At 52.7% G+C, this 57,671-nt stretch carries 52 protein-coding genes, 1 pseudogene and 1 other annotated feature (2 of these 54 cut by a window edge); of the genes and pseudogenes, 24 read left to right on the top strand and 29 right to left on the bottom strand.

Features of this window, described 5'->3' with window-relative positions; all coding sequences use genetic code 11:
* Window positions 1–2,202, bottom strand: partial view of a type I DNA topoisomerase gene (topA, locus tag FCL49_RS01145; protein ID WP_135316793.1) — the 5' portion only. Its footprint begins 396 nt before the window's first position; only the first 2,202 of its 2,598 coding nucleotides appear in the window; its start codon is at window positions 2,200–2,202; its stop codon lies beyond the left edge, outside the window.
* 426 nt (window positions 2,203–2,628) lie between these two features.
* Here topA and FCL49_RS01140 point away from each other — a divergent pair, with 426 nt between their 5' ends.
* Window positions 2,629–2,880, top strand: coding sequence for a YciN family protein (locus FCL49_RS01140; protein WP_135316794.1), 252 nt, complete (start codon window positions 2,629–2,631; stop codon window positions 2,878–2,880).
* Window positions 2,881–2,926: 46 nt separating this feature from the next.
* On the opposite strand, the gene sohB is transcribed toward FCL49_RS01140, so the two are convergent.
* Complete coding sequence (gene sohB / locus FCL49_RS01135) at window positions 2,927–3,973, bottom strand: protease SohB (RefSeq protein ID WP_174352067.1); 1,047 nt, start codon at window positions 3,971–3,973, stop codon at window positions 2,927–2,929.
* A 360-nt stretch (window positions 3,974–4,333) separates the two neighbouring features.
* On the opposite strand from sohB, the gene FCL49_RS01130 reads away from it, so the two are divergent.
* The gene (locus FCL49_RS01130) at window positions 4,334–5,095 is read left to right on the top strand and encodes a YciK family oxidoreductase (protein WP_174352066.1); all 762 of its coding nucleotides are present in this window, start codon (window positions 4,334–4,336) and stop codon (window positions 5,093–5,095) included.
* Between the two features lie 13 nt (window positions 5,096–5,108).
* A complete protein-coding gene (cobO, locus tag FCL49_RS01125) occupies window positions 5,109–5,699 on the top strand; it encodes a cob(I)yrinic acid a,c-diamide adenosyltransferase (RefSeq protein ID WP_174352065.1) in 591 nt (196 codons plus the stop codon).
* Window positions 5,700–5,743: 44 nt separating this feature from the next.
* Here cobO and rluB read toward each other — a convergent pair whose 3' ends face one another.
* From rluB to rnm, 5 genes are all read right to left on the bottom strand, one after another.
* Window positions 5,744–6,640: a 23S rRNA pseudouridine(2605) synthase RluB gene (rluB, locus tag FCL49_RS01120; protein WP_174352064.1), complete on the bottom strand. Its 897-nt coding sequence runs from the start codon at window positions 6,638–6,640 to the stop codon at window positions 5,744–5,746.
* A 216-nt stretch (window positions 6,641–6,856) separates the two neighbouring features.
* Window positions 6,857–7,654 (bottom strand): alpha/beta hydrolase, encoded by a 798-nt coding sequence (locus FCL49_RS01115; protein ID WP_174352063.1) that lies wholly within the window; start codon window positions 7,652–7,654, stop codon window positions 6,857–6,859.
* A gap of 148 nt (window positions 7,655–7,802) precedes the next feature.
* Window positions 7,803–8,162 (bottom strand): Rap1a/Tai family immunity protein, encoded by a 360-nt coding sequence (locus FCL49_RS01110; protein WP_135316798.1) that lies wholly within the window; start codon window positions 8,160–8,162, stop codon window positions 7,803–7,805.
* A 115-nt stretch (window positions 8,163–8,277) separates the two neighbouring features.
* Window positions 8,278–8,898, bottom strand: a complete 621-nt coding sequence (locus FCL49_RS01105) for an L-threonylcarbamoyladenylate synthase (RefSeq protein WP_061806390.1) — start codon at window positions 8,896–8,898, stop codon at window positions 8,278–8,280.
* A 48-nt stretch (window positions 8,899–8,946) separates the two neighbouring features.
* Window positions 8,947–9,834 (bottom strand): RNase RNM, encoded by an 888-nt coding sequence (rnm, locus tag FCL49_RS01100; RefSeq protein WP_174352062.1) that lies wholly within the window; start codon window positions 9,832–9,834, stop codon window positions 8,947–8,949.
* A 243-nt stretch (window positions 9,835–10,077) separates the two neighbouring features.
* Window positions 10,078–10,181 (top strand) — a sequence feature (Trp leader region).
* Between the two features lie 25 nt (window positions 10,182–10,206).
* On the opposite strand from rnm, the gene FCL49_RS01095 reads away from it, so the two are divergent.
* The 6 genes and pseudogenes from FCL49_RS01095 (at window position 10,207) to FCL49_RS01070 (ending at window position 17,292) form a co-directional block, all read left to right on the top strand.
* Window positions 10,207–11,769, top strand: coding sequence for an anthranilate synthase component 1 (locus FCL49_RS01095; RefSeq protein ID WP_174352061.1), 1,563 nt, complete (start codon window positions 10,207–10,209; stop codon window positions 11,767–11,769).
* Window positions 11,769–13,364, top strand: a pseudogene (gene trpD, locus FCL49_RS01090) (bifunctional anthranilate synthase glutamate amidotransferase component TrpG/anthranilate phosphoribosyltransferase TrpD). Before FCL49_RS01095 ends, trpD begins: the two are co-directional and overlap by 1 nt.
* A gap of 3 nt (window positions 13,365–13,367) precedes the next feature.
* Window positions 13,368–14,729, top strand: a complete 1,362-nt coding sequence (trpCF, locus tag FCL49_RS01085) for a bifunctional indole-3-glycerol-phosphate synthase TrpC/phosphoribosylanthranilate isomerase TrpF (RefSeq protein ID WP_174353426.1) — start codon at window positions 13,368–13,370, stop codon at window positions 14,727–14,729.
* Between the two features lie 28 nt (window positions 14,730–14,757).
* On the top strand, window positions 14,758–15,951 hold the full coding sequence (trpB, locus tag FCL49_RS01080; RefSeq protein WP_172491194.1) for a tryptophan synthase subunit beta: 1,194 nt from the start codon (window positions 14,758–14,760) through the stop codon (window positions 15,949–15,951).
* Window positions 15,951–16,757 (top strand): tryptophan synthase subunit alpha, encoded by an 807-nt coding sequence (trpA, locus tag FCL49_RS01075; RefSeq protein ID WP_174352060.1) that lies wholly within the window; start codon window positions 15,951–15,953, stop codon window positions 16,755–16,757. Before trpB ends, trpA begins: the two co-directional genes overlap by 1 nt.
* 220 nt (window positions 16,758–16,977) lie before the next feature.
* Window positions 16,978–17,292 (top strand): BON domain-containing protein, encoded by a 315-nt coding sequence (locus FCL49_RS01070; RefSeq protein WP_012145400.1) that lies wholly within the window; start codon window positions 16,978–16,980, stop codon window positions 17,290–17,292.
* A gap of 47 nt (window positions 17,293–17,339) precedes the next feature.
* Here FCL49_RS01070 and ompW read toward each other — a convergent pair whose 3' ends face one another.
* On the bottom strand, window positions 17,340–17,984 hold the full coding sequence (ompW, locus tag FCL49_RS01065) for an outer membrane protein OmpW (protein ID WP_174352059.1): 645 nt from the start codon (window positions 17,982–17,984) through the stop codon (window positions 17,340–17,342).
* A 355-nt stretch (window positions 17,985–18,339) separates the two neighbouring features.
* On the opposite strand from ompW, the gene FCL49_RS01060 reads away from it, so the two are divergent.
* Window positions 18,340–19,092, top strand: a complete 753-nt coding sequence (locus FCL49_RS01060) for a YciC family protein (RefSeq protein ID WP_174352058.1) — start codon at window positions 18,340–18,342, stop codon at window positions 19,090–19,092.
* Window positions 19,093–19,137: 45 nt separating this feature from the next.
* On the opposite strand, the gene FCL49_RS01055 is transcribed toward FCL49_RS01060, so the two are convergent.
* Entirely contained in the window at window positions 19,138–20,841 is a 1,704-nt protein-coding gene (locus tag FCL49_RS01055; protein ID WP_174352057.1) for a SulP family inorganic anion transporter, read from the bottom strand.
* A 234-nt stretch (window positions 20,842–21,075) separates the two neighbouring features.
* On the opposite strand from FCL49_RS01055, the gene FCL49_RS01050 reads away from it, so the two are divergent.
* Entirely contained in the window at window positions 21,076–21,615 is a 540-nt protein-coding gene (locus tag FCL49_RS01050) for a septation protein A (protein WP_135316807.1), read from the top strand.
* A 75-nt stretch (window positions 21,616–21,690) separates the two neighbouring features.
* Complete coding sequence (gene yciA / locus FCL49_RS01045) at window positions 21,691–22,119, top strand: acyl-CoA thioester hydrolase YciA (protein WP_012145405.1); 429 nt, start codon at window positions 21,691–21,693, stop codon at window positions 22,117–22,119.
* Window positions 22,120–22,188: 69 nt separating this feature from the next.
* Here the strand turns inward: yciA and tonB are convergent, their stop codons facing one another.
* Both tonB and FCL49_RS01035 read right to left on the bottom strand, forming a co-directional pair.
* Window positions 22,189–22,929 carry a TonB system transport protein TonB gene (tonB, locus tag FCL49_RS01040; RefSeq protein WP_174352056.1) on the bottom strand — a complete coding sequence of 247 codons (741 nt, stop codon included), beginning with the start codon at window positions 22,927–22,929 and terminating at the stop codon, window positions 22,189–22,191.
* A 236-nt stretch (window positions 22,930–23,165) separates the two neighbouring features.
* Window positions 23,166–23,819, bottom strand: a complete 654-nt coding sequence (locus FCL49_RS01035) for an epoxyqueuosine reductase QueH (RefSeq protein ID WP_174352055.1) — start codon at window positions 23,817–23,819, stop codon at window positions 23,166–23,168.
* Window positions 23,820–24,000: 181 nt separating this feature from the next.
* Between FCL49_RS01035 and FCL49_RS01030 the strand changes: the two genes are divergently transcribed.
* Window positions 24,001–24,297: a YciI family protein gene (locus tag FCL49_RS01030; RefSeq protein WP_174352054.1), complete on the top strand. Its 297-nt coding sequence runs from the start codon at window positions 24,001–24,003 to the stop codon at window positions 24,295–24,297.
* A gap of 173 nt (window positions 24,298–24,470) precedes the next feature.
* Here the strand turns inward: FCL49_RS01030 and FCL49_RS01025 are convergent, their stop codons facing one another.
* Complete coding sequence (locus tag FCL49_RS01025; RefSeq protein ID WP_135316813.1) at window positions 24,471–25,016, bottom strand: TetR/AcrR family transcriptional regulator; 546 nt, start codon at window positions 25,014–25,016, stop codon at window positions 24,471–24,473.
* A 122-nt stretch (window positions 25,017–25,138) separates the two neighbouring features.
* Here FCL49_RS01025 and FCL49_RS01020 point away from each other — a divergent pair, with 122 nt between their 5' ends.
* Both FCL49_RS01020 and FCL49_RS01015 read left to right on the top strand, forming a co-directional pair.
* On the top strand, window positions 25,139–26,611 hold the full coding sequence (locus FCL49_RS01020; RefSeq protein WP_174352053.1) for an MFS transporter: 1,473 nt from the start codon (window positions 25,139–25,141) through the stop codon (window positions 26,609–26,611).
* Window positions 26,612–26,807: 196 nt separating this feature from the next.
* Window positions 26,808–27,299 (top strand): Dps family protein, encoded by a 492-nt coding sequence (locus tag FCL49_RS01015; protein WP_085117075.1) that lies wholly within the window; start codon window positions 26,808–26,810, stop codon window positions 27,297–27,299.
* A 68-nt stretch (window positions 27,300–27,367) separates the two neighbouring features.
* Here FCL49_RS01015 and FCL49_RS01010 read toward each other — a convergent pair whose 3' ends face one another.
* Window positions 27,368–27,544: a YciY family protein gene (locus FCL49_RS01010; RefSeq protein ID WP_071593055.1), complete on the bottom strand. Its 177-nt coding sequence runs from the start codon at window positions 27,542–27,544 to the stop codon at window positions 27,368–27,370.
* Between the two features lie 252 nt (window positions 27,545–27,796).
* Between FCL49_RS01010 and cls the strand changes: the two genes are divergently transcribed.
* Together cls and FCL49_RS01000 are read left to right on the top strand one after the other, a co-directional pair.
* Entirely contained in the window at window positions 27,797–29,257 is a 1,461-nt protein-coding gene (gene cls / locus FCL49_RS01005) for a cardiolipin synthase (RefSeq protein ID WP_012145416.1), read from the top strand.
* 255 nt (window positions 29,258–29,512) lie between these two features.
* Complete coding sequence (locus tag FCL49_RS01000) at window positions 29,513–29,836, top strand: HI1450 family dsDNA-mimic protein (RefSeq protein WP_004945300.1); 324 nt, start codon at window positions 29,513–29,515, stop codon at window positions 29,834–29,836.
* A 64-nt stretch (window positions 29,837–29,900) separates the two neighbouring features.
* Here the strand turns inward: FCL49_RS01000 and FCL49_RS00995 are convergent, their stop codons facing one another.
* Window positions 29,901–30,665 (bottom strand): DeoR/GlpR family DNA-binding transcription regulator, encoded by a 765-nt coding sequence (locus FCL49_RS00995; RefSeq protein ID WP_174352052.1) that lies wholly within the window; start codon window positions 30,663–30,665, stop codon window positions 29,901–29,903.
* Window positions 30,666–30,966: 301 nt separating this feature from the next.
* Between FCL49_RS00995 and FCL49_RS00990 the strand changes: the two genes are divergently transcribed.
* The 3 genes from FCL49_RS00990 (at window position 30,967) to FCL49_RS00980 (ending at window position 34,107) form a co-directional block, all read left to right on the top strand.
* Window positions 30,967–32,409, top strand: coding sequence for a glycerol kinase (locus FCL49_RS00990; protein WP_174352051.1), 1,443 nt, complete (start codon window positions 30,967–30,969; stop codon window positions 32,407–32,409).
* Between the two features lie 24 nt (window positions 32,410–32,433).
* Window positions 32,434–33,681: an ethanolamine utilization protein EutH gene (gene eutH / locus FCL49_RS00985; protein ID WP_174352050.1), complete on the top strand. Its 1,248-nt coding sequence runs from the start codon at window positions 32,434–32,436 to the stop codon at window positions 33,679–33,681.
* 69 nt (window positions 33,682–33,750) lie between these two features.
* A complete protein-coding gene (locus tag FCL49_RS00980; protein ID WP_174352049.1) occupies window positions 33,751–34,107 on the top strand; it encodes a DUF1937 family protein in 357 nt (118 codons plus the stop codon).
* A 71-nt stretch (window positions 34,108–34,178) separates the two neighbouring features.
* On the opposite strand, the gene FCL49_RS00975 is transcribed toward FCL49_RS00980, so the two are convergent.
* From FCL49_RS00975 to FCL49_RS00935, 9 genes are all read right to left on the bottom strand, one after another.
* The gene (locus FCL49_RS00975) at window positions 34,179–35,396 is read right to left on the bottom strand and encodes an FAD-dependent oxidoreductase (protein WP_174352048.1); all 1,218 of its coding nucleotides are present in this window, start codon (window positions 35,394–35,396) and stop codon (window positions 34,179–34,181) included.
* Entirely contained in the window at window positions 35,393–36,790 is a 1,398-nt protein-coding gene (locus tag FCL49_RS00970) for an NAD(P)/FAD-dependent oxidoreductase (RefSeq protein WP_174352047.1), read from the bottom strand. Before FCL49_RS00970 ends, FCL49_RS00975 begins: the two co-directional genes overlap by 4 nt.
* Before the next feature lie 299 nt (window positions 36,791–37,089).
* Window positions 37,090–38,091, bottom strand: a complete 1,002-nt coding sequence (gene oppF / locus FCL49_RS00965) for a murein tripeptide/oligopeptide ABC transporter ATP binding protein OppF (protein WP_112348478.1) — start codon at window positions 38,089–38,091, stop codon at window positions 37,090–37,092.
* Window positions 38,088–39,104 carry an ABC transporter ATP-binding protein gene (locus FCL49_RS00960; protein WP_135316816.1) on the bottom strand — a complete coding sequence of 339 codons (1,017 nt, stop codon included), beginning with the start codon at window positions 39,102–39,104 and terminating at the stop codon, window positions 38,088–38,090. The genes oppF and FCL49_RS00960 overlap by 4 nt, the downstream gene beginning before the upstream one ends.
* Before the next feature lie 11 nt (window positions 39,105–39,115).
* Window positions 39,116–40,024, bottom strand: a complete 909-nt coding sequence (gene oppC, locus FCL49_RS00955) for an oligopeptide ABC transporter permease OppC (protein WP_012145425.1) — start codon at window positions 40,022–40,024, stop codon at window positions 39,116–39,118.
* Between the two features lie 14 nt (window positions 40,025–40,038).
* Complete coding sequence (gene oppB, locus FCL49_RS00950; RefSeq protein WP_174352046.1) at window positions 40,039–40,959, bottom strand: oligopeptide ABC transporter permease OppB; 921 nt, start codon at window positions 40,957–40,959, stop codon at window positions 40,039–40,041.
* An 82-nt stretch (window positions 40,960–41,041) separates the two neighbouring features.
* The gene (gene oppA / locus FCL49_RS00945) at window positions 41,042–42,679 is read right to left on the bottom strand and encodes an oligopeptide ABC transporter substrate-binding protein OppA (protein ID WP_174352045.1); all 1,638 of its coding nucleotides are present in this window, start codon (window positions 42,677–42,679) and stop codon (window positions 41,042–41,044) included.
* Window positions 42,680–42,829: 150 nt separating this feature from the next.
* Entirely contained in the window at window positions 42,830–44,467 is a 1,638-nt protein-coding gene (locus FCL49_RS00940; protein WP_174352044.1) for an ABC transporter substrate-binding protein, read from the bottom strand.
* Window positions 44,468–45,157: 690 nt separating this feature from the next.
* Entirely contained in the window at window positions 45,158–45,802 is a 645-nt protein-coding gene (locus tag FCL49_RS00935) for a YchE family NAAT transporter (protein ID WP_012145429.1), read from the bottom strand.
* Between the two features lie 525 nt (window positions 45,803–46,327).
* Here FCL49_RS00935 and adhE point away from each other — a divergent pair.
* The gene (gene adhE, locus FCL49_RS00930) at window positions 46,328–49,000 is read left to right on the top strand and encodes a bifunctional acetaldehyde-CoA/alcohol dehydrogenase (RefSeq protein WP_174352043.1); all 2,673 of its coding nucleotides are present in this window, start codon (window positions 46,328–46,330) and stop codon (window positions 48,998–49,000) included.
* A gap of 126 nt (window positions 49,001–49,126) precedes the next feature.
* Here the strand turns inward: adhE and FCL49_RS00925 are convergent, their stop codons facing one another.
* The gene (locus FCL49_RS00925) at window positions 49,127–49,711 is read right to left on the bottom strand and encodes a thymidine kinase (RefSeq protein ID WP_174352042.1); all 585 of its coding nucleotides are present in this window, start codon (window positions 49,709–49,711) and stop codon (window positions 49,127–49,129) included.
* Between the two features lie 697 nt (window positions 49,712–50,408).
* Between FCL49_RS00925 and hns the strand changes: the two genes are divergently transcribed.
* The gene (gene hns / locus FCL49_RS00920) at window positions 50,409–50,816 is read left to right on the top strand and encodes a histone-like nucleoid-structuring protein H-NS (protein WP_006321188.1); all 408 of its coding nucleotides are present in this window, start codon (window positions 50,409–50,411) and stop codon (window positions 50,814–50,816) included.
* Window positions 50,817–51,024: 208 nt separating this feature from the next.
* Here the strand turns inward: hns and FCL49_RS00915 are convergent, their stop codons facing one another.
* From FCL49_RS00915 to rssA, 5 genes are all read right to left on the bottom strand, one after another.
* The gene (locus tag FCL49_RS00915) at window positions 51,025–52,035 is read right to left on the bottom strand and encodes an NAD-dependent epimerase (RefSeq protein WP_174352041.1); all 1,011 of its coding nucleotides are present in this window, start codon (window positions 52,033–52,035) and stop codon (window positions 51,025–51,027) included.
* Between the two features lie 9 nt (window positions 52,036–52,044).
* On the bottom strand, window positions 52,045–53,388 hold the full coding sequence (locus tag FCL49_RS00910) for a UDP-glucose dehydrogenase family protein (RefSeq protein WP_174352040.1): 1,344 nt from the start codon (window positions 53,386–53,388) through the stop codon (window positions 52,045–52,047).
* Window positions 53,389–53,431: 43 nt separating this feature from the next.
* Window positions 53,432–54,349 (bottom strand): UTP--glucose-1-phosphate uridylyltransferase GalU, encoded by a 918-nt coding sequence (gene galU / locus FCL49_RS00905; RefSeq protein ID WP_174352039.1) that lies wholly within the window; start codon window positions 54,347–54,349, stop codon window positions 53,432–53,434.
* Between the two features lie 199 nt (window positions 54,350–54,548).
* Entirely contained in the window at window positions 54,549–55,562 is a 1,014-nt protein-coding gene (gene rssB, locus FCL49_RS00900; RefSeq protein ID WP_153860206.1) for a two-component system response regulator RssB, read from the bottom strand.
* Window positions 55,563–55,667: 105 nt separating this feature from the next.
* Window positions 55,668–56,573, bottom strand: coding sequence for a patatin-like phospholipase RssA (gene rssA / locus FCL49_RS00895; protein ID WP_174352038.1), 906 nt, complete (start codon window positions 56,571–56,573; stop codon window positions 55,668–55,670).
* 142 nt (window positions 56,574–56,715) lie between these two features.
* Between rssA and FCL49_RS00890 the strand changes: the two genes are divergently transcribed.
* Window positions 56,716–57,180, top strand: a complete 465-nt coding sequence (locus FCL49_RS00890) for a YchJ family protein (protein ID WP_174352037.1) — start codon at window positions 56,716–56,718, stop codon at window positions 57,178–57,180.
* Window positions 57,181–57,306: 126 nt separating this feature from the next.
* On the top strand, window positions 57,307–57,671 hold the 5' end (the start) of the coding sequence (purU, locus tag FCL49_RS00885) for a formyltetrahydrofolate deformylase (protein WP_012145438.1). It continues 484 nt past the right edge of the window; 365 of the gene's 849 nt are visible here — the first part of the coding sequence; its start codon is at window positions 57,307–57,309; the stop codon falls past the right edge of the window.

Raw genomic sequence — 57,671 nt, 5'->3', positions numbered from 1 at the left:
CTCGTTGGTGCAACCCATGTACTTGCCGAAGCGCCCCATTTTCAGGTGCATTTCAGAACCACACTTATCGCACTCAACCACAGGACCGTCGTACCCTTTCAGGCGGAATTCACCCTCTTCGATCTCATAGCCGTCACACGCTGGGTTGTTGCCGCACACGTGCAGCTTGCGCTGGTTATCGATCAGGTAGCTGTCCATCGCCGTGCCGCATTTCTGGCAACGACGGCGGGCACGCAAGGCGTTGGTTTCCGCGTCATCCCCTTCGAGAATGTTGAGCACTTCCGTTTCCGGCACCAGGTTAATGGTGGTTTTACAACGTTCCTTCGGCGGCAATGCATAGCCGGAGCAACCCAGGAAAACGCCGGTGCTGGCAGTACGGATACCCATCTTGCGACCGCAGGTTGGGCAATCGATGCTGGTCATCACCATCTGATTCGGGCGCATACCGCCTTCTTCCGGCTCTTTCTCGGCCGTTTCCAGCTGTTCGCTGAACTCGGCAAAGAACTCATCCAGCACCGCTTTCCACTCAGCCTGGTTATTGGCTACCTGGTCCAGACCGTTTTCCATACGTGCGGTGAAGTCATAGTTCATCAGCTCGCGGAAATTTTCTTCCAGACGATCGGTAACGATCTCACCCATTTTTTCAGCGTAGAAACGGCGGCTTTCGACTCGCACATAACCACGATCCTGAATGGTTGAGATGATTGAAGCGTAGGTCGATGGACGCCCGATACCCCGTTTTTCCAGCTCTTTTACCAAGGACGCTTCGCTATAACGCGCTGGCGGCTTGGTAAAGTGCTGGCTTGGGATCAGCTTCTGCAGTTCCAGATCGCTGCCTACTTCAACATACGGCAAGGTGCGGTCTTCATCACCCTTACGCAGAGCAGGCATCACTTTGGTCCAGCCATCGAAACGCAGCGTACGGCCTTTGGCGCGCAGCTGGTAATCAGCGGCTTTAACCGAAAGCGTGGTGGAGTCGTACTGCGCCGGTGTCATCTGACAGGCAACAAACTGGCGCCAAATCAGCTGATACAGTTTTTGCGCATCCGCTTCCATATCTTTCAACTGCTCGGCCAGCACGTTGACATCCGACGGACGGATGGCTTCGTGAGCTTCCTGCGAGTTTTCTTTGCTGCTGTACTGGTTCGGCGCTTTCGGCAGGTACTTGTCGCCGAAGTTGTCACCGATGTAACCACGCACCATCTCGAGCGCATCCTGGCTCAGGTTGGTGGAGTCGGTACGCATATAGGTGATGTGACCGGCTTCATACAGGCGCTGAGCCATCATCATGGTTTTCTTCACGCCAAAGCTCAGACGGGTACTGGCCGCCTGCTGCAACGTAGAAGTAATATAAGGTGCACCCGGCTTGCTGCTGGTCGGCTTGTCTTCGCGATCCAGTACCGTATAACGGGCTTTTTCCAGCACTTTGAGTGCGGCGTGAGTCTGCTCACGGTTAACCGGTTTGAAGGGTTTGTCGTGGGCATGAGTCACTTCCATCTGCAGCGCGGTATCACCCTTCGCCAACAGATCGGCGTGCAACTCCCAGTATTCTTCCGGCACGAAGGCTTTGATGTCGCGCTCACGCTCCACCACCAGTCGAACCGCAACGGATTGCACTCGCCCAGCGGACAAGCCACGGGCAATTTTCTTCCACAGCAGCGGCGAGACCATGTAACCCACCACGCGGTCCATAAAGCGACGCGCCTGCTGTGCGTTGACACGATCGATATTCAGTTCGCCGGGCTGTTTGAACGCATTTTGGATCGCGTTCTTGGTAATTTCGTTAAACACCACGCGGCTAAAGCGTTTGTCGTCACCACCGATAACTTCCCGCAGGTGCCAGGCAATGGCTTCCCCTTCGCGGTCAAGGTCGGTTGCGAGATAAATGTGGTCGGCGTTTTCCGCTAACGACTTTAACTCGGCAACAACTTTTTCTTTACCCGGCAGGATTTCGTAATGTGCTTTCCAGCCATGGTAAGGATCGACGCCCATACGATTTACCAGCGCCGTCGTCGGATCTTTTTTAACTTTCTTCTTGGCTTTGTCTTCGGTTGAGTCAGCGCTCTTTTTGCTGGCTGAGCCACTGGTCGGCAAATCACGGATATGACCGACGCTGGACTTCACCACGTAGTCATTACCTAAATATTTATTAATAGTTTTGGCTTTTGCCGGGGACTCAACTATTACGAGAGCTTTACCCATATTTACCTTTACCTAATTTTATTTCTTCTAAAAAGAAGTCTTTTATCTCGCCTTGCCGCAGCGATTCGTATCTCTTTTTTATATTGCGGCACTCTGGCAAGAGATCAACATGTTTTTTTCTATTGGCTGCTTAACTGCTCAACCTGAACGCAAGTTGTTGATCCTGGCCGCTATTCACCCATACCCCAGAAGTATGGCTGTGTGAAACTCACTTATGGCGTAAACAAAACCTTCCACCCGACGCCGCAAAATCCCACACTGTACCTGATAAAAAGCGTCACGCAACCTAATTAGCACGGAAAGGCAGATTTCGCCAATCAGCAGATAGTGCTGGCCATCCAGACGGCAAATAAACCTTAGTCTGTTTGCGGATAAATGCGAACTGGCGTTAGAATATGTGCAGAATTTTTCATTGGAGTGTAATAAATGCGCACTGAAACCTCACCTATTGCCCGTGAAGCCCTGCTGGAAGAAGCAAATAATCTAATTCGTCAGCATGATGATTATCTGCAAGGTATGGTTGCCACCGATGTTGAACAAAAAGGCAGCGTTTTAGTTTTCCGCGGTGAATTCTTTTTGGATCCGGATGGATTGCCAACAATAAAAACTACCGCAGTATTTAATATGTTTAAACACTTGGCCCACGTGTTTTCTGATAAATATCATTTAGTCGACTAAGCATTAAAAAGGGGGTGTTAGCCCCCTTGATGTTTAATCGTCCGGTTTAAAGCAGTGGCTTTTCACCACGCTGCCACCAGCGTAACAACAGACGATCGACACTTTCTGCCGCACTGCCGGTAAAACGGTCCATCATGCGTTTGCGACGCGCATAGCGCACCCCAACCACCTCGTGGTTCTCCATTTCAGCGATCAGCAAATCGTCACTGGTGCCAATGGCGTCAATCAGGCCTTTCTCCTTGGCCTGGATGCCAAACCAATGTTCGCCGGTCGCCACGCTGTCGATATCCAGCGATGGACGTTGCTGATGCACAAACTGTTTAAACAGCTCATGGGTGTCGTTCAGATCTTCACGGAATTTCTCACGGCCCTGCTCGGTATTTTCACCAAACAGCGTCAGCGTGCGTTTGAACTCACCGGCAGTGTGCAGCTCTACATCAATATCGTTCTTTTTCAGCAGGCGGTGGAAGTTGGGGATTTGCGCCACGACGCCGATTGAGCCGATGATGGCAAAGGGAGCCGCAACAATGCGATCCGCCACGCAGGCCATCATATAACCCCCGCTGGCCGCCACTTTGTCTACCGCTACCGTCAGGCGAATACCGCCGGTGCGTAAGCGTGCCAGTTGCGATGACGCCAGGCCGTAACCGTGTACCACCCCACCCGGACTTTCCAACCGCAGCAATACTTCGTCTTGCGGCGTCGCCACCGCCAGTACCGCCGAGATTTCCTCACGCAGTGAGGTCACCTCATGGGCATCCATGCTGCCTTTGAAATCCAGCACGTACAGGCAAGGCTTGGTGGCTTCAACCGCACCGGCTTTAGCGCGTTGTTTCTTCAGTTTATCGTCGGCCTTGGTCTGCTTTTTAAACTGCTTGTTCCAGGCCTTTTGTTCCGCATCGCCCATGCGCGCCAGGCGCATATCACGCTGCATGTCCCGATACTGTTCGCCGAGGTCAGTTAGCTGCAGTTCCCCTTTCTGGCGGTTCTTACGTTGCCCCAGGCTGACCGCCAGCAACGCCAGCGCGGCGATGGCAATGACTACCGTCGCGACTTTGGCCAAAAACAGGCCGTAAACAGATATAAACTCCACAGATTCCGCCTTTATTAACAGGTTGTTAGTATGATCTCATTCATTCTAGCCAACCGACGCGGTGGCTGTCGCGGCTAAATAAAAATTCCTTGTGATACCTCTTTACTATGTGGGCGCCCAGGGGCTTAACCAAGCCGCTGCTGTTCCATTTTTGTTACAAAAGAATGCCGATTCTGCTGCCTAATCATTGAAAATACGATCCATTTGAGGCATATAACACGGATTATTCATCAAGATGATGAGCCAAATTCGCTGTGGGGCCCTGCATGCGGTCGAGCCTTAGCTCCTGTCATGGCCTCTCAACCCACCCCTCTCCCCGATGCAAGCGGGAGACCAGCCACCAAGGCGCGAGGAATTATTGTGCATTACCAACCTAAACAAGATTTGCTGGAAAAACGTATTATTTTGGTCACCGGCGCCGGTGATGGCATCGGTCGCGAAGCGGCGCTCACTTACGCAAAATTCGGCGCGCAACTGGTGCTGTTAGGCCGAACCGAAAGCAAACTGCAGGCGGTGCAAGCCGAAATCGCCAAGCTCAGCAGTGCGCCAACCTACATCATCACGCTGGATCTGCTGCATACCACTCAGGAACAATGCCAACAGGTGGCCGATGAATTGGCTACTCATATCCCGCGCCTCGACGGTGTGCTGCATAATGCCGGACTGCTGGGCGATATCGCGCCGATGGCCGAGCTGTCGATGGAGATGTGGAATGAGGTGATGCAGGTGAACGTCAACGCGACCTTTATGCTCACCCAGGCACTGTTGCCACTGCTATTGAAATCCAATGCCGGCTCGCTGGTATTTACCAGCTCCAGCGTCGGCCGTAGCGGGCGCGCTAACTGGGGGGCCTATGCGGTGTCCAAGTTCGCTACTGAGGGCATGATGCAGGTATTGGCCGATGAATACAAAAGTCGTAATCTTCGGGTAAATTGCATCAATCCTGGTGGAACTCGCACTCAAATGCGCGCAACTGCATTCCCGCATGAAGACAAAAGCAAGCTGAAAACCCCGACCGATATTATGCCGCTTTACCTCTATCTGATGGGCGATGACAGCCGACGTAAAACCGGCATGAGCTTCGACGCCCAGCCAAACCGTAAACCCGGCGCCGCCGAATAAAAGGGGCTTTATCATGGCTGAAGATCGCCACCAACAACGTCAGCAACGCCTGAAAGAACAGGTCGATGCCCGTATCGCTGCCGCCCAGGACGCACGGGGTTTACTGTTGATATTCACCGGCAATGGCAAGGGCAAAACCACCGCAGCGTTTGGCACCGTTACCCGCGCTGTCGGCCACGGAATGAAAGCCGCCGTCATTCAGTTTATTAAGGGTGAATGGCCAAACGGGGAAAAAAACCTGTTGCAGCAACATGGCGTTGAATTTCAGGTAATGGCTACCGGTTTTACCTGGGAAACCCAGGATAAAGCCAGCGATACCGCGGCTTGTCAGGTCGTATGGCAACACGGCAAGCGCATGCTGGCCGACAACAGCCTGGATCTGGTGCTGCTGGACGAACTGACCTATATGGTCAGCTACGGCTATCTTGAGCTGGATGAGCTGCTGGAGGCGTTACAACAACGTCCCGCGCACCAAACGGTGATTATCACCGGGCGAGGATGCCATCGGGATCTGTTGGAACTGGCGGACACGGTCACGGAAATGCGGCCGGTGAAACACGCGTTTGACGCAGGTATCAAGGCACAACAGGGAATTGACTGGTAACAGATAGAAAACGCCGCAGCCCGAAGAGGGTTGCGGCGTGATGATTAACTGCGCTTGCTTGGTTTGCCAGGTTTGCTGCCTGTAGTGCTGCGGCGACCGCTGCCGGCAACCTGGGTATGGCGCTTGACGGCACGGCGGATCTGATTGGCTTTCACGCGGCGACGTTCGCGTTCAATCGGCATCTTGCTAACGGTTTCCGGCTTCAATTCAACCAGTTCACGCAGATAGTTAATCGCCGGCAAATCCAGTTCAGTCCAGCCACCACGCGGCAGACCTTTTGGCAGATCGATATCGCCGTAGCGTACGCGGATCAGGCGACTAACCTGAACGCCAACCGCTTCCCAAAGACGACGAACTTCGCGGTTACGCCCTTCGGTCAGGGTCACGTTGTACCACTGGTTGATGCCTTCGCCACCCTGGAAGCTGATGGTGCGGAAAGCGGCCGGGCCGTCTTCCAGCTGAACGCCTTTGCTCAGTTGCTTGATTTTTTCGTCCTCAATCTGACCAAATACACGCACCGCATATTCACGCTCAACTTCACGGCTTGGGTGCATCAGGCGATTCGCCAATTCACCGTCGGTGGTGAACAGCAGCAAGCCTGAGGTATTGACGTCCAGGCGCCCTACTGCCACCCAGCGTGAGCCACGCAGCTTAGGCAGGCGGTCAAACACCGTCGGACGGCCTTCAGGATCGCTACGGGTGCAGAGCTCACCTTCCGGCTTGTAATACGCCAGTACACGGCAAACTTCTTCCTCGGATTCTTTAATCGAAACAACGTGGCCATCCAAACGGATTTTCATTGAAGCGGTCACTTCAACGCGATCACCCAGTTTGGCGACTTTACCGTCGACGCTGACGCGGCCGGCTTCAATAATGGTTTCGATTTCACGACGCGAGCCATGGCCGGCGCGCGCTAAAACTTTCTGTAACTTCTCGCTCATTGAGCAACCTCTAGTGTCGCCTTCACAGGCGTCGGGGGGATGACCGCCGCGGCGTCGAGCGCCACGGCAGTAACAATACGTTTACATAGATCGAACCGCGCATTATACAGGCTTTCAATGGGGTTGAAACCCACTTTATTGCGGGTCGATTATCGAAATATCAGCACGCGCAGGTAAAACAGGCACGGAACCGTTTAGATTAATAATCGCGACCGATTAATTATCGAGGAAATTGACGACCTCGCGATACACCACCTCCGGCTGCTCGAGAATACCAAGATGGGTACGAGCATGCTCCAGCCGCGCCACCGAGAAGAAAGGATGGTTAGCGGCAAATACCTGTTGTTGACGCAGGTAATCTTCTTCACGATCCAGTGAGTAAATATGCCGACAAGCTGGAGGGGAGCTTAATTCGCTCAACCGGTTAAGCGGCGAGGAATATTGCCGATAGGCTTGTTCAATCGCAACACCAGCCGCCTGCCAGACGCGAAAGTCCTCCTGGGCCATTTCAACGGTCAAATGATGCTTTACCTGCGGTTGCTCAGTGCCACCCTGCCAGAAGTCAAACAAGGCATCACGCGCCGCCAGCCACTTTTCTGGCCATTGCATTTGTTGCACCGACGCGAAAAATGCCGGCTCGGGCGGTGTCATTATCCAATCGAGAAACACCATGCCTTGCGCCTGCTGTGGCAAGCCTTCGGCCAGTGCTACAGCAATCCAGCTGGCGTGAGCCACCGACAAGGTGACAAATCGCTCCACCCGCAGCTCAAGTAACAGTTGACGGAGATCCGCCAGCAGATCTTCGGCGTCCAACGACAACGTGGCATCGCGGCCTGACAGGCCGTGCCCACGCCAGTCAAGACTGATCACCCGGTACTGTTGTTCCGCCAGGGTGATAAAAGGATCAAAAACAGTTTTTGGCTCACACCAGCCGGGCAGCAAAACCAGCGTCAGTGGACCTGAACCGGAATCGTGATAATCGAGGGAAAGAGTGCCATGGCGAAACGCTGTCATTTTGTCTCCTAAACGTCCTGCCCCTAAATCAATCAGGGGCTTGTGCGCTAGGGGTAAAATGACAGCGTTTATCGATCTCATCTATGTGAAATGGTGCTAGCAAACAGGCTTCGCACCTAATGAAATAATACGCACTAAACGAACAATTTTAATGACGTTCGCAAGGGTAAGCGGAGGTTAACGCCAGCATAATCACCGAAGGTGCTGAATAGTGCAGTTGTTCCGGGTGTTCATTTAAATACTGCATGACCGCATCCGATGCCATGCCTACGCTCATACCGGCATCCGGGCAAATATTGCGGTTGCCTTGCATCGTAAAGGTATCGAATACCCCTGCCACATAGCCCATAAACAACCCGCCATCGAGCGCTTCGGCAACGGTGGCTGCCCCGTCTTTATTTTTCACATAGCCGCTGGTCTCAGACAGCAAGGCGCTGCCAGAATAAAAACCTGCACTGGCCGCAGAGGAAAACAATATGGCCGCTAAAAGAGAAACGCGCTTAATCATCGCTGTGCATCCTGCCTGATTATCAATTTTTGATATTGTAGAATAGCGGCTTTAACCCTAAATGACGCCGTCTCAGCCACTTTTCAGAATAATGAGCAAAAATTCCGGCAATGAATCAGCGGAAAGGTGTTGGGTCGCCTGCACCCTCGCGCACCACTTCCGGCGCGGATTCGGTCAGGTCGATGACCGTCGTTGGCTGCTGGCCCAGGAATCCGCCGTGGATCACCAGATCCACCTGCTTGCCCAGATGATCGCTGATCTCTTCCGGATCGGATTCGGCAAAATCATTGCCCGGCAGCATCAACGTGGTCGACATCATCGGCTCGTTTAAGACTTCCAGTAACGCCAACGCAATCGGGTTTGACGGCACGCGCAAACCTATGGTTTTGCGTTTGTCGTTCATCAAACGACGCGGCACTTCTTTGGTCGCTTTCAGAATGAAAGTGTAGTTGCCGGGGGTGTTGTTCTTGATCAGTCGGAACGCGGTATTGTCGACATAAGCGTAAGTCGACAGCTCGGACAGGTCGCGACACATCAGCGTAAAGTTATGATTACCGTCCAATTGACGGATGCGGCAGATACGTTCCATTGCCGACTTCTCTTCCAGCTTGCAACCCAGCGCGTAACCGGAATCGGTGGGATAAACGATTACCCCGCCCTTACGCAGCACATCCACCGCCTGATTAATCAGGCGCGGTTGTGGATTGTCTGGATGAATATAAAAAAGCTGACTCATGACTTGCTCCTAAAAATGATGCACGCGGGCGGCGTCGCCCACGTTAAATCAATCGACCTTGGCCAATTGTGGCTGCGGCCAGTCACGCCACACGGGTTCAACACCGCCGGGTAACCACAGTTTGCGACCCAGTTCGATCCACGAGCAGGGTTGATGAAAATCAGACCCCTGCGATGCCAGTAATTGATATTCCTGCGCATACTTTGCCAGTTGCGAACGCTCATGCGGCACCTGCTGACACTGCGCAACCTCCATGGCATCACCGCCATGTTCCGCAAAGTGCGCCAGCAACCGCTTCAGCCATTTGGCCGTCAGATCGTAACGACCCGGGTGAGCGATCACTGCCTGGCCACCGGATTGATGAATCACATCAATGGCTTGTTCTATTGTACACCACTGTGGCGGAACGTAGCCGGTTTTGCCTTTGGCCAGGTATTTCTTGAACACCTGAGCCATATTATCGGCCATGCCGATCTGCACCAGATAACGGGCAAAGTGGCCACGGGTCACTGCACCACCGTCCGCCAGCTTTTGCGCACCTTCAAAAGCACCGTCGATACGCGCTTTAGCCAGCCGCACGCCTATTTCCTGAGCGCGCAGGTTACGGCGTTCGGTCTGTTCGGCCAACAGTTGCACCATCGCCGGGTGCCCGGTCTCAATCCCGAGGCCCACGATATGGATCTCGTGATTTTCCCACAGCGTGGAGATCTCCACCCCGTTAACCAGTTGCAACGGCAGCGACAATTCAGCAATGGTGGCGGCCGCAGCGGCCAGGCCGGCGGTGGTGTCATGATCGGTAATCGCCAGTACGCCCACCCGCATTTCAACCGCTCGCTGCACCAACTGTGTCGGCGTCAAATAGCCGTCAGAGGCAGTGGTGTGGCTGTGTAAGTCGTAGAGAGTAAAGGCGGAGGGCTGGGGGCTGCTGTCTGTCAAAAGGAATATCCGGCAATGGCTTGGCCTTCTATCATACCCGCGATCGCCCGCCGGACGGAAATCTATTCTGGCTCGCGCGCCCCTCCCCTTGATGAAAACAATTCACGCCTGGTGCTAAAACATTGTGCGAAAAGAGGGTTGACTTTATTCCTGCGAACCAGTTAACTAGTACACAAGTTCAGGGCAGTTCCCTGGTTGGATGATAAACAAGAGAGCACAGAAATGAATAAGCAAACTTCTCTTCTTCGCTGGTGGCGTCACTCCCTTTCTCGGGCGGAGTAATCACGCATACCTGTCATCTGACACTGCAGATTCCCTAAGCCCGCTGGTAACGCGGGCTTTTTTATGGACAAATTTTAACTGGAACCACCAATGATGAACATCAAACCACAACTCAAATTACTGAAGGCGGAGGCCAGTTACCGGGGCGATCCGACCACTATTTTCCACCAGCTGTGCGGCGCCCGCCCGGCCACCCTGCTGCTGGAATCGGCTGAGATCAACAGCAAGCAAAACCTGCAAAGCCTGTTGGTGATCGACAGCGCTCTGCGCATCACCGCACTGGGCCGCACCGTGACGCTACAGGCGCTGACCGCCAATGGCGCGGCGATGCTGCCGCTGCTGGATGAGGCCCTGCCGGCAGAAGTCCAGATCCAGGTTCGTCCTAATGGACGTGAACTGATCTTCCCGGTGATTGATGCGATTCAGGATGAAGATGCCCGCCTGCGTTCGCTGTCAGTGTTTGATGCACTGCGCACCCTGCTGACGCTGGTTGACTCCCCGGCGGACGAACGTGAGGCAGTGATGCTCGGTGGGCTGTTTGCCTACGATCTGGTCGCCGGGTTCGAAGACCTGCCGGCACTGCGCCAGGATCAGCGCTGCCCGGACTTCTGCTTCTATCTGGCGGAAACCTTGCTGGTGTTGGATCATCAGCGCGGCGTTGCCCGGCTGCAGGCCAGCGTTTTCACGGCCGATACGGCGGAAGAACAGCGCCTGCAACAGCGCCTGCAACAGCTGCAGGTGCAATTGAAACAGACACCACAGCCTATCCCGCACCAGAAGCTGGAAGACATGCAACTGAGCTGTAACCAGACCGATGAAGAATACGGTGCGGTGGTCAGCGAATTGCAACAGGCCATCCGTCAGGGCGAAATCTTCCAGGTGGTGCCGTCACGCCGTTTCTCACTGCCGTGCCCGGCCCCGTTGGCCGCTTACCAGACGCTGAAAGACAACAACCCAAGCCCATACATGTTCTATATGCAGGATGACGAATTCACCCTGTTCGGTGCTTCGCCGGAAAGCGCGCTGAAATACGACGCCGGCAACCGCCAGATCGAGATCTACCCGATTGCCGGTACCCGTCCTCGCGGCCGTCGTGCCGACGGGTCACTGGATCTGGATCTCGACAGCCGTATCGAACTGGAAATGCGGACCGACCATAAAGAACTGGCCGAGCATCTGATGCTGGTCGATCTGGCGCGTAACGATCTGGCACGTATCTGTCAGGCCGGCAGCCGCTACGTGGCCGATTTGACCAAAGTGGACCGCTACTCTTTCGTGATGCACCTGGTGTCCCGGGTCATCGGCACCCTGCGCGCCGACCTCGACGTGCTGCACGCCTATCAGGCCTGTATGAATATGGGCACCCTGAGCGGCGCCCCCAAAGTGCGCGCCATGCAGTTAATCGCCGCCTCTGAAGGCACCCGTCGCGGCAGCTACGGCGGTGCGGTCGGTTATTTCACCGCCACCGGCGATTTGGATACCTGTATTGTCATCCGCTCCGCGTATGTTGAAGACGGCATTGCTACCGTGCAAGCCGGCGCCGGCGTGGTGCTGGATTCTGTTCCTCAGGCGGAAGCCGATGAAACCCGTAATAAGGCACGTGCCGTGCTGCGTGCCATTGCCAGCGCGCACCATGCCAAGGAGGTGTTCTGATGGCCGATATCTTGCTGCTCGATAACGTCGATTCCTTTACCTACAACCTGGTCGATCAGCTGCGCGCCAGCGGTCATCAGGTCGTGATTTACCGTAACCAGATTTCTGCCGACGTGATTATCGAACGCCTGCAGCAGTTGGAACAGCCGGTGCTGATGCTGTCACCGGGTCCGGGCACCCCGTCCGAGGCCGGCTGCATGCCGGAGCTGTTGCAGCGCCTGCGCGGCCAGTTGCCGATTATCGGCATCTGTCTGGGGCATCAGGCGATTGTCGAAGCCTACGGTGGCCACGTCGGCCAGGCCGGTGAGATTTTGCACGGCAAGGCCTCGGCAATCAGCCACGATGGTGAAGGCATGTTTGCCGGTATGGTGAATCCCCTGCCGGTGGCACGCTACCACTCACTGGTTGGCAGCAATATCCCGGCCGAGCTCACCGTTAACGCCCAGTTTGGCGAAATGGTGATGGCAGTCCGTAATGACCAGCATCGCGTATGCGGTTTCCAGTTCCATCCGGAATCGATCCTGACCACCCATGGCGCGCGTTTGCTTGAGCAGACTCTGGCCTGGGCGCTGGCGAAATAACGAGGGGAAACGACGATGCAAACTATTCTTGAAAAGCTGTACCGTTCAGAGTCGATGAACCAGCAGGAAAGCCAGCTGTTATTCAGCGCCATCGTGCGTGGTGAACTGGAGCCAAGCCAACTGGCCGCCGCGCTGATCAGCATGAAAATCCGCGGCGAACACCCGGAAGAGATCGCCGGTGCAGCCAAGGCATTGCTGGCCGATGCCCTGCCGTTCCCGCGCCCGGACTACCCGTTTGCCGATATCGTCGGCACCGGGGGTGACGGTACCAACAGCATTAATATCTCCACCGCCAGCGCCTTTGTAGCGGCGGCGTGCGGCGCCAAAGTGGCCAAACACGGCAACCGTAGCGTATCCAGCCGGTCGGGTTCATCGGATCTGCTGGCAGCATTTGGTATTCGACTGGATTTACCGGCGGAAGAAGCGCGTAAGGCACTGGATGAACTGGGCGTGTGCTTCCTGTTCGCCCCGCAGTACCACACCGGATTTCGCCATGCGATGCCGGTACGCCAACAGTTGAAAACCCGCACGGTGTTCAACGTGCTCGGCCCATTGATCAACCCGGCACGTCCACCGCTGGCGTTGATCGGCGTTTACAGCCCGGAACTGGTGCTGCCAATTGCCGAAACCCTGCGTGTGCTGGGTTATCAACGGGCGGCAGTGGTACACGGCGGCGGAATGGACGAAGTGGCGATCCACGCGGCTACCCACGTGGCCGAGCTGAACAACGGCGAAATTGAAAGCTATCAACTGACGCCACAGTCCTTCGGGCTGCAAAGCTATCCGCTGGAAGCCCTGCTGGGCGGCACGCCGGAAGAAAATCGTGACATTCTGGCAAGGTTGTTACAAGGTAAAGGTGACCCGGCGCACGCCGCTGCGGTAGCCGCTAATGTGGCGCTGCTGTTGAAGTTATTCGGGCAAGAAGACCTGCGCCAAAATGCGCAGCAGGCACTGGACATGATTCACAGCGGACAGGCTTACGAGCGTGTCACCGCACTGGCAGCAAGAGGATAAATGATGCAGGAAACCGTGCTCAACAAGATTGTTCGTGATAAAGCGCAATGGGTCGCAGCACGACAGCAACAACAGCCACTGGCCAGTTTTCAAAATGAAATCGTCCCAAGTGAACGCGGTTTTTACCACGCGTTAGAGGGAGCCAGAACGGCGTTTATTCTTGAATGTAAAAAGGCATCCCCTTCCAAAGGGCTGATCCGCGAAAACTTCGATCCGGTAGAAATAGCTTCGGTCTACAAAGATTTTGCTTCGGCAATTTCGGTGCTGACCGACGAAAAATATTTCCAGGGCAGCTTCGATTTTCTGCCGCTGGTCAGCAAAACGGTGACACAGCCGGTGCTGTGCAAAGATTTCATTATCGACCCGTATCAGATCTACCTGGCGCGCTTCTACCAGGCCGATGCCATCCTGCTGATGCTGTCGGTAGTTAACGACGATCAATACCGCCAGCTAGCCGCAGTGGCGCATAGCCTGAACATGGGCGTATTGACTGAAGTGATCAGTGAAGAAGAACTGCAACGGGCCATTGCTCTGGAAGCGCGCGTGGTGGGCATCAATAACCGTGACCTGCGCGACCTTAGTATCGACCTGGAGCGCACCCGTCAGTTGGCGCCACGTGTGCCACACGGCGTAACGGTGATCAGCGAGTCCGGCATCAACAATTACGGTCAGATCCGCGAATTGAGCCACTTTGCCAACGGTTTCCTGATTGGTAGCGCATTAATGTCGGAACCCGACCTGCGCGCCGCCGTGCGTCGGGTGATGCTCGGCGACAATAAAGTTTGCGGATTGACCCGTCCGCAGGATGCTGCCGCGGCTTATCAGGCCGGTGCGGTCTACGGTGGTTTGATTTTTGTCGGGCGCTCGCCGCGCTATGTTGATATCAATCGTGCCCGCGAAGTGATTTCCGGTGCGCCGCTCAAATACGTCGGCGTGTTCTGTGACGCGCAGGTAGAGACGGTAGTACAGACCGTCGAGCGCCTGGGCCTGAAAGCGGTGCAGCTGCACGGCGCTGAAGATCAAGCCTATATCACCGCCTTGCGTGCCGAACTGCCGACCGACTGCCAAATTTGGAAGGCGCTGAGCGTGAAAGACCATTTGCCAAAGCGCGATTTGCAGCACGTTGACCGCTACCTGCTGGATAACGGCGCGGGCGGTACCGGGCAGCGTTTCGACTGGTCGGTACTGCACGGCGAAAACCTTGAAAACGTAATGCTGGCCGGTGGCCTGGGCGCGGATAACTGTGTTGACGCGGCCAAACTCGGCTGTGCCGGTCTGGACTTTAATTCCGGCGTTGAGAGCCAGCCCGGTATTAAGGATCCTGCCCGCCTGGCGGCGGTGTTCCAGACTCTGCGCGCTTACTGAAGATTATTAACGGATAATAACGGGAACTATAATGACGCTGCTTAACCCCTACTTCGGCGAATTTGGTGGCCAATATGTGCCGCAGATTCTGATGCCGGCCTTAAAACAACTGGAAGAAGCCTTTGTCAGCGCTCAGCGCGACCCAGAGTTTCAGGCTGAATTTATCGACCTGCTGAAAAATTACGCCGGTCGCCCAACCGCGCTGACGCTGTGCAGAAACCTCACTGCCGGTACCAAAACCAAGCTGTACCTGAAGCGTGAAGACTTGCTGCACGGCGGCGCGCACAAAACCAACCAGGTGTTGGGTCAGGCATTGTTGGCCAAACGCATGGGTAAAACCGAAATCATCGCCGAAACCGGTGCCGGTCAGCATGGCGTGGCCTCGGCCCTGGCCTGTGCCTTGCTCGGTCTGAAATGCCGCATTTATATGGGTGCCAAAGATATTGAGCGCCAGTCACCTAACGTATTCCGCATGCGCCTGATGGGTGCGGAAGTGATCCCGGTACACAGCGGTTCTTCCACGCTGAAAGACGCCTGTAATGAAGCGCTGCGCGACTGGTCCGGCAGCTACGAAACCGCCCACTATATGTTAGGCACTGCTGCGGGCCCACACCCGTACCCTACTATCGTGCGTGAATTCCAACGCATGATCGGTGAAGAAACCAAAGCGCAGATGCTGGAACGCGAAGGCCGCCTGCCGGATGCGGTACTGGCCTGCGTGGGTGGCGGCTCCAACGCCATCGGCATGTTTGCCGACTTTATCGATGATACCAGCGTGGGGCTGATCGGCGTTGAGCCTGCCGGTCTGGGTATTGAAACCGGCCAACACGGCGCGCCGTTGAAACACGGCCACGTCGGTATCTATTTCGGCATGAAAGCGCCGATGATGCAGACTTCCGAAGGCCAGATTGAAGAGTCCTATTCCATTTCCGCCGGGCTGGACTTCCCTTCCGTTGGGCCGCAGCACGCTTACCTGAACAGTATCGGTCGCGCCGAGTACGTGTCGATTACCGATGACGAAGCGCTGGATGCATTCAAAGCGCTGTCGCGTAGCGAAGGAATTATCCCGGCGCTGGAGTCTTCCCACGCCTTGGCGCATGCGCTGAAAATGATCCGTGAAACACCGCAAAAGGAACAGATCCTGGTGGTTAACCTGTCCGGCCGCGGCGACAAAGACATATTTACCGTTCACGACATTCTGAAAGCACGGGGAGAAATCTGATGGAACGTTACCAGCAACTGTTCGACCGCCTGGCAAGCAACAAGGAAGGCGCTTTCGTCCCGTTCGTGACCCTCGGCGATCCTGGCCCGGCACTGTCATTGCAAATCATCGATACCCTGGTTGAAGCCGGCGCCGACGCGCTGGAGTTGGGTATCCCGTTCTCCGACCCACTGGCTGACGGCCCAACCATTCAAAGTGCGGCGCTGCGCGCATTCGCCTCTGGCGTCACGCCAACTCAGTGTTTCGAAATGCTGGCTGCCATCCGCCAGAAACACCCCGGCATTCCTATCGGCCTGCTGATGTACGCCAACCTGGTATTCCATAAAGGTATCGATGCGTTTTACCAACGCTGCGCCGAAGTGGGCGTAGACTCGGTGCTGATTGCCGACGTGCCGTATGAAGAGTCCGCGCCCTTCCGTGCCGCCGCTATCCGTCATGGTATCGCACCAATCTTTATCTGCCCGCCAAATGCTGACGACGATTTACTGCGTGAAATCTCCTCACATGGCCGGGGCTACACCTACCTGTTGTCACGTGCAGGCGTAACCGGAACCGAAAGCCGTGCCCAGCTGCCGCTGCATCACCTGGTGAACAAACTGCGTGAATACCATGCTGCCCCCCCGCTGCAAGGCTTTGGTATTTCTGAGCCGGCCCAGGTGCGTGATGCGCTGCAGGCCGGGGCTGCTGGGGCGATATCCGGTTCCGCGATCGTCAAGATTATCGAACAAAACCATACGCAACCGGCCGAAATGCTGGCGCAATTGTCGACCTTCGTCAGTGAAATGAAAGCCGCAACCCGGGCATGATTGACCAGCAACGGGCGTAGATAATCTATGCCCGTTGTTAACATATTGTTTCTCTTCAAGGTTGTGCTATTTTTTTTACACCTTCGATTTGAACAAACCTGATTCTTGTCTCACAATTAACCCTGCGCGTCGGGCATTTCTTTATTTGGGGAAATGCGCTACGTTTTCAGGTGAAAACCCGAATGTAGTTTCAACAATAACATTGCATGGAGAGTAATTTATGAAGCTATTTAAAACCCTTTCGGTCTTATGCATGGCAGCCGTTGTGGCATTCGCAGTAAGTGCCTGCGCGCCAACAGCGAAATCTGAAGGGACTGGCGGTTATATTGACGATACGGTAGTGACGACCAAGGTGAAGTCAGCGCTGCTGGCGGATAAAACCATCAAGTCTACCGAAATCAGTGTCGAGACCTTTAAAGGTCGTGTGCAACTGAGCGGCTTTGTCAGTTCAAGCGCCGATGCCAACCGTGCGGTGCAGGTGACTCGTGGCGTAGCGGGTGTGAAATCCGTTGAAAACGTCATGAACATCAAGTAGTAAAAGTAAAACGGAGGCGCTGCGTGCGCCTCCCTGTTTCATCCCTGTCAGAAGCGATACCCTGCCCCGAACATGAACACCCACGGATCCAAACGCGTATCAATGCTGTGATGATTACCGTCCGCATCGTCAAAGCGAGTTTTGGTTTCGATGTTCATCCACCACACTGACATGTTCAGCATCCAGTGTTCATCCAGGTTGTAATCCAGACCCGCCTGCGCGGCTACGCCCCAAGAGTCTTTTAAACTCAGGTTACTCAGCCCGGCGCTTTTGCCGTTATCGTTGAATTTTTCATCGAAGAAGGTGGTGTAGTTAACGCCAAGCCCCAGATACGGACGCAGTTTGTCCTGTTTGTCGCCGAAATAGTATTGCGCCATCAGGCTTGGTGGCAGATCGCGTACCGTTGCGATATTCCCGTTCACCGCAGAACCGTTCAGCCCTACCTTGTGGCGAAACGGCGTTGCAGCCAGCAATTCGACGCCGATATTGTCCGTCACCATATAGCCGAAGGTCAGACCAAGCTGGGTATTATTGTCGGCACTGAATGAGCCTTGCCCCAACACGTCGTCCGATCCGGCATTTGGCCGCACAGTAGCAGCGCCTGCGCGGAACAGAAAATCGCCTGCCTGATGCGCACTTGCCAACATAGGCGTCATCATTGCCGCCAATACCACCAGAGTTGTCTTTTTCATTATCCATTCCATTTGTGTGGTTATCATCCAGGGGGAATATACCTACTTACGGGTATTTATGATCCCATCGAGATCACATCTTATGTGTAAAAGTTTTAATTCCTACTAAAAACAAGGTTACCTAAGAGGCTAATAAATCAAGGATTGATCTGAATCAAAAAATGCCTTTTGTTGCAAATTATCTACATGTTCCGACGCAAGAACACAGCTTGAAAGGTGGCAAAGGATAGCGATAAAGCCGATTGCAGAAGAAATCGTCACAGTGCACTTCGCGGGGTGCCACAGCGGCCTGGAACAGGGTACAATCGCCCACTGATTTTGATTTATCTCTGTTTCTCGATGCCAAGGAGTCTGCATGCCTATCACGGCCAACACGTTGTACCGTGACAGTTTTAATTTTTTCCGTAACCAACTGACCAGTATCCTGATGCTGGCGCTGTTGACCGCGTTCATTTCTGTGCTGCTCAACCAGGCTTTCAGCCCTGACGTCGAACAGTTGAAGATCCTGAGCGCAACGGAAGGTGACTTTGCTGCATCCGCCGGTATGGGGATCCAGGAAATCATTCAACAAATGACGCCTGAGCAACAGATGGTGTTATTGAAGGTTTCAGCCGCCGCCACCTTTTCCGCATTAGTGGGCAACGTGTTGCTGGTTGGCGGGATGCTGACATTGATTCGTCTGGTTTCTCAGGGGCAGCGCATCAGCGCACTGCGCGCTATCGGTGCTTCTGCGCCGGAACTGCCGCGTTTACTGCTGCTGCTGTTTATCTGCACGCTGTTGATCCAGCTGGGCCTGACGCTGTTTGTGGTGCCGGGCGTGATCATGGCGATCGCCTTCTCTCTGGCTCCGGTGATTACCGCTACCGAAAAGAAAGGCGTGTTCGCCTCGATTAAGCTGAGCTGCAAGTTGGCGTTCGCCAATGCGCGGGTGATTGTTCCGGCGATGATGTTGTGGCTGGCAGCCAAGCTGCTGGTGCTGTTTATGGTGAGCCACCTTTCGGTGCTGACCCCGAACGTCGCCAGCGTGGTGCTGACCGCCCTGAGCAACCTGGTTTCGGCCTTGTTGCTGATTTACCTGTTCCGTCTGTATATGCTGCTGCGCAGCTAATCTCACAGTCGAAATCTGAAAGGCACGCTTCGGCGTGCCTTTTGTTTATTGAGCCACAGCAGGTTCCGCCTGCTCCTTACTTTGAATCAGCTTCAGCGCCAGGTACAAGTCCGGCACCAATATCAACTCCCGATCGCGCCCCATTCGATTGATACGGAACCAGCGCGTCAGCTCGGTTCGCCGTCCTGCCAGCACCAACTTCACGTTACGCTGTAACAAATCACGTTTCAATTCGTCGATGGCCGCCAGTACGCTGATATCAGCATGGGTAAAGCTGGCAACGGCGTCCACTACTACCCAACGCGGCTGGAACGGTGTGCTGTCCACCAGGTTCAGGATCCGCCGTTTGAAATACGCCACGTTGAAATAGGTCAGTGGCGAGTTGAAACGATACATCATCACACCGGGCACCGCTTTAATGCCGTTATTGTTGCCCATCGAATGGATCATGCCTTCGTCATTAACGCCCAGCAGTTGTTCCGTTGGGCGGAACACCGTGCGCAGGAACTGCATCAGGCCCAGTAAAACCGCCAGGCCAATACCGCTGATCACCCCCACCAGCAGTACGCTAAGGAAGGTAAACATCGCCAGCCGGAAGGCCTGAGCATTGCGACGCCGCATGATCCAGATGCCACGAATATCCAACAGCGACCAGGCGGCGTACATCAACACCACACCCAACCCCGCCACCGGAATAAACTGTAGCGGCGCCATCAGGAACAAAAGCACGAAGGCAATCACCGCCGCCGCAATGATCGATACCAGTTGGCTCTTGCCGCCGTTGGCATCATTAACCGCAGTGCGCGAATCTGCCCCGCTGATGGCAAACCCCTGCGACAGTGCCGAGACGATATTCACCAGGCCAAGCGCCCGAAATTCGGCATCCGCATTCACCTCATAACCGTTTTTCGCCGCGAAGCTTCGTGCGGTCAGCATCATGCTGACAAAGCTGACCACGGCCAGGTTCAGCGCCGGGATCACCATGTCACGCAGCAAACCCGGTTGAAAATCCGGCCACTGCACTATCGGCAGTACATCACTAAAACCGCCGACCGTCACCACACCATGCTGTTGCAACCCGCCTGCCCAGGTAACAAAAGTGACCAGAACAATGGCAAATAAAGGTGCCGGCCAGTTGGGCCGCCATTTTTTAAACCCGATCAGCGTAACCAGCGCCAGTAACGAGACCGCCATCGTCAGCCAATCACTGTGCATCAGGTTGCCTGGCAGCGCGTAAATACGTTCGATCAGCTGCGCCGGGTGCACGCCAAATCCGAACACCTTGCCAATCTGATCGACCATGATGGTAATTGCCACGCCGTTCAGCAAACCGCTGAGTATCGGTCGCGAGAGTAAATCGGCCAGTGCGCCCAGCTTGAAGCGGCTGGCCAACAGACACCAGGCGCCCATCATTGCCGTCATCATGATGGTCAATTGCCAATGGCGTTCCATATTGCCCGCCGCCAACGGGGTCACGACGGCGGCAATCACCGCACAGGTCGCCGCATCCGGCCCTACAATCAGTTGGCGTGAAGAGCCAAAAAACGCGTAGGCTACCATTGGCAAAATACAGGAATATAACCCCACTATCGGGCTGACGCCGGCCAATTCGGCGTAGGCAATCGCTACCGGCAATGCCACGGCGGCGACGGAAAGCCCGGCGCGGATGTCCGGTTTGAGCCAGCTGCGTTGATACCCTAATAAATGCGTCAAACCGGGCGTAAGCGCCTGGAGAGATTTCCACTGCATAAACTGTTTTCCGTTATAAATTATCCGGCTATTATTGCGCGTATCATGCGATGCCTATGCCGTGCTGGCAATCTGCCCGCCGCGAACTCGCGACCTCAATCGTAAGTTTATGCAAATTCCTGCTTTCATGGCGGAAATCCGACGACCAAACGCCGATAATCAGCAGTTGCCAGCGGTACACAGAGCCCGCCAAATCCGGTATAGTCGGCCGATGAACAGATGATGGATTGATTTATGAAGCAGTTTCTTGATTTCCTCCCGTTAATTGTCTTTTTCGCTTTTTATAAGCTCTACGATATCTATGTTGCCTCTGGCGCATTGATTGTTGCTACCGCCCTGGCGCTGGTGTTCACCTGGTTCAAATACCGCAAAATTGAGAAGATGACATTGATCACCTTCCTGATGGTGCTGGTGTTCGGCACTTTGACGCTGGTGTTCCATAACGATTTGTTTATCAAATGGAAAGTGACGATCATTTATTGCCTGTTCGCACTGGCGCTGCTGATTAGCCAACTGGTGCTGAAAAAGCCGTTGGTTCAACGCATGCTGGGCAAAGAGCTGACGCTGCCGGATAAAGTCTGGAATAACCTCAACCTGGCCTGGGCAGTATTTTTCCTGGCCTGTGGTCTGGCGAATATTTACGTTGCCTTCTGGTTGCCCCAGAGCGTTTGGGTTAACTTTAAAGTCTTCGGTCTGACCGCGCTGACGCTGGTATTTACCCTGCTCAGCGGCGTTTATATTTATCGGCACATGCCGGAAGAACAGAAAAAATAGTTACAAAATTGTTAATGCCCGTAGCCTTTGCTACGGGCAGTATAGTGAAATCCCTTCTTTGATAAGCAGACAGCTATGACTCAACAACGACCTTTACCCAGTGGCGAAATGGTGCTGCGAACGCTGGCGATGCCGGCAGATACCAACGCCAACGGCGATATTTTTGGCGGCTGGCTGATGTCGCAGATGGATATTGGCGGCGCTATTCAGGCGAAAGAAATTGCCGAAGGCCGCGTCGTTACCGTGCGAGTGGACGGTATGACCTTCCTGAAACCGGTCGCGGTGGGTGACGTGGTATGTTGCTACGCGCACTGTATCCGCACTGGACGCAGTTCAATCACCATCAATATCGAAGTGTGGGTCAAAAAAGTATCTTCCGCCCCTATCGGCCAGCGCTACCGCGCAACCGAAGCTGTGTTTACCTATGTTGCAGTAGACGATGAAGGTAATTCACGCGCCCTGCCCGATGGCAAGATGAACTTCCGCGTTGGCTTCGAAGAATAAGCCGGAATGCAAACAGCAAAAAGGGTCGCCTGGTGAATAGCGACCCTTTTTTATTGGCACAAACCTTAATCAGTTTACGTCGGTCGAACCATCCAGCTTGAAGTGGATATTCACGATATGACCTTTTACTTCTTTGGCTTGATAGCGCCACTTACGCAACGCCTGTTTAACTTCACGTTCGAACATATTGCGTGGTTCTGCTGACAGGATACGCACGTTACTCACACGGCCATCGCTGTCGATATCAAACTGTACCTTTACCTTGCCTTCGATCTGCAATGCCTGCGCCCGTGGCGGGTACATTGGTTTAGATTGCACCAGTGCTCTCGGTGCCACATCACGCGAATTGCCCGCAACCGGTGCTGCCGGCGCCTGCTTCACCGGAGCCCTATCGACAGGCTTGGCCGGCTGGTTATTTTCAAACGGCGACGGCTCACGCGGCTCGGTTTTCTGTGGCTCACGCTTAACCGTTTTTTCGACCTTCGGCTTCGGTTTTGGCTTCGGCTTGGGTTTTACCGGCTCCGGCTTCAGTATCGCCTTCGGCGGTGGCTCTGGGAGCGGTTCTGGCTCGGGTTCTGGCTCTACCTGTGGCTCTGGCTCAGGCTCGGCCGGTGCCGGCGGAGGCGGCTCTGCCATCGCGGCGGTATTGACCATCATGACGCTGATCGGCGCATCTTCAGGTTTCGGCAACTCCATCACTTCCTTGACAGAAGCATAGAGCAGACCCGCCACCAAGGCGCTATGTAAGCCAACAGACAAGATAATTGGCACGGACAAACGGCGATTAAGGAACATCTTTTTTAGCGGCATAATGATTCTGTTTCCTCTGGTTCGCCAAGTTTAAATGCAAATAGCAATCATATTCAATAACGAATGGCAAACTATCGCTCTAATCGTCATTATTCATCGCTAAAACCTGCAAACTCATGGGGATATTAACCTTTCGTTTGCCTATTCACTGAGGCTTTCACACGCTTCATTAACCTGATTTACCTGGCCAAAACGAAAAAACCCGCCGTAGCGGGTTATCCTTGACCAATACAGCATTAATCTTCATCGCCGTAATACAACACGCCCAGTTTGATCAACGGCCGGCCCTGCGCCTTACGGTGTAGATTGCTGTCACGCAGTGAATAGACGCAGCCACAGTATTCCTGCTGATAAAAGCGTTCACGCTTGCTGATCTCGATCATCCGCGACGCACCACCCTTTTTGCGCCAGTTGTAATCCCAATACTCCAGGTCTGGGTATTTTTCCGCTGCGCGCACGCCGCAGTCGGTGATTTGCTGCATATTCTTCCAACGGGAGATTCCCAGCGAACTGGATATGGTGTCGTAGCCATGCTCGTGCGCGTACAGCGCGGTGCGCTCAAAGCGCATGTCGAAACACATGGTGCAACGGATCCCGCGCTCAGGTTCGTGCTCCATTCCTTTGGCGCGAGCAAACCAGTTATCGGTATCGTAATCGGCATCAATGATCGGCACGCCGTGCTGTTCCGCAAAGCGGATATTCTCGTCCTTGCGCAGCAGGTATTCCTTTTGTGGATGGATATTCGGGTTATAGAAGAAAATGGCGTATTCGATGCCAGAAGCCTGAATGGCTTCCATCACCTCACCGGAACAGGGCGCACAGCAAGAGTGCAGCAGCAGTTTGCTTTTGCCCTCAGGCAAGTCGAGTTTATCTCTAACCAGTTCCGTCATTTCCTCACCTCTCAATCCTTGTCTCATTAAATCATGCGGCCGAACTATACGAATAAAAGCTAGTCACCTCAAGGCATAAGCGCCAGTCACAGGCAAATTCCAGCGAGCAAGCATTCCCTTGTAACCCCTTTTGCGCTACTTTAAATTTACCGATCTATAGCAATGATTTTAAAGGTGAAACATGCTTTATCTGATCTACGCGCAAGACGTACCCAACTCATTGGAAAATCGCCTGTCGGTACGCCCGGCCCACCTGGCACGCCTGCAAGCCCTGCGTGATGAAGGCCGCCTGGTCATCGCCGGTCCCAATCCAGCCATCGACAGCAACGACCCTGGCAGTGCTGGTTTCAGTGGTTCTACGGTGATTGCGGAGTTCGCTTCACTGACAGACGCCCAGGCCTGGGCCGAGCAGGATCCCTACGTCGCCGCCGGCGTTTATGCTGAGGTAACGGTAAAGCCTTTTAAGCAGGTATTCTGATTTTTGGGACATCGCCGCTTCAATCATCACGGACTCGCCATTATTGGCGAGATCCCAGATAAAAAAAAGCCAGCACGGAGTGGCTGGCCAAAGGGTTCTTCGAGGGAATATCTTGTCCGATAAAGTTACTCCCTTCGCTTGCCGGTTCGCCAGCTATCGCTGTGATAGGTGAACTATTTTTTCGCCAGAATCAGCGTCTGCATATCCGCAAACATGGCATCCCATTCCGCTTGATTTATCTCCATCAGGCCAAAGAAACGCAACATAAATGCCCCTTCGGTAGCCAGAAAGGCCAATCGTGCCCGCTTGCCCTCCTCGGTGGTTAAATCCAGACCGGCGATCCGGCTGCGGTACCACTCACGCGTGCTGTCCAGATGCTCTGGCGTTTGGATCAGGGTCGCCATCAGACCTGCGGCCTTGGCGCTGGATGCCTGATCGGAGCTTCGGGTGGCCTGCATATGCGCCTGCACTGTCGTTGTGGCCGAGGGACTTTCCCCGGCAATGGCATCGAAAACCTGGTCATAGGCTTTACCCCAACGTTCGAACATCGCATCAATTAACGCGTCTTTGGTACCAAAGCAGTACTGCACCCCGCCCTTTGAAATCCCCATCGCCTTGGCGACAGAATCAATGGTCAACCCGGCCGCACCCTGCCTGGCGACAATCTCCTCGGCCATATCCAGAACCTTGTCGCGATCGATGCTCCGTTGACGTCCCATTGAGAAACCCTCTTTTCAATACATACGTATGGATATATATTACCCCAGTATACCACCCGTTACGTTCGGGTGGTGACCTTATAGCAACGCATCCGCGTCGCCTGCTTTTTTGGAATAATATTATGCACGCAAACAACCGCTGGTTGATCCTGGCAATGATCTCCAGCGCGCTATTTTTGATCATTATCGATATGACGGTGCTGTACACCGCATTGCCTCGGCTGACCCTGGCGCTGGATGCCAGCGCCTCACAAAAGTTATGGATTGTGAATGCCTATCCGCTAGTGGTCGCCGGTTTACTGCCCGGAGCGGGCATGCTGAGCGATCGCATTGGTCATAAACGGCTGTTTATTGCCGGGCTGCCGGTGTTTGCCATCGCCTCCCTTTGTGCGGCCTTCTCTCCTTCAGCCCAATGGCTGATCGCCGCCCGCGTATTTCTCGCGGTAGGTGCAGCGATGATGATGCCGGCAACCCTGTCCATTGTCCGCCATGTGTTTACTGACGAACGCGAACGCGCCCTGGCGATTGGCATTTGGGCAGCGGTCGCTTCCGGTGGTGCCGCTATCGGCCCGGTGGTCGGTGGCGTCTTGCTGGAGTATTTCTGGTGGGGATCGGTATTTTTGATCAACGTTCCTGTCGTCATGGTGGTACTGCCGCTGGCCTGGCGATTGATACCGCACTGCGGTGGGGAAAATAAAGCTCCTTACGATATCCTCGGGTCAGTGCAGATCATGGCCGGTCTGGTGGGTAGCATCTATGCACTGAAGGAACTTAGCAAGGCAACTCCCTCCCTTTCTGCGCTGGCAATCGCCGCCGCCATCGGCGTTTTGTCGCTCTGGCTGTTTGTTCGTCGACAGCGGCAGGCGCGCTACCCGATGATCGACTTCTCGCTATTCCAGAATCGGCTGTTTGCCGGCGGCGTCGGCGTCGCGCTGGTGTCGATGATTGCATTAGTCGGCGTGGAGTTGGTTCTGACTCAACGCCTGCAATTGGTGCTTGAGCTGAGCCCATTACAGGCCGCGCTGTTTATTCTGCCAATCCCGGTGGCGTCCGCACTGGCAGGCCCACTGGCCGGTTTACTGCTGCCGCGCTACGGCGAGCGCAGCATGATATTCGGCGGATTGTTCCTGACCGGCCTCGGCATCGCCGGGCTGGCCCTGCTTTACCAGAACAGCCTGATGTCGCAGTTGGTTTGTCTGTTTATCGCCGGTTTTGGCATCGGTGGCGCCATTACCGCCGCGTCGACCGCCATCATGCTCAATGCCCCGGAAGAAAAATCCGGTATGGCTGCCTCGATCGAGGACGTGTCCTATGAGCTGGGTGGCGTGCTCGGTATCACCTTGCTGGGTGGCTTGATGACCGCCATCTATAGCCACAGCCTGGTGTTACCCGACAATCTGCCGGTGGGTGACGTCGCCTACGACAGTATTGATGAAGCCCTGCGGCTGGCGGCCAATCTGGCTGTCGATCAAGCTGAACAACTGAGGCAACTGGCACGACTGGCTTTCGATCGCGCATTTATAGTGGTGCTGATTGCGGCGGCATTGCTGATGGCGCTAAGTGCCGGCGTGGCAAAAATGGTCTTACGCAAGTAATGATACCAAGTCGCTGTTGTTGTTAACGCATTGTGCTTAAACTGAATGGGCAATTTGCTTGTCGGATTTATCGTTATTGGTTTCAGCGATTGCATTGATGCTTTTGATCGTCTTTAACCCTGCGATAAATCCGGTTACTGTGTTTGTTATGGATATTGTGTAAATCATCGAATCAAATAATCAGGAGAAGATTATTATGGCAACGACGAAGAAAGCAGCGAAAAACCATATCGGCCTGGACAGCAAACAATCGGCAAAACTATCGGAAGCGTTGAATGCGCTGCTGGCAAATTATCAGGTGCTGTATATGAACGTGCGCGGCTACCACTGGAACATTTCCGGCCCGCATTTCTTTGAACTGCACGTCAAATTTGAAGAAACCTATAACGATCTGTTAACCAAGGTTGATGAGCTGGCAGAACGTATTTTGACTCTGGGGTCGCAACCGCGTCATGCCTTCAGCGATTATCTGAAAACGTCCGACATCAAGGAAGATACCAATGTCACCGACGATAAAGGCACGCTGGGCGGTTTACTGCACGGCTATTCGGTGCTGCTACAACAGCAGCGTGACCTGTTGACTCTGGCAGCCGATGCGGGGGACGAAGGCACCGCTTCCCTGATGAGTGACTACATCAAAGAGCAGGAAAAACAGGTTTGGATGCTTAACGCCTATCTTGGGAAATAACCTCGGCAGCCAAAACCCGATTTCCTTCTTTTCAATCTGAAACAGTCCCCCTGGGGACTGTTTTCGTTTTACCACTCGTAGGCCACCACAAACAGCAATGAACGCCGGTGCTGGTCATCCAGGCGACGACGCACCCGGATAATATGCCGATTGCTGCAAGACTGGCGTTCCAACCAGCGATGCCTGCGGCGCTGACTCTGCCGCAGCATCCGCCAGCGGCCCACCTCGTTTCTACTGCGTCTCATCGTTTCATCACTCATCCGTCAAATGCCAACGGCGGGCATTATAGTCCTTTCGTCACAGGATCCAACCCGCGGCACCCCGTATTTTGCCCTTGTGATGACAAAGGATGTTCGGCGCAAAATGTATTTTTGTTTACAGCAAGTGCCTTAAGCCAATCATATTTTTGCAACATAAGCGCCGAGAAAAGGTTTCCCCTTTAGCGTTCTGTGCGTACACTCATCGTTGGTGGTTTGCGAACGGGATTTTTCGCCTTTATGACAACATTTTATACCGTAATCAGTTGGCTCATGGTGTTTGGTTACTGGCTGCTTATCGCTGGTGTGACACTGCGTATTCTGATGAAACGCCGCGCCGTACCTTCCGCTATGGCCTGGCTGCTGGTGATCTATATTCTGCCGCTGTTCGGTATTGTGGCTTATTTATCTTTTGGTGAATTGCATCTGGGCAAACGCCGTGCCGAACGCGCCAAGGCAATGTGGCCTTCTACCGCACGCTGGCTGAGCGAATTAAAAGAGAGCCAGCGCATCTTCGCCACCGATTACAGCGAGGTCGCCAGACCCCTGTTCCAACTGTGCGATCGTCGTCAGGGCATCGATGGCGTTAAGGGCAACCAACTCCAGTTACTCACCACCACCGACGCAACGCTGAAAGCGCTGATCCGTGATATTGAGCTGGCACGTCATAATATTGAGATGGTGTTTTACATCTGGCAACCCGGCGGGTTGGTCGATCAGGTGGCCGAATCGCTGATGGCCGCTGCGCGCCGTGGCGTACATTGTCGCCTGATGCTGGACTCAGCCGGGAGTTTGCAATTCTTCCGCAGCCCCTATCCTGGCATGATGCGTAACGCCGGCATCGAAGTGGTGGAGGCGCTCAAGGTAAACCTGTTCCGCGTCTTCCTGCGCCGAATGGATTTGCGTCAGCACCGTAAAGTGGTGCTGATCGATAACTATATTGCCTACACCGGCAGTATGAACATGGTTGACCCACGTTATTTCAAACAGGACGCCGGTGTCGGTCAGTGGATCGATCTGATGGCCCGCATGGAAGGCCCGGTCGCCAGTACCATGGGCATCGTTTATGCCTGTGACTGGGAGATTGAAACCGGTAAACGGATCCTGCCGCCGCCGCCGGACGTCAATATCATGCCGTTCGAACAGGAAAGCGGCCACACCATCCAGGTTATCGCCTCCGGTCCCGGTTTCCCGGAAGAAATGATCCACCAGGCGTTGCTGACCGCGGTTTACTCGGCACGTGAACAGTTGATCATGACCACCCCCTACTTCGTACCCAGCGACGATTTGCTGCATGCGATTTGTACCGCTGCCCTGCGCGGGGTTGAAGTCAGCATCATCGTCCCACGTGACAACGATTCAACCATGGTCCGTTGGGCCAGCCGCTCTTTCTTCTCCGAACTTCTGGAGGCTGGCGTGCGCATCTATCAGTTTGAAGACGGCCTGCTGCATACCAAAAGCGTACTGGTTGATGGCCAACTCAGCCTGGTCGGCACGGTGAATCTGGACATGCGCAGCCTGTGGCTGAACTTTGAAATAACTCTGGTGATCGACGATGACGGTTTCGGCAGCGATCTGGCCTGCGTGCAGGACGACTATATTGCTCGTTCGCAGTTGCTGAATGCCGCAGAGTGGCAGAAACGGCCGTTCTGGCACCGTATTGTTGAGCGCCTGTTCTACTTTTTCAGCCCGCTGCTTTAAATGCCGTAGCGGGCATGCTTTATACCCGTCGCCTTTCAAGTTGCAGCGTTGTTACCTGCACTCGGTTATGTGGCCCGTCCATGGGCCACCCCCCTTCGGGGCCGCTGGAAGCAGCGTTCAAATCGGCTCCCGGCAGATTTGTCACCCCCAGTTACTTACTTAAGTAAGCGCCTGAGGATGAATGAGCTGGTCGCCTAGCTGCAACTTGAAATTCATAGGGTATAATGAGGAATCATTTGTTATCGGGATTTAATTATGGATTTGAATAACCGCCTTACTGAAGACGAAACGCTGGAACAGGCTTACGACATCTTTTTGGAGTTGGCCGGCGACAATCTGGATCCGGCGGATATTCTGCTGTTCAACCTGCAGTTTGAGGAGCGCGGCGGCGCAGAACTGTATGACCCGGCGGAAGACTGGTCTGAACATGTGGACTTTGACCTGAACCCTGACTTTTTCGCCGAAGTGGTGATTGGCCTGGCGGACAGCGACGGTGAACCAATCAACGACGTGTTTGCCCGCGTGTTGCTGTGCCGTGAGAAAGACCACAAGCTTTGCCACATTCTGTGGAAAGAGTAACAGCGCAAGCATCAATATAAACCATGCCGGTCATCATGACTGGCATGGTTGTTAACCCTCCCCGTCAGGCGACAATCACCTGGAGATTTGCCGGGAAAACCAGGTTCTTCAATTTCTTCTCCGGATCGCTGGTCACCAGCCACGAAATATCTTTTAAATCCGCTACCAGGCCCGTCGCATGGTTATTCAGCTTATGCCCATCGGCGAGAACAATGGTTTTGTTGCTGTTTTTGATCATCTGACGGGCAATCGCCGCTTCGTTCAAATCCTGATCCATCACCCCGGCCTTGGGGCTCACCGCACCCGCGCCGATAACCGCATAATCTGCATAGAAAGCGCTGATGCCCTGCAATGCCACCGGCCCAATGCATTCCATTTTTGACAGACCAAATTGCCCGCCGATCAAAATCAGGTCAATCGTCGTATTTTCATGAAACAGGTTGGCAATAACCGGCGAATTGGTGATAACGGTAAGCTGGTTAATGCTGGCAATCTGTTTGGCAAACTCTAAGGTTGTAGTACCAAAATCGATAAATAGTGAGTCACCGGGCTTGATCAACTCGGCAGCTTTAACGGCTATCGCCTTTTTGTCATCCTCGGCCAATCTGGCTCGCTGATTAAACTCCAGCTCAAACCCAAACTGAGCGATAACTGCCCCGCCATGGATTTTCTTGATGTGTTTGAGTTCTTCAAGCTTATTGAGATCTCTGCGAATGGTCTCCTGCGAAACATTAAAGTCATCAGCCAGTTCATTGACGAACACTTGCCCGTTAGTTTTCAACTTTTCGAGAATGATGTTTCTGCGTTCTAGTGCGTTTGAATAATCCATCTTCTAACCCATTCCGTAGCATTTAACATGAAAAAAATTGTGGATTTAAGGGTTTTTCATTGCTTAGACGGCAATTGTTCACCAACTCCAACCATGAAGCAACAGCCTATTGAACTTTCACACACAAAAACACAGCAACAACCACATCATAACCACACCGTCATAAGTAAAAACCGCGATATTGGTCACAATTAAATCGATAGTTGTGATTTTGATGTTGCTTTAATGTGTTTTAATGATAATAAGTAATATAAACGGGCACAATGACAACATCTAAACCACAAATAGACCTGAGGGCTTTATGCTGAACCAACGCTATGCAGCCATTGACCAAGGAACAACAGGAACACGCGTCGTGGTGTTCGGCGAGGATGGGAAACACTTTTCTCCCGCCGCCATTGCGCATAAACAGTTAACACCCAATCCGGGTTGGGTTGAACATGACCCGATGGAGATCCTGCGCAACATACGAACCTGTCTTAGCCAGTGTGGCGTTGTCGATGCAATGGGTTTGGCGCATCAGGGGGAGAGCGTTGTTGCCTGGGATGCACAGAGCGGGTTACCGCTATATAACGCCATTATTTGGCAAGACCAGCGAACTGAATCCGTTCTCCGCCGTCTGCGAGCAGAAGGTGTAGAGGAAACCGTGCGAGCAAAAACCGGCTTGCCACTGGATACCTATTTCTCAGGCAGTAAACTGGGTTGGATTATGCGCAATGTGCCCGGTGCAGACGAACTTTCCCGCCGCGGTCAGTTACGGCTTGGCACCATGGACAGTTTTTTCATGTTCCATCTGTGCGGCACTCATGTCACGGACTACAACTCAGCCTCCAGGACTTCACTGTTCAATATCCACACTCTGCAATGGGATGAAGAACTGTGCCGGATTTTTGGCGTTCCAATCGGCGCTTTGCCGGAAATTCGGGATAATATCGGCCACTTTGGCGACGTGACTTGCTCCGGCAATACCACGCCGTTGACTGCCTGCATTGTCGATCAATTTGCCGGTACCTATGGCCATGGCTGCCTGCAACCCGGTCAGATGAAAATTACTTTCGGTACCGGGGCATTTTTACAGTCTATTACCGGCACAGATGTACCCGATGCACAAGGCTCGGGCCTGTTGCCGACGCTATGTTGGAAATTACCGGGCGAACCTCCGCTCTATGGCCTGGATGGCGGCGTCTATAACGCAGCATCGGCGATCAACTGGGCCAAAAAGATCGGCTTGTACGGTGATATCGAGGAATTCTCAGACTTCCCGGATCAGCCTGCTATCGCTCGCGGGTTAGCATTTATCCCCGCGCTCTCCGGGTTGGGCTGCCCATATTGGGATCGCTCGGCCGCGGGTCTCTGGGCCGGGCTGTCGCTGGAAACCGAACGCAAAGACATGCTGCAATCCATTCTTGAAGGGATCGCCATGCGCTCAGCCGAAGTGATCTACGCCATGGACAAAGTTCGCCCCATTGGCGACACCATTTCCGTGGACGGTGGCTTGTCGGCAAATCTCTACTTTAAACAGTTTCTGGCCAACCTGATCCAAAAACGCATCGTTACTCCGTCAAACCGGGAAATTACCGCCCAAGGCGTCGCTTTACTGGCGCGCAAGGGGTTAGGTAATGCCCACCCCATGAACGTCAGCACACAACACGTTACTACTGAACCTGCAGAACGCGATCTGTCCCCTTATTTTGCAAAATATAAGGACATTATTGCCCGTTCCCGCAATCTGCGTAGCGAATAAATAATAAGAAAAATGGAGGCAGTTATGTCTGAGATTGGCAACATCATTATCTATATCATTATGGCCGGAACCCTGCTCGGTGCCATGGCATCGGTGATAAAACCCGAAAGCGGTTTAGGCAAAGAATTCGTCAATGGTATCCATTCCATCGGCCCCGTATTTCTGGCACAAGCCGGTATTATGGCGGCGATCCCGATCCTCTCTTACGCCATTACCTACACCGTCGGCCCACTGTTCCAATCAATGGGATCGGATGCGTCCATTGCCGCCCTTTCCATTATCGCCGTTGATATGGGAGGCTATCAGTTGGCGGACGCGATTGCCGCTAACCGGGATCAATGGATCACCGCGATGTTGATTGGCTACACCTCGGGTGCCAGCATCGTTTATTTGATCCCGGTCGGTCTGGTGATGTTGCAACAAAAAGACCACAAGTATCTGGCCCTGGGCGCCATGGCAGGCTTGATCAGCATCCCGTTTGGGGTATTGATTTCATTGACGATCATAACCTTCAATAATATTCCTGTGAGGGACATTATCTCCACATCTTCACCCGCCAATCATTACCTGAGCATCGACTTTTTCAATGCCTTGCAACTGCTTTCGCCCCTGTTTGTCTTTTGTATTCTGCTGGCATTGGGACTGAAGTATCGAACCTTGTGGATGGTTAAATGCTTCCTGTTCTTTGGCAAAATCATGGATGCCTTTATCAAGATGGTGCTGGCCGCCTGCATTATTCAGCACTTCACCGGCGTGTTCAGCAAAATCTTTGGCGGTTGGGTATTTGATCCCCTCTTCGCCGACGAAAAAGAGCTTTATCGGGCCATTGAGATTGCCGGTTATATCGGCATCATGCTGGCAGGGACTTTCCCGATTTGTTACCTGTTCCAAAAATATTGTCAGCGCCCGATGAAGTTTATTGGCCGCCAACTTCGGCTTACCGACGCTGGCGCCATTGGTATGGTCATGGTGCTGGCAAATATCATCGCCGTTTATCACCTGTTCAAGGATATGCGAGCCCGTGACAAAGTGTTATGCGTGGCCTTTGGTATCTGTGCCCAGGCCACATTAGGCGACCATTTGGCCTTTACCGCCAACTTCCAGCCGACCCTGGTCCTGCCAATTATGGCCGGAAAATTTCTTGCAGGTGCCATTGCCGTAGCCATCGCTATCTTCATTTCCGTACCGGAAGCGCAACGTATGGAACAACGCGATAGGGGTGAAGAGGACAGGGTACAAAACGATCGTCCTACAGTCCCTCAAGCCATTTAATCCCCTTATTTGATCCCCCCGCTGTGCCTGATACCAGGCACAGCTTTCTTTTAAAATTATGAGGTCACCATGCGTAAGATATTCCTTGCCTGCCCCTACAGCCATGCCGATGAGAATGTAGTCCAGGAGCGTTTCCTGGCTTGCAACAAAGTCGCGGCTAATATCATCGAGGCGGGCCATGCCGTTTTCAGCCAGGTAACCATGTCGCACCCGATTAATTTACAGTTGGAAAAAACCGATAAGGCAGAGATTGGCAAAATGTGGGCTCCTGTTGACGCCCTGTTTTTAGACTTGATGGAAGAGTTGGTTATTTTGGATCTTGCCGGCTGGGACAAGAGTGCAGGCATCAAGCGAGAGATTGAGTTCTATCAATCTCGTAATCAACGCGTAAGCCTGTGGTCAGAAGTTGAGCACGAATTTAAATAACTATCTGTAATACGACCAAAAAATAAGCCTGCAAATTTGCAGGCTTATTCGATGGGCCGAGTAAAGAAAGCTTACCGTGCGATAACCCGTATTTGACTGTTCGATGTTAAGCCAGAAATATCGATATTTTTCAGAAGAGTACGACGTTCAGGCAAGCAACGGTGTTTACCACGGTAAAGTTCCTTTTCACCATCGCGCACAATAATTTCGCCTTTATGATAGCGGTTAACACGCACGTTCAATGTGACGCGATCTGCGGCCTCTGCCGAAACGGAGATAACATTTGGCGCGGCAATACGGAATACCTCATCCAATTGAACTGGAATATCAAAACGCTGCGCACCTTGTCGTAGTAGTGATTGTGCAACCAACCGACCTACGCGTAACCCCTCCAGGTAACACTGATCGCCCATATCAGCGGGATGAGTCATATTGCCCACCACATAATAATCGCGGTCAGAACAGCGGCCATCTTGATCGAACCAGGGACGGCCACTCTCTGGCTCGTAGGCCAGGTGACTGTTACGAATCAGCGTATATTCACCGGTAAAACGGCCGGTAAAGATAATGCTGTCGCAGGGCAATTGCTGCGCGCTGCCGTCTGCGGCGGTAAACTCGATACTTTCTACCCGCTCACGGCCATTGATCTGGGTAACATGCGCCCCCAGGTGGAGTTTAACCCCCATAAGGCGAGCATATATCGCGGCCAGACGAAACGCAGTTGGCCGGGTGTTTTCATCAATCAGCGCCAGGGCTTTTATACCCGCATTGCGTAACGTCCAGATAGTGGAAAAACTGACTAATTCAGATCCTATGATCACCGGCTGAACACCCGGCTTGAGTTTTTTCAAATAGATAAACTGCTGCAATGCCCCCGCGGTCAGCACCCCCTGTGGCCTGACGCCGCTAACCAGTCTGGCGTGGCGTGGTGTTTCGCGCACGCCAGTGGCAATAATGACGCGTTTGGCAACCAGGGTTTCAATACCTCGGTCACTGGAGATCGTCACTTCTCCCCCCGGCTTGATGTTCACCACTGTGGTGCCGGTTCTGATTTCACAATTTTTTTGCACCAGGCTCAATATCCGCTCGGCCCAAATATGGCCTTTCATCGGTCGGTGGAAGGTCTGCATTCCAAACGTCGGGTGACGACAATGGCGTGGGACACCACCCGCCTCCTTTTCTCTTTCCAACAATAGAACGCGGTTTACTCCCTCGTCCCATAAGGCCCGGGCGGCGGCCAAACCGGCTGGCCCTGCGCCAATAATAATGACGTCGTATAGTTGACTCATTCTACCCTCCCGACGACCAGCGTATTATCCAGACGGTCGCCCACGATTTCGGCAACCTGATTACTACAGAAAAAACCGTTACAACGCCCCATCATGACGCGCGTGCGGCGACGCAAGCCCCCGATACATTCTGGCGGTACCGCCGAGTGGAAAGCCGCCTCCAGCTCGCGTCGCGTGACCAATTCGCAATGACAAACGATGCCGCCATTGCCCGAACAGGCATAATCGCGCGGCTGGTACTCAGACAACATCGGCATCACCGGCCACTGCACATCGAGTGGGGGTTGGGTGGGAAACAGCTCGCTGAAATGGTTGCGGTAAAGATCTTCCACATAGTCGGCAATGCCCAACGCGGCAGTCAGCCCGGTGGAACGAATGCCACCCACGCTGACCCAATTATCCTGAGGGTAGTGATAAATGCGATACTCTTTCTTTTCCGTTGCTGGACGAAGCCCCGCATAGGTGGCGGTAACGGTATATTGGCCCAACGTCGGCAGCATTTGGCTGCCTTTTTCAATCAGCCCTTTGAGCACCGTCTCATCCACATCCGCACGATTACGATCGGTTTGTTCTTCGGCCGTTGGACCCAAAATCATATTGCCGAAGATGGTTCGACACAGCAGAACGCCTTTGGTGGTAGCTGTCGGTACCGGCAAGATAATGGCGTTGATATCTGCGGCCGCCGCTTTGTCAAAGACCAGAAACTGCCCTTTGCGTGGGCGGATCTCATAGTCCGGCGTACGCCACAGGCCATCGATCAAATCGCCATGGTTGCCTGCACAGTTAATCACCAGCCTGGTTCGCACACGGCCCTGAGTGGTGTTTAATAACCAGCCTTGCTCATCCTGCGTCGCATTGGTCACTTCGCAGTTGAAACGGTATTTTCCACCATGCATCACAGCCTGTGTGACATAAGCGAGCGGCGCGCTCCAGGGGTCGATGACATATTCACCGGGAACCAATACGCCCCCCAACACACCCTCAGCCAGTTTTGGCTCGCGCAGGTAAACATCAGCGGCAGAAATTTGCTCCACGTCAGTCACCCCATTTTCATGCGCTTGCTTAACAATGCCAGGGAGAGCGGCAAGCTGTTCTTCATTCCAGGCCACCACAATAGCCGTGGTCTGCAACAGCGGGAGATTCATCTTTTCCCTGATCGCCAAATATTCTTCGTAGCCAGCCTGCATGCATTGTAATTCCAGGCTTCCCGTAGGTGCATCAAAGCCCGTATGCAAAATGGCGCTGTTAGCCTTGCTGGCGCCCGACAAGATATCGCCGCCTCGCTCCAGCAATAGCGTTTTCGCCCCCATAAGGGTGAAACGCCGGAAAACGGCACACCCCACCACGCCACCACCAATAACTACCACATCAACATTTTCATTCAGCTGTGTCATACGCGTTATCTCACCACGAAACATGTGATAATAAAACCACATAAACCACATCATTACAACACAAAAGCCACACCAAAAAGCCACGCCGGAAAACGCAATGATAAACAAAAATCAATTATAATCATTAAGATGAAGTTAATTCTCAAAATAGACACCTGGTTTTCAATTTTTGATTTGGTGAGTTATTTGTGGTTTTCATCGATTTTCATTGGTTTTAAATAGCAACGGGAATGCCATAGCAAAAGGGGCTCATGTAAACATGAGCCCCTTTAGGCAACACAATAGAGTGAAACGGTCAGTTACAGCGGATCAACCTTCAAACAAGAAACCGCATGGCGGAAGCTGCCTTCCAGCAGCGGGCGTGTTTTGGCGCATTCCGGCCCGGCAATCGGGCAACGGGTGCGGAACACACAGCCGGATGGCGGGTTAATGGGCGAAGGCAGTTCCCCTTCCAGCAATTGGATCTGTTTGTCCTTCTCCTTGTCCGGATCCGGAACCGGCACCGCTGACATCAGCGCTTTGGTATAAGGGTGCTGCGGGTTGTGATACACCTCGTCATAGGTACCCAGCTCTACCGCATGGCCCAGATACATCACCAGTACGCGGTCAGAGATGTGTTTTACCACCGCCAGATCATGGGCGATAAAGATCAGCGACAGGCCCATTTCGCGCTGCAGTTGCTGCAACAGGTTAACTACCTGCGCCTGAATCGACACGTCCAGCGCCGAGACCGGCTCATCGCAAATCACCAGCTTCGGCTCCAGGATCAGGGCACGGGCGATGCCGATGCGCTGACACTGACCGCCGGAGAACTCATGCGGATAGCGGTTGATCAGGTTTGGCAGCAGGCCAACCTTCAGCATCATCGCCTTGACCTTGTCCTTCACTTCCTGACGCGGCATTTTTGGGTAATAGGTACGCAGTGGCTCGGCAATAATTTCACCGATGGTCATACGCGGGTTCAGCGATGCCAGCGGATCCTGGAAGATCATTTGGATATCGCTACGGGTTTTGCGCCAGTCAACGTCACTCATACCGAGCAGGTCTTTACCCAGCCAGGCAACGCGCCCGCTGGTGGCCTTCACCAAGCCGATAATGGCGCGGGCGAAGGTTGACTTACCACAACCAGACTCACCCACCACACCCAGAGTTTCCCCTTCGAACAGGCGCAGCGTCACGCCGTCAACGGCCTTCAGGGTTTTCGGCGGCTGCCAGAACCACTGTTTGTCATCATGAATGTCGAAGTGCACTTTCAAATCGGCCACTTCGAGCAGAACTTTCTTGTCGGTTACCGTACTCATACCAACGCCTCCACCGGTTTAAAGCAGGCACGCAAGCGCCCTTCACCAAATTGCTCCAATGGCGGAGCGCTCGAACATTGCGGCATCGCGTACGCACAACGCGGCTGGAACGGGCAGCCTTTCGGCAGACGCAGCAGGTTCGGCGGGTTACCTGGAATGGTCATCAGCGCCTCACCTTCGGCGTCCAGACGCGGTACCGCATTGAGCAAACCGATGGAGTAAGGATGGCTTGGGTGATAGAACACGTCACGCGCGCTGCCGTATTCCATGGTCCGCCCGGCGTACATCACCAGCACTTTGTTACAGATACCGGCCACAACACCCAGGTCGTGAGTGATCATGATAATAGCCGTGTTGAACTCGCGCTTGAGCTCATTAAGCAAGGTCATAATCTGCGCCTGAACCGTCACGTCCAGTGCGGTGGTCGGCTCATCGGCAATCAACAGCTTCGGCCGGCACAGCAGCGCCATGGCAATCATTACACGCTGACGCATGCCACCAGAAAACTCATGCGGATACATGCGCATGCGCTTACGCGCTTCCGGCATTTTAACCGCATCGAGCATGCGAACCGACTCTTCGAAGGCCTCGCTTTTACCCATTTTCTTGTGCTGCATCAGCACTTCCATCAACTGCTCACCAACGCGCATATAAGGGTTGAGCGAAGTCATTGGGTCCTGGAAGATCATCGAAATCTCTTCTGCCCGCAGCTTGTTGAGCTGTTTTTCCGGCAGATTGAGGATTTCACGGCCATTAAATTTGGCCGAGCCGCCAATGCGGCCATTGCTGGCCAACAGTCCCATCAGCGCGAAAGCGGTCTGGGATTTACCGGAACCAGACTCACCCACGATCCCCAGCGTTTCGCCGGCGCGCAGGTCAAAGTTCAGGTCGTTAACGGCCGTCACATCACCGTCCGGAGTGCCGAAGGTCACGCGCAGGTCTTTGACATCCAACAACAACGACGATTTCACGGCGGTGCTGGTTTGCAACTGCGGATTTTCAATGGTGCTCATGATTGCACTCCTTAACGATCTTTCGGGTCGAGGGCGTCACGCAGACCATCGCCGATAAAGTTGAAACAAAACAGAGTGACAACCAGGAAACCCGCCGGGAACAGCAGCAACCACGGTGAAACTTCCATCGAGTTGGCGCCATCGCTCAGCAATGCACCCCAGCTGCTTAATGGCTCCTGGGTACCCAGCCCCAGGAAGCTGAGGAAGGATTCGAACAGGATCATGCTCGGCACCAGCAATGAGGCATATACCACCACTACGCCGAGCACGTTCGGCACGATGTGGCGCAGTACGATATTGCGGCTGGAAACCCCGCATACCAACGCCGCTTCGATAAACTCTTTACGCTTCAGACTCAGGGTCTGTCCACGCACAATACGCGCCATGTCGAGCCAGGACACCATGCCGATCGCCACAAAGATCAGCAGGATGTTTTGACCAAAGAAGGTCACCAGCAGGATCACGAAGAACATAAACGGGAAGGAGTTGAGGATCTCCAGCAGACGCATCATGACCGAGTCAATTTTACCACCCAGGTAACCGGACATGGCGCCGTACAGGGTGCCGACAATCACCGCCACCAGCGCGGCGGAAACGCCAACCATCAGCGAGATACGTCCGCCAATCGCGACACGTACCAACAAATCACGCCCGGAGGAATCGGTACCGAAGTAGTGCCCCGCGTCAAAAGCCGGTGCTGCCGACATCATCGCCCAATCGGTATCGTCATAGGCAAACTGTGACAGCCATGGAGCTACAATCACAAACAGGGTAATCAGCGCCAGTACAAACAGGCTGCTGACTGCCGCACGGTTGTGCACAAAGCGGCGACGGGCATCCTGCCACAGGCTGCGCCCTTCCACTTCAAGCTTTTCGCTGAAGTTCTCCAGAGCCTCGCTATTCTTTTTCGTCAACATCATTTGCGTGCTCCAGCTTAATAACGAATTTTTGGATCGATAACGGCGTACAGCACGTCGACGATCGCGTTAAACAAAATGGTCAGGCCACCCACCAGAATGGTCAGGCTCAATACCAAAGAATAATCGCGGTTCAGCGCACCATTAACAAACAGCTGGCCAATACCCGGCAGACCGTAGATGGTTTCGATCACCATAGACCCGGTGATGATGCCGACAAACGCCGGGCCCATATAGGAAAGCACGGGCAATAACGCCGGTTTGAGCGCATGGCGGAAAATGATGCGACGCATCGGCAACCCTTTGGCGCGGGCGGTACGGATAAAGTTGGAGTGCAGCACTTCAATCATCGATCCACGTGTAATACGGGCGATGCTGGCGATATAGGCCAGTGATAACGCCACCATCGGCAAGATAATAAACTTCGGCGCGCCACCGTTCCAACCGCCGCCTGGTAACCATTTCAGCGTGATGGCGAAAATTAATACCAGTAACGGCGCCACCACAAAACTGGGTATCACCACCCCGGTCATGGCAAAGCCCATCACCGTATAATCCCATTTGGTATTTTGATTCAGTGCGGCAACCACCCCGGCACTAACCCCCAGGACGACCGCCAACAAGAATGCGGCAAGGCCGAGTTTGGCAGATACCGGGAAAGAAGCGGCGACCAGATCGTTAACTGAATAATCTTTGTATTTGAACGACGGCCCGAAATCGCCTTTTGACAGTTGCACCAAATAATGGCCGTACTGTTTCCAGATCGGATCGTTCAAATGATATTTGGCCTCGATATTGGCCATCACTTCAGGAGGCAACGCACGCTCGCCCGTAAATGGGCTGCCGGGTGCCAGACGCATCATAAAGAATGAGATGGTAATAAGGATAAATAGTGTCGGGATCGCTTCTAACAAGCGACGAAATATAAATTTAAGCATTGCCCTAACCCTGTGCTGCAGCCTGATAACGGCTTATTATTTCAACATGGGCCGGCGGTTCACACCGCCGGCACTTACCGTATCAATGCTTGATGATGTACAGGTTTTTGTCGTACACGTTATCAAGTGGGTCTTTACCGGTGTAACCGCCAACATAAGGTTTCACCAGACGGGCATTCACATAGTAATAAACCGGAACGATGGCCGAATCCTTATCCAGCTGCACTTCAGCTTTCTGATACAGACCTGCTCGTTCTTCTTTGGTTTTCGCCGTCAACACGTTCGCCATCAGCTTATCGAACTCTGCGCTCTTATAGTGCGGGGTGTTACTGCTGCTGTCAGACAGCATCATGTTCAGGAACGAACTTGGTTCGTTGTAGTCGGCACACCAGCCGGCACGCGCAACGTCATAGGTACCCTGATGACGGGTATCCAGGAAGGTTTTCCACTCCTGATTCACCAGCTTCACGTCCACGCCCAGATTTTTCTTCCAGATGGATGCCGCGGCGATCGCCAGTTTTTTATGCAGATCAGAGGTGTTGTAGAGCAGTGAGAAAGTCAGTGGTTTGCCCGGGCCGTAACCCGCATCAGCCAACAGTTTTTTCGCCACTTCATTGCGTTTTTCCTGCGTCCAGCCGAACCACTCTGGTGGCGTCAACTTGGCGCCATCGGTATAAGGTGGGGTGAAGCTGTAGGCCGGCAGATCGCCCTGGTTTTTCACTTTATTGGTGATGATGTCGCGATCCAGACCCAGCTTCAGCGCTTCACGTACGCGCTGATCGGTAAATGGCGCTTTCTGGTTGTTGATCTCGTAGTAATAAGTACACAGATATGGATCGACGTGAACTTCTTTCGGGATCTCTTTTTTCAACTTCTGGAACAGTTCGATCGGCATGTTGTTATAGGTCATGTCGATTTCGCCGGTGCGGTAGCGGTTTACGTCGGTCACTTCCGACGAAATTGGCAGGAACGTCACTTTATTAATGATGGTTTTCGCGTTATCCCAATATTCCGGGTTACGTTCCAGCACGATACGTTCGTTAACAACCCAGTCTTTTAACTTGTAGGCGCCGTTGCTGACGTAGTTCGCCGGCAGGGTCCACTTCTCGCCAAACTTCTCGACCGCATCTTTAAATACTGGCTTCATCGCGTAGTGCGGCGTCATTTCAACCAGATAAGGCACCGGCTCGGTCAGGGTGACCTGGAAAGTGTGATCGTCGATGGCTTTTACGCCCAGGGTGGATTTGTCTTTTTTGCCGGCGATGATGTCATCGACGTTTTCTACGTGAGCATATTGCAGATAGCTGGCGTATGGGGATGCCGTTTTCGGATCCACCACGCGCTGCCAGCTATACACGAAATCTTGTGCCGTTACCGGCTTGCCATTCGACCACTTTGCGTCTTTACGCAGATGGAAGGTCCAGACTTTAAAGTCTTTGTTATCCCAGCTTTCAGCCACGCCTGGAACAATGGAACCATCCGGGCCGTTGTTGGCCAGGCCTTCCATCAGATCGCGCGTAACGTTGTTTTCCGGTACGCCTTCAATTTTGTGCGGATCCAGGGACTGTACTTCCGAGCCGTTGTTTTTAACGATCTCTTGTTTATCTGCCAGCTGTACGCCTGCCGGCACAACGGCAGCAATTGCACTTCCGGTTGCTGTGATACCCAGCGCGGCAATGATGCCGGCCGCAAGGATGGTTTTTTTCGTGATGTTGGTCATGTGTATACTCCAGTTTTTATTATCACAGGCTCGTCGTGGAGCCTGCGTTGCCCGTGAGCGGACCTTGTTATACCGGCGGCCGTTGAACGAATACGGCAGGCGGCCTCCCTGATATTACTCACCCCTGTTGGCGTGGCGTAATACCCCTAGTTACTGCTTGATGATGTACAGGTTTTTTACATCGGTGTAATCCAGCGGGTCTTTACCGGTAAAGCCCCCCACCGACGGTCTGATCAGGCGCGCACTGACACGGTAATACACCGGGATTAACGCCGAGTCTTTGTCCAACTGAGCCTCCGCCTGCTGATAAAGAGCAGCACGCGCCGCTTCGTCCGGCGCTTTCAGCGTGCTGGCCATCAGGGCGTCAAACGCCGGGCTCTTGTAGAAAATGGTATTGATGCTGCTGTTGGAGATAACCAGATTCAGGAAGGCGCTGGGCTCGTTATAATCACCGCACCAGGTGGCACGCGCTATGTCGTACTGACCCTGATGACGGCTTTCCAGCGAGGTTTTCCACTCCTGATTACGCAGCGTGACATCCGCGCCAAGGTTTTTCTTCCACATTGACGCCGCAGCGATCGCCTGCTGTTTGTTTTGATCGGAAGTGTTGTACAGCAGCGTAAACTTCAGCGGTTTAGCCGCGCTGAAGCCTGCCTCGGCCAACAATTTTTTCGCCTCGGCATTACGTTGTTCCTGGCTCCACCCTGCCCATTCCGGCGCTGTGAATTTGGCACCTTCGGTAAAGCTCGGGGTAAAGCTGTAGGCCGGGATCTGCCCCTGGCCCATGATCTTGTTGGCAATGATGTCGCGATCCAACGTCAGTTTCACTGCAGCTCGCACTCGGGCATCGGTAAAAGGTGCGCGCTGGTTGTTGATCTCGTAATAAAAGGTGCACAGGTAAGGGTTAACGTGCAATTGCTCAGGGATCTCGCTCTTCATTTTCGCGAACAGGTTCGGCGGGATGGCGCTGTTGGTGATATCGATTTCACCGCTGCGGAAGCGGTTGACGTCACTGACCTCTGAGGTAATCGGCAAGAAGGTTGCCTGATCGATAACCGTTTTCTTGTTGTTCCAGTAGCTCGGGCTGCGCTCAAGCACGATGCGCTCATTCACCACCCAATCTTTCAAGCGATAGGCACCATTACCGACATAGTTGGCAGGCAGCGTCCACTTGTCGCCAAACTTCTCAACCACCGAGCGTTTGACCGGTTTCAGCGAGGTGTGGCTCAGCATGCTGATGAAATACGGCACCGGCTCACTCAACGTGACCTGCAACGTTTTATCATCGATAGCTTTAATACCCAGAGTCTGCGGGCTTTGCTTACCGGTCAGAATGGCGTCAATATTTTCAACTTTGGCGTACTGCAGGTAGCTGGCATACGGTGAGCCAATTTTCGGATCGGCCAGGCGCTGCCAACTGTAGACGAAGTCCTGCGCGGTAACTGGGGAGCCATCACTCCAAACTGCGTCGGGACGCAGGTGGAAAGTCCAGGTTTTAAATCCCTGATTTTCCCAATTTGCCGCTACCGCGGGCACCACATGCCCATTGGCGTCAGTGCTGACCAGCCCTTCCAGCAGGTTCAGAATGATATTGCTTTCCGGTATGCCTTCAACCTTGTGCGGATCCAATGAAGCCACTTCCGAGCCGTTGTTAATAACAATTTTCTGCTGCTCTGCCAATTGCACCCCGGCCGGAACCTCAGCCGCCTGAGCAGAATAAACGGCGCTGATACTCAGCAAACCGGCAATCAACATAGCCAATGGAGTGTGCTTTAGGGTTTGCTGCATGGTCGAGGCTCCTTTTCACCAACAAGCATTGCTTATCGATATTCGTGAAGTATTTATAAGAATTCTAAATAAACAGACACCAGCAAAAATCGTTCCCACTTTGTCGACGCGATACCGTTAATTACGCGTAGAAAGTTGCTCGGAAATTAGCAGAAGGCAATTTCCATAGCCAATAATTTTTACAGAAATGTTAAGCAATTCTCTTTTATTGCATCAGACGGGTTTTGTCACCCTGACGAAGGGGCAACAAGAAATCAACTCAACATATTGATTTTAATCGTTAAAATTAGAATCATCACCATCAAAGCCGTACGCAGCGAACCCACACACCCAATAAAGAAACATTCAGTTAACAAAGGCGCCGTTCAAAGAACAAACACCTGCTTATGTGCGGTTAATCACTAATAACACCTGGATGAAAGCGAGACAAGCCCTACAGAATGATGTGATTAAATTAACAGCAAATTTGATATTCGGGAGGCAAAAAAGGGCAGGAAGTGGGGAAGATAAGAGGTAAAAACAACGCTTAGAGCTTTTATTGAGCAACAAGTTGAGATTTATGCCACATCATGGTGCAAGTGAAGAAAATTCATTCATATTTCGCACTATATTAATGCGAGCTAATAATAGTTTTTATTTTTAAAATTAATTTGAGCCGCGAATCATCCTATTCGCGACTCATTTGGCTGATTACAACAAGCCGGGGAATATCGCCTTTATGCCAGTCACGATAAACTCAATACCCAACGCCATCAGCAACAACCCCATGATACGGGTGATGACGTTAATGCCGGTTTGCCCCAACAAGCGTACCAGCAAAGGTGCAGCCCGGAACAACAACCAGCAGCAAAAGGCAAACAACGCGATAGCCAGGCTAAACCCCAACAGGTTCTGCCAGCTATGGTAGCGGGAACTCCAGACAATGGTGGAACTGATAGCACCCGGTCCGGCCATCAATGGCAATGCCAATGGCACGACCCCAATACTCTCACGGATCGCGCTCTCTGATTTTTCCTGTTTGTTCTGTTTGTCCTCACCCAGCTTGCCACTGATCATCGACATGGCAATGCTGACCACCAGGATGCCGCCGGCAATGCGGAACGAGTCAATAGAGATACCGAACATGCGCAAAATCCCCTCCCCCAAAAACAGCGAGGTCCACAGGATGATGGCGACCGACAGGTTGGCGGTCAGGTTGGTTTTATTGCGACCGGCCGCCGCCTGGTAGCTGGTCATGCTGATAAACACCGGCAAAATACCCACCGGGTTTACCAGCGCAAACAGGCCGACAAAAAATTTAATGAAGCCGGAAAAATCCAACAGAGATTGGCCCACAAATGACTCCGCTTTAATAGCTCTAAAAAGTGACACTGCCTTCGCGCGCTAATGTAATAGAATTGCCACGGGTAATCCATTGCTCATGAACGAGATTTATCTCTATTTATATCCACATCGATAAGATAATTCTCTATTGTTAAAGCAATGTACGGTTTATGATTTTTTATGTTGAAAAAAGTGCCTGGCATCGCAGTTATCAAGAATGATTCTCAAAAACCTTAGCTGAATGGTGTCAGCTTGCGCTTTTTATGATTTAAATCACAAAATCACTACCCAAGAGTAGTTAAGCTCTTAGTCGTAGTCAGGGAGTAGAACAGGTTAAGGAAAAAGTGGCATCTCTGTTCGGCCCGCTGTCTTCTCCTGCTGAAGCATCGGGTAAAGCTCTTTAAGCAAATCAGCAGCATGCGACAAAAAATGGCGGAAAGCCTTTGTTTTTAAAACAGCATTTTCCACCGTTCTGTCTATACTACTTGCTCGCACGGCTGATTTACTGAAAGAGTTTAACATTATCAGGAGAGCATTATGGCTGTAACAAATGTCGCTGAACTGAACGAGCTAGTTGCACGTGTAAAAAAAGCCCAGCGCGAGTATGCCAACTTCACCCAAGAACAAGTTGACAAGATTTTCCGCGCTGCTGCCCTCGCCGCTGCCGATGCCCGTATTCCTCTGGCCAAACTGGCCGTTGAAGAGTCAGGTATGGGGATCGTTGAAGATAAAGTGATCAAGAACCACTTCGCATCAGAGTTTATCTACAACGCTTATAAAGATGAAAAAACCTGCGGCATCCTGGCCGAAGACCATACTTTCGGTACCATCACCATTGCAGAGCCTATTGGCCTGATTTGCGGTATCGTGCCTACCACCAACCCAACTTCTACGGCCATTTTCAAAGCGTTAATCAGCCTGAAAACCCGTAACGGCATTATCTTCTCTCCGCACCCACGTGCGAAAAATGCTACCAACAAGGCAGCAGATATCGTGTTGCAGGCAGCAATTGCCGCCGGCGCGCCGAAAGATATCGTCGGCTGGATTGACCAACCTACCGTTGAACTGTCCAACCAGTTAATGCATCACCCTGACATCAACCTGATCCTCGCGACCGGTGGCCCAGGCATGGTGAAAGCCGCCTACAGCTCCGGCAAACCGGCAATCGGCGTTGGTGCAGGTAACACTCCGGTTGTGGTTGACGAAACTGCGGATATCAAACGCGTTGTCGCTTCAATTCTGATGTCTAAAACCTTCGACAGCGGTGTGATTTGCGCCTCTGAGCAGTCGGTCATCGTGGTTGACTCCATCTATGATGCAGTCCGCGAACGTTTTGCTACCCACGGCGGCTACATGCTGCAGGGTAAAGAACTGAAAGCCGTACAGGACATTATCCTGAAAAACGGTGGCCTGAACGCGGCTATCGTTGGCCAGTCTGCACCGAAAATCGCTGAAATGGCAGGCATCAAAGTGCCGGCAAGCACCAAGGTGTTGATCGGTGAAGTGAAGCTGGTTGATGAAACCGAGCCTTTCGCTCACGAAAAGCTGTCCCCTACGCTTGCCATGTACCGCGCCAAAGATTTTGCCGACGCTGTCAGCAAAGCAGAAAAACTGGTTGCCATGGGCGGTATCGGCCACACCTCTTGCCTGTACACCGACCAGGATAACCAGCCGGAACGCGTTGCCTTCTTCGGCGACAAAATGAAAACCGCGCGTATCCTGATTAACACCCCAGCGTCTCAGGGGGGTATCGGTGACCTGTACAACTTTAAACTCGCTCCGTCTCTGACGCTGGGCTGCGGTTCCTGGGGCGGTAACTCCATCTCTGAAAACGTCGGTCCAAAACACCTGATCAACAAGAAAACTGTAGCGAAGCGAGCAGAAAACATGTTGTGGCATAAACTTCCGAAATCAATCTACTTCCGCCGTGGCTCACTGCCTATCGCGCTGGAAGAAGTAGCGACCGACGGGGCAAAACGCGCCTTCATTGTGACCGACCGCTACCTGTTCAATAACGGTTATGCTGACCAGATCACTTCCGTTCTGAAGTCTCACGGCATTGAAACAGAAGTGTTCTTTGAAGTTGAAGCAGACCCAACGCTGTCCATCGTGCGTAAAGGCGCTGAGCAGATGAACTCCTTTAAACCAGACGTGATTATCGCGCTGGGCGGTGGTTCACCGATGGATGCGGCGAAGATCATGTGGGTGCTGTACGAACATCCTGAAACCCATTTCGAAGACCTAGCGCTGCGCTTTATGGACATCCGTAAACGTATCTACAAGTTCCCGAAAATGGGCGTCAAAGCAAAAATGATTGCTGTGACCACCACCTCAGGTACCGGTTCGGAAGTGACTCCATTTGCGGTAGTGACCGACGACGTGACCGGCCAGAAATACCCATTGGCGGATTACGCGCTGACCCCGGACATGGCCATTGTTGACGCCAACCTGGTGATGAACATGCCAAAGTCCCTGTGCGCCTTTGGCGGCCTGGATGCGGTGACTCACGCACTGGAAGCTTACGTTTCAGTACTGGCGAACGAATACTCTGATGGTCAGGCGCTGCAAGCGTTGAAACTGCTGAAAGAGTATCTGCCAGCCAGCTATAAAGAAGGTGCCAAGAATCCTGTCGCCCGTGAACGCGTGCACAATGCTGCGACCATCGCCGGCATCGCATTCGCCAACGCCTTCCTTGGGGTTTGCCACTCAATGGCCCACAAACTGGGTTCTGAGTTCCACATCCCACACGGTCTGGCCAACGCCATGCTGATCTCCAACGTTATTCGCTATAACGCGAACGACAACCCAACCAAGCAAACGGCCTTCAGCCAGTACGACCGCCCACAGGCTCGTCGCCGCTACGCTGAAATCGCTGACCACCTCGGTCTGGGCGCACCAGGCGACCGTACCGCGCAGAAAATCGAGAAGTTGCTAACCTGGCTCGATGAGATCAAAGCTGAACTGGGCATACCGGCATCCATCCGTGAAGCTGGTGTGACAGAGGCCGATTTCCTGGCGAAAGTCGACAAACTGTCTGAAGACGCCTTTGACGACCAATGTACCGGTGCCAACCCGCGTTATCCGCTGATTGCCGAACTGAAGCAAATCATGCTGGATACCTTCTACGGCCGTAAGTTTAGTGAAGCGGAAGATGAAGAAGTTTTGGTAGCTCCAGCGGCGGCCAAAGCAGAAAAAAAGTCCAAAAAATAACGGTTCATTGAACCAATAAAAAAACCGCCGAAAGGCGGTTTTTTTATGCGGCACGTTGACCAGTACTTACCTGAGTGCGCAATAGCGCTAAAACACGCCACAAGGCTCCCTGCAGCGTTCTAAACGCTACTCCAGTGCCTGTATGGCTTCCTTGTAATGCTTGCGGCAAACGGAGACGTAGCTCTCGTTCCCCCCTATCACTACCTGCTCACCAGCATGCATCGCCTGTCCGTTCTCATCCAGCCGTAGCACCATATTGGCCTTGCGTCCGCAATGACAGATAGTTTTCAACTCTACCAGTTTGTCTGCCCAGGCCAGCAAGTATTGGCTGCCAATGAACAGTTCTCCCAGGAAGTCGGTGCGCAAGCCATAACACAGAACCGGAATATCCAGTTGGTCGACGACATCACACAATTGCTCAACCTGCTGTTTCGTCAGGAACTGGCTCTCGTCCAACAACACGCAATGAATCGGTTGCTGTTGATGTTCCTGTGCAATCATCGCATAGAGCATCGAGTCATTATTATAGAGCTGCGCCTGTGACGACAGACCGATTCGCGAACTGACCTTGCCCACCCCAAACCGATGATCTATTTCGGCGGTAAACACCAACGTACGCATACCACGCTCTTGATAATTATATGAAGATTGCAACAACGCGGTAGATTTCCCTGCGTTCATCGCAGAGTAATAAAAATAAAGTTGAGCCATGGGCCCGCAACTCCAATGGTATAAGAAATATTCAAAGGTTGATTCAGACCTAAAGTGTAACATAACCCGCCTGCCTGCTCACGCCTCTGGGTTAATCAACCTCTCACTAAACGAACACCCACTTTCAAATGAAACATTCCGTTCTCTGCACCTCTTACCTTTACATCTATTTACAGGATAATTTCTGTCTGACATCACATTTAATTACTGCTAATGATTAGCACCCGGCATTAATGGTTATGCCAACACCGTAAAGCCCCAGAGGCCCCAAGCAGAGGCGGAATTAAATCTATTAACGCTGCCTGGCACCACGCCAGAGTATTTAATGACATAAAACAGCCGGGGTACAGTTCTTGACGTTATCTTTACTCGTATACCCCCATTGTTTACAGTGTTTGCATACTTAGTCGCGTGATTTAACCCACAGAATTCGACGTAATATTGATATAAAACACAATTATAACTTAGCCATGAATGCCATTCCGGCATAGCAAACATACTGTCGCTGTTGAAAATTTGACTTAAAAATGACGGTTGTAATACTTACCTCCCCTGCCTATATTAGCCAGAGTGTTCTGGTTTAGTGTTTTAAAAGGTAAATTTGAGCCTTCCTTTTCAATTTGGCTATTGCAGAAAAGAAAAGAGCACTCTATTATTATCCAGACGCCCCCCACCAATATAATTTGAGACTAGGACAATGAGCGAAGCATTAAAGATTTTGAACAACATCCGTACTCTACGCGCACAGGCAAGAGAATGCAGCCTGGAAACGCTGGAAGAAATGCTTGAAAAACTGGAAGTTGTTGTGAACGAACGTCGCGAAGAAGACAGCCAGGCTCAAGCAGAAGTTGAAGAACGCACTCGTAAACTGCAGCAATATCGTGAAATGCTGATTGCTGACGGTATTGATCCTAATGAACTGCTGCAAACTATGGCTGCAACTAAAGCCGCTGGTAAAGCTAAACGTGCTGCACGTCCGGCTAAATACCAATATAAAGACGAAAACGGCGAACTGAAAACCTGGACTGGCCAGGGCCGTACTCCAGCAGTGATTAAGAAAGCTATCGAAGAGCAAGGTAAATCTCTGGACGATTTCCTGCTGTAATAGCATTCCGCTGCAAGTTAAAAAGGCTCCCTTGGGAGCCTTTTTGTTATGCTTATTTTCAGAAGTAGTAGAAGAACCAAAGCCAGGCTTTACGTAATTATCCTATGTAGGTAACCTTCTACCTCATAGGGCTTGCCTCTTGGTTATCTGCCCCCTCCTGACATAAAAAAGGGGCCGTGGCCCCTTATAGCATTTACATACTGCTCAATTACTGAACTTTATAAAAAGACTTATACCATTCCACAAAGCGTTTCACACCTTCTTCAACGCCGGTTTCAGGCTTGAAGTCAATCACACGATAAAGCTCCGCAGTATCAGCACTGGTATCTAACACGTCGCCAGGTTGCATCGGCAACATATTCTTGCGTGCCTCAATCCCCAGCGCCTGTTCCAATGCGCTGATATATTCCATCAGCTTCACCGGATTGCTGTTGCCGATATTATAGACATGGTACGGCGCAGAACTGCTTGCAGGGGAACCCTGTTCAACCGTCCAGGCTGCATTCGGCTGTGGAATAATCGCCTGCAACCGCACAATAGCCTCAGCGATGTCGTCGATGTAGGTAAAATCACGGTGCATCTCCCCGTGGTTATATACATCAATATTCTCGCCCGCCAATATGGCCTTGGTAAATTTAAACAGCGCCATATCCGGACGCCCCCACGGGCCATAAACGGTAAAGAAACGCAGACCGGTGGTAGGAAGACCATATAAATGGGAGTAGCTGTGCGACATCAGCTCATTGGCTTTCTTGGTTGCCGCATACAAAGATATCGGGTGATCAACAGAATCTTCGGTCGCAAAGGGTAGCTTACGATTCAGGCCATATACCGAACTGGAAGAAGCATATAACAAATGCTCAACTTTATTATGTCGGCACCCTTCCAGCACATTTATATGCCCGATGAGATTTGAGTCAGCATACGCCAGTGGGTTCTCCAATGAATAACGCACCCCGGCTTGTGCACCAAGGTGGATCACCCGTTGGAACTTATGCTCGGCAAACAGCTGCGCCATGCCCTCACGATCGGCCAAATCCAGCTTAATAAACTGGAATGCAGATTTATCCGCCAGCAGATCAAGGCGAGCCATTTTCAGGCCCACATCGTAATAATCATTCAGGTTGTCAATACCGACAACCTGATGCCCAGCGGCCAACAGACGCTCAGCGGTGTGGTAACCAATAAACCCTGCCGCGCCTGTAACCAGGAATTTCATATTTATCCCTTAAATAACCGGCTGAATGGACGCACCGCGGCCAATCGCATAATAGGTAAAGCCACGATTTTCCAAACGTTCAGGATCAAACAGGTTACGGCCATCAAAGATCACCGGTTGCTTTAACGAACCTTTAATCACGTCGAAATCCGGTGCACGGAAGTTCTGCCATTCGGTACAGATAACCAGCGCGTCAGCGCCCTGCAGCGCTGCTTCTTTGGTACCGACCAGCTTCAGATCGTCACGCTGACCGTAGATGCGCTGTACTTCGTTCATGGCTTCAGGGTCGTACGCCTGAACGGTAGCACCCGCCTCCCACAGTTGCTCCATCAGCACCCGGCTGGAAGCTTCACGCATGTCGTCGGTATTTGGCTTGAATGCCAGCCCCCAGAGCGCAAAGGTTTTACCTTTCAGATCTTCACCAAAGTGATGTTTGATGAACTTGGTCAGCTTATATTTTTGCTGATAGTTAACCTGCTCTACGGCTTGCAACAGTTTTGGCTGGTAGCCGATATGTTCAGCGGTGCGGATCAGGGCCTGAACGTCTTTCGGGAAACAGGAGCCACCATAACCACAACCTGGGTAGATAAAGTGATAGCCAATACGGGAATCAGAACCGATACCCTGACGCACTTTCTCAATGTCTGCACCCAGCATTTCGGCCAGATTAGACATTTCATTCATAAAGCTGATTTTGGTCGCCAGCATGCAGTTGGCAGCATACTTGGTCAGTTCAGCACTGCGAATATCCATCATGATCATGCGATCGTGATTGCGGTTGAACGGCTCATACAGCTCGCGGATAGGTTCAATCACATCTTTGTTATCGGTACCGATAACAATGCGCTCAGGACGCATGCAGTCCGCTACTGCCGCGCCTTCCTTCAGGAATTCGGGGTTGGAAACCACATCGAAAGGAATCTGGCTACCGCGTTGGCGCAGCGTTTCTTCCATAACCTGACGGACTTTATCTGCGGTACCGACCGGTACGGTAGATTTATCGATCACCACTTTATGATCGGTCATGTGTTCTGCGATGGTACGGGCTACGGCCGTCACATACTTCAGGTCGGCAGAGCCGTCTTCATCCGGTGGCGTGCCCACGGCGATGAACTGAATGGTGCCATGTTCAACGCCGGCTTTAGCATCGGTGGTGAACTGCAGGCGACCTGCTTCATAGTTTTGCTGTACCAACGGCGTCAGGCCTGGCTCAAAAATAGGGATATTCCCTTTCTTCAGGTTTTCGACTTTACGCTCGTCTATATCAATACACATAACGTCGTGGCCGACTTCAGCCAACACCGCAGCCTGCACCAGGCCAACATAGCCAATACCAAAAACTGTTACTTTCATGGGAAAATCCTAGTTTTTCAAATTAAGACGAAAGATGAATAAATTATTTCTTGTCAGCGGCCAGTAACTGTTTCAGCCACTGAGTAAACTCTTGGCCCAGCCCGGCATGGCGCATGCCATATTCGACAAATGCCTGCATATAACCCAGCTTGTTGCCGCAATCGTGGCTGATCCCTTTCAGGTGATACGCCTCTACCGTCTGTTGCTGCATCAGCATTTCAATGCTGTCGGTCAGCTGGATTTCACCACCGGCGCCCGGAGGGGTTTTCGACAGCAGCGGCCAAATATCGGCGGAGAGCACATAGCGGCCAACAATGGCCAGGTTGGAAGGGGCTTCATCCGGCGAAGGTTTCTCGACTACGCTGACCATCGGGGCGCTTTCGCCCGGCTGCAGTTCATAACCTTTGCAATCGGCCACGCCATAGTTGCCAACATCTTTATGCGGCACAGGTTCAACCATAATCTGGCTGATCCCCGTTTGTTCAAAACGCTGCAGCATTTCGTGCAAATTGTCTTTTTTCAGATCGGAGCTGTACTCATCGAGGATCACGTCCGGCAAAATCACCGCCACCGGTTCGTCACCGACCAATGGATAGGCACACATAATCGCGTGCCCCAGCCCTTTAGCCACCCCCTGACGCACCTGCATCACGGTAACGCCCTTGGGACAGATAGACTGCACTTCATCGAGCAGCTGACGCTTAACGCGTTTTTCCAGCATCGCTTCCAGTTCAAAACTGGTATCGAAATGGTTTTCGATCGAATTCTTGGAGGAATGGGTAACCAACACAATTTCGTTAATCCCTGCCGCAATACACTCATTGACAACGTATTGGATCAAGGGTTTGTCAACCAGCGGCAGCATTTCTTTAGGAATGGCTTTTGTCGCCGGTAACATCCGTGTTCCCAAGCCTGCAACCGGGATCACAGCCTTTCTGACTTTACGATTTACAGCAGGCATTATTTCCTCTCTTAATAGCGCTCAGTTTATGAGCTTCATCCGCCATACAAAAACCCTCGGAGTATACCAGCTTATGACTGACTGGCATTAACCGCAGCACAAATAGAAAAACTTTAGGACAATTACCCAATGGACTCACTGAGGTAAAAATAAGCATCTCAAATATATAAATTTCAAATACTATTTTGACCCAGGAGAATTATTCAGCACTGAGCATCAAGCGTAGCCTGCCACCCGAGCCCCAAACCTGGCACTGCCAGGCAGCACAATGCTGGCTGATTTGATTCATGTAGGTCGCACCCAGCGTTCCCAGTGGCACACCGTTGCTCAGTTGAATTTGATTATCACCGGTATTTACATTGGCATGTAGGCCGGCGGAGACCAGGATCAGGTTTTTATATTCGGTGTGATAATAACCGACCAGCAGCGGAAATTGCCCTTCCAGCTTGCCTTGACGTAATAATTGATTAACCTGCTTTAACAATGCGCTCATTTGCGGCAGCCGATGACGCTGATTAGCTAAATGGTCTTGCAACAATCCATTAAATAATGCGCGCAGCAGCAGGGCCGCCATTACGCCATTATCTCCTGCGCGGGTTACATCCAGACAATAGAACGCCAGGTCTTTATCCGACAGTGCCGCAATATCCAGCACCAATCCCGGGTTCTCGCTAGTGGTTAATTGCCGATAATTAATCCGGCAATGAGCCACGGTCTGCTGCACCGGGGGTTGTAACTGTTTGAGCAACTTCACCGCTTCGGAAGGATTTTTACTCAGCGCATCCCAGTCCTGGAACAGTTCCACCTCCTCAATGGCCGGAGAAGTGAACATATTAGGGTACAGACAGCCCAGCACCGCTTCACGTAAACGATTAAGGTCGGTCACCGGTTTTAACAACACGTCCTGAACGCCTAACCGCAACATCTTGGCGATATCCGCCATTTTATCGGTAGCCGAAATCACCAACACCGGAGTTTGCACCCCTTGCAGCCGCAGATGTTCGACAAACTCAATCCCATCCATTTCCGGCATCGCCAGATCGCACAGGATTAAATCGGGATGCACATCATCCACCAGACTCAACGCCTGCAAACCATTGGGGGCCTCACTGGTTTCCGCCCCCAACGATTTCAAATAGCCAACAAGCACGGAACGAAAAACCAGTTCGTCCTCAACGACCAAAATGCGCTTGTGAGTCAATGGTAATGCCATCAGCCGAGCCTCTTCCCTTTTCATAGTGTAATAGTGGCTCAAAAAGACCTTTTATGCCTGTCAGAAATTGCTCCCATCGCAGGTTATACAGTCAAGAACCGTAAATTATTTGTTTTTTATCAAGGGCAACAGCTTATCCAGCTGTTTTTCAACTGCCAGCCTGCCGGCTTCAATCGCCTCTTCGGCGCGATGGAAATCCAACGTTGAAATCTGCGGACAATAGGGTTGGATCAGCACATCCGGCGGATCGCCTGCCATGCGGTTGCGTTTCAATCGATTTTCCAGCACCTGGATAGAAGTTCCCATGATTTCCATCGCCGTTGGCGTGAAATTAGGTTTTCTGGTGGTCATTTTGCTGATGCGTTCCCTTAATCGTCCTCGCCAGTTACGGGCAGGGAGATCTTTTGCCGCTTCCATATCAGGACTGCGCACCGAGAACAAATCCTGCTGCATCAGATGGGCATCGTGTTGCAAGTCAACGGCAATAACAATGTCGGCCCCCAGCGCCCGGGTCAATGAGATAGGTACCGGATTCACCACGGCGCCGTCCACCAGCCAATAACCGTCAAACCACACCGGCGCCAACAGGCCGGGCATGCTGCATGACGCTCGCACCGCCTGATGAATGTCACCTTCGGTCAGCCACAGTTCCCGTCCGGTACTCAGATTGGTCGCCACGGCACCAAACTTCAATGAACACTCGGCGATGTCATCAATTTTCAACAACTGCCCTACTGCATTAAATACGCGCTCACCACGCAGCAGCCCACCGCGTTGCCAGGATAAATCCATCAAACGGATCACATCCCAATAACTGAATGAACGCACCCAGGTTTCCATGGCCGGCAGACGATGGCTGGCAAAAGCAGCCCCCACCAATGCGCCAACCGAACAACCGGCTACTATATCGACTTCAACACCCAACTTCTTTAGTGCATTGATTACGCCAATATGTGCCCAGCCTTTAGCCGCCCCTGCCCCCAATGCCAATCCAACCTTGATTTTCCGCATAATTACCGCCTTTTTTCGGTGAATTGTTTCGATCCTGTCGTCAGCGTAGATTGTCAGGGTCGAATGATGTTAGGTAACATATGCGCTAAATCACTTTCGGCATCGGCCCGTTCATTTCGTTCCGGCCATTTTAGGAGTCACCTTGCCCGAATTATGCCCCTGCGGTAGCGGACTGGAGTATAGCGCATGCTGCGAACCCTACGTCAACGGCACCCAAACGCCGGCCACGCCCGGAAAATTAATGCGCTCGCGCTTTAGCGCTTACGTAAAACACAATGTGGATTATCTGATTGCCACCTGGCATCCCGACTGTCATGCATCGGAATGGCGTAACGCGATCGTCGACAGTTTCAAGCATACCGAATGGCTGGGTCTGACGGTGGTTGAAGAAAAACAGGGCCATGAGGCCGGGGAAGGTTTTGTCGAGTTCATTGCCCGATTCGTCGACGGCAACACCGGTGAGCACCAGGCGATGCACGAGCGTTCTCGCTTCCTTCAGCTTGACCAACGCTGGTATTATATTGACGGAACCAAACCCCAACCCGGCAGAAATGCAATTTGTCCCTGCGGCTCAGGGAAAAAATATAAAAAATGCTGCGGACGCTAGCCGAGGCTCAAGGTAACCCAAAGACTTCAAGCAGCTCACCATCGCGTCGCCGCTTGAAGATATAGATGATAAAAACTCTCGCCTGCAAAGACAGGACGTTCAGTATCAGACAGGATCCTCAATCCCATGCCACACCAAAATGTACAAAGAAAAGTTTTGCGCACCATTTGTCCTGATGCCAAAGGCCTGATCGCCAAGATCACCAATATTTGTTACAAGCATGAACTCAACATTGTTCAGAACAATGAATTCGTTGATCACCGCACCGGCCGCTTCTTTATGCGTACCGAGCTGGAAGGCATTTTTAACGACACTACCTTGCTGGCGGATCTCGACAGTGCACTGCCGGTGGGTTCGGTTCGCGAACTGCATAACTCTGGCCGTCGTCGTATTGTGGTGTTGGTGACCAAAGAAGCGCATTGCCTGGGCGATTTGCTGATGAAAAGCGCCTACGGCGGTCTGGATGTGGAGATTGCGGCGGTTATCGGTAA

Origin of the sequence: Serratia proteamaculans (genome assembly GCF_013337185.1) — a bacterium.
Lineage (GTDB): Bacteria > Pseudomonadota > Gammaproteobacteria > Enterobacterales > Enterobacteriaceae > Serratia > Serratia proteamaculans_D.
The sequence above is the reverse complement of the archived record's forward strand: the minus strand, read 5'-3'. Positions and strand labels throughout refer to the sequence as shown.

Excerpts from the sequence above, each read along its gene's own strand:
- FCL49_RS00910 (WP_174352040.1), bottom strand. The coding sequence starts at position 53,388 with ATGAAAGTAACAGTTTTTGGTATTGGCTATGTTGGCCTGGTGCAGGCT.
- FCL49_RS01020 (WP_174352053.1), top strand. The coding sequence starts at position 25,139 with ATGCACGCAAACAACCGCTGGTTGATCCTGGCAATGATCTCCAGCGCG.
- FCL49_RS00940 (WP_174352044.1), bottom strand. The coding sequence starts at position 44,467 with ATGCAGCAAACCCTAAAGCACACTCCATTGGCTATGTTGATTGCCGGT.
- oppC (WP_012145425.1), bottom strand. The coding sequence starts at position 40,024 with ATGATGTTGACGAAAAAGAATAGCGAGGCTCTGGAGAACTTCAGCGAA.
- hns (WP_006321188.1), top strand. The coding sequence starts at position 50,409 with ATGAGCGAAGCATTAAAGATTTTGAACAACATCCGTACTCTACGCGCA.
- FCL49_RS01010 (WP_071593055.1), bottom strand. The coding sequence starts at position 27,544 with ATGAGACGCAGTAGAAACGAGGTGGGCCGCTGGCGGATGCTGCGGCAG.
- FCL49_RS01060 (WP_174352058.1), top strand. The coding sequence starts at position 18,340 with ATGCCTATCACGGCCAACACGTTGTACCGTGACAGTTTTAATTTTTTC.
- rssB (WP_153860206.1), bottom strand. The coding sequence starts at position 55,562 with ATGGCATTACCATTGACTCACAAGCGCATTTTGGTCGTTGAGGACGAA.
- FCL49_RS01070 (WP_012145400.1), top strand. The coding sequence starts at position 16,978 with ATGAAGCTATTTAAAACCCTTTCGGTCTTATGCATGGCAGCCGTTGTG.
- oppF (WP_112348478.1), bottom strand. The coding sequence starts at position 38,091 with ATGAGTACGGTAACCGACAAGAAAGTTCTGCTCGAAGTGGCCGATTTG.
- FCL49_RS01030 (WP_174352054.1), top strand. The coding sequence starts at position 24,001 with ATGCTTTATCTGATCTACGCGCAAGACGTACCCAACTCATTGGAAAAT.
- FCL49_RS01035 (WP_174352055.1), bottom strand. The coding sequence starts at position 23,819 with ATGACGGAACTGGTTAGAGATAAACTCGACTTGCCTGAGGGCAAAAGC.
- FCL49_RS01140 (WP_135316794.1), top strand. The coding sequence starts at position 2,629 with ATGCGCACTGAAACCTCACCTATTGCCCGTGAAGCCCTGCTGGAAGAA.
- FCL49_RS01000 (WP_004945300.1), top strand. The coding sequence starts at position 29,513 with ATGGATTTGAATAACCGCCTTACTGAAGACGAAACGCTGGAACAGGCT.
- ompW (WP_174352059.1), bottom strand. The coding sequence starts at position 17,984 with ATGAAAAAGACAACTCTGGTGGTATTGGCGGCAATGATGACGCCTATG.
- tonB (WP_174352056.1), bottom strand. The coding sequence starts at position 22,929 with ATGCCGCTAAAAAAGATGTTCCTTAATCGCCGTTTGTCCGTGCCAATT.
- FCL49_RS01095 (WP_174352061.1), top strand. The coding sequence starts at position 10,207 with ATGATGAACATCAAACCACAACTCAAATTACTGAAGGCGGAGGCCAGT.
- FCL49_RS00960 (WP_135316816.1), bottom strand. The coding sequence starts at position 39,104 with ATGAGCACCATTGAAAATCCGCAGTTGCAAACCAGCACCGCCGTGAAA.
- FCL49_RS00990 (WP_174352051.1), top strand. The coding sequence starts at position 30,967 with ATGCTGAACCAACGCTATGCAGCCATTGACCAAGGAACAACAGGAACA.
- FCL49_RS00915 (WP_174352041.1), bottom strand. The coding sequence starts at position 52,035 with ATGAAATTCCTGGTTACAGGCGCGGCAGGGTTTATTGGTTACCACACC.
- rluB (WP_174352064.1), bottom strand. The coding sequence starts at position 6,640 with ATGAGCGAGAAGTTACAGAAAGTTTTAGCGCGCGCCGGCCATGGCTCG.
- eutH (WP_174352050.1), top strand. The coding sequence starts at position 32,434 with ATGTCTGAGATTGGCAACATCATTATCTATATCATTATGGCCGGAACC.
- FCL49_RS01105 (WP_061806390.1), bottom strand. The coding sequence starts at position 8,898 with ATGAGTCAGCTTTTTTATATTCATCCAGACAATCCACAACCGCGCCTG.
- FCL49_RS01055 (WP_174352057.1), bottom strand. The coding sequence starts at position 20,841 with ATGCAGTGGAAATCTCTCCAGGCGCTTACGCCCGGTTTGACGCATTTA.
- FCL49_RS00925 (WP_174352042.1), bottom strand. The coding sequence starts at position 49,711 with ATGGCTCAACTTTATTTTTATTACTCTGCGATGAACGCAGGGAAATCT.
- trpCF (WP_174353426.1), top strand. The coding sequence starts at position 13,368 with ATGCAGGAAACCGTGCTCAACAAGATTGTTCGTGATAAAGCGCAATGG.
- FCL49_RS01025 (WP_135316813.1), bottom strand. The coding sequence starts at position 25,016 with ATGGGACGTCAACGGAGCATCGATCGCGACAAGGTTCTGGATATGGCC.
- yciA (WP_012145405.1), top strand. The coding sequence starts at position 21,691 with ATGACTCAACAACGACCTTTACCCAGTGGCGAAATGGTGCTGCGAACG.
- FCL49_RS01050 (WP_135316807.1), top strand. The coding sequence starts at position 21,076 with ATGAAGCAGTTTCTTGATTTCCTCCCGTTAATTGTCTTTTTCGCTTTT.
- galU (WP_174352039.1), bottom strand. The coding sequence starts at position 54,349 with ATGCCTGCTGTAAATCGTAAAGTCAGAAAGGCTGTGATCCCGGTTGCA.
- FCL49_RS00975 (WP_174352048.1), bottom strand. The coding sequence starts at position 35,396 with ATGAGTCAACTATACGACGTCATTATTATTGGCGCAGGGCCAGCCGGT.
- FCL49_RS00995 (WP_174352052.1), bottom strand. The coding sequence starts at position 30,665 with ATGGATTATTCAAACGCACTAGAACGCAGAAACATCATTCTCGAAAAG.
- FCL49_RS01115 (WP_174352063.1), bottom strand. The coding sequence starts at position 7,654 with ATGACAGCGTTTCGCCATGGCACTCTTTCCCTCGATTATCACGATTCC.
- FCL49_RS01110 (WP_135316798.1), bottom strand. The coding sequence starts at position 8,162 with ATGATTAAGCGCGTTTCTCTTTTAGCGGCCATATTGTTTTCCTCTGCG.
- trpA (WP_174352060.1), top strand. The coding sequence starts at position 15,951 with ATGGAACGTTACCAGCAACTGTTCGACCGCCTGGCAAGCAACAAGGAA.
- oppB (WP_174352046.1), bottom strand. The coding sequence starts at position 40,959 with ATGCTTAAATTTATATTTCGTCGCTTGTTAGAAGCGATCCCGACACTA.
- oppA (WP_174352045.1), bottom strand. The coding sequence starts at position 42,679 with ATGACCAACATCACGAAAAAAACCATCCTTGCGGCCGGCATCATTGCC.
- FCL49_RS00980 (WP_174352049.1), top strand. The coding sequence starts at position 33,751 with ATGCGTAAGATATTCCTTGCCTGCCCCTACAGCCATGCCGATGAGAAT.
- adhE (WP_174352043.1), top strand. The coding sequence starts at position 46,328 with ATGGCTGTAACAAATGTCGCTGAACTGAACGAGCTAGTTGCACGTGTA.
- FCL49_RS00970 (WP_174352047.1), bottom strand. The coding sequence starts at position 36,790 with ATGACACAGCTGAATGAAAATGTTGATGTGGTAGTTATTGGTGGTGGC.
- cls (WP_012145416.1), top strand. The coding sequence starts at position 27,797 with ATGACAACATTTTATACCGTAATCAGTTGGCTCATGGTGTTTGGTTAC.
- FCL49_RS01015 (WP_085117075.1), top strand. The coding sequence starts at position 26,808 with ATGGCAACGACGAAGAAAGCAGCGAAAAACCATATCGGCCTGGACAGC.
- rssA (WP_174352038.1), bottom strand. The coding sequence starts at position 56,573 with ATGCGGAAAATCAAGGTTGGATTGGCATTGGGGGCAGGGGCGGCTAAA.
- cobO (WP_174352065.1), top strand. The coding sequence starts at position 5,109 with ATGGCTGAAGATCGCCACCAACAACGTCAGCAACGCCTGAAAGAACAG.